56 protein-coding genes, 2 pseudogenes and 1 riboswitch (2 of these 59 running past the window's edge) are annotated in these 55,752 nt (G+C 68.6%); of the genes and pseudogenes, 19 read left to right on the top strand and 39 right to left on the bottom strand.

Annotated elements, in window-relative coordinates:
• Positions 1–257, bottom strand: the beginning of a protein-coding gene (locus LFM09_RS34955) for a family 20 glycosylhydrolase (protein WP_414100861.1). It extends 1,471 nt beyond the left edge of the window; 257 of the gene's 1,728 nt are visible here — the first part of the coding sequence; its start codon is at positions 255–257; the stop codon falls past the left edge of the window.
• A 152-nt stretch (positions 258–409) separates the two neighbouring features.
• Here LFM09_RS34955 and LFM09_RS34950 point away from each other — a divergent pair, with 152 nt between their 5' ends.
• Positions 410–769, top strand: a complete 360-nt coding sequence (locus LFM09_RS34950; protein ID WP_414100860.1) for a hypothetical protein — start codon at positions 410–412, stop codon at positions 767–769.
• Here LFM09_RS34950 and LFM09_RS34945 read toward each other — a convergent pair.
• From LFM09_RS34945 to LFM09_RS34920, 6 genes are read right to left on the bottom strand one after another with little or no spacing between them, the layout of a single operon-like run.
• A complete protein-coding gene (locus LFM09_RS34945) occupies positions 759–1,559 on the bottom strand; it encodes an ECF transporter S component (RefSeq protein WP_414100859.1) in 801 nt (266 codons plus the stop codon). The genes LFM09_RS34950 and LFM09_RS34945 overlap by 11 nt on opposite strands.
• A complete protein-coding gene (locus LFM09_RS34940) occupies positions 1,523–3,085 on the bottom strand; it encodes an ABC transporter ATP-binding protein (RefSeq protein ID WP_414100858.1) in 1,563 nt (520 codons plus the stop codon). The genes LFM09_RS34945 and LFM09_RS34940 overlap by 37 nt, the downstream gene beginning before the upstream one ends.
• A 34-nt stretch (positions 3,086–3,119) precedes the next feature.
• Positions 3,120–4,151: a CbiQ family ECF transporter T component gene (locus tag LFM09_RS34935; RefSeq protein WP_414100857.1), complete on the bottom strand. Its 1,032-nt coding sequence runs from the start codon at positions 4,149–4,151 to the stop codon at positions 3,120–3,122.
• 4 nt (positions 4,152–4,155) lie between these two features.
• Complete coding sequence (locus LFM09_RS34930) at positions 4,156–4,923, bottom strand: hypothetical protein (protein ID WP_414100856.1); 768 nt, start codon at positions 4,921–4,923, stop codon at positions 4,156–4,158.
• Positions 4,920–5,330 carry a hypothetical protein gene (locus tag LFM09_RS34925; protein WP_414100855.1) on the bottom strand — a complete coding sequence of 137 codons (411 nt, stop codon included), beginning with the start codon at positions 5,328–5,330 and terminating at the stop codon, positions 4,920–4,922. Before LFM09_RS34925 ends, LFM09_RS34930 begins: the two co-directional genes overlap by 4 nt.
• Positions 5,330–6,493: a prenyltransferase/squalene oxidase repeat-containing protein gene (locus LFM09_RS34920; protein ID WP_414100854.1), complete on the bottom strand. Its 1,164-nt coding sequence runs from the start codon at positions 6,491–6,493 to the stop codon at positions 5,330–5,332. The genes LFM09_RS34925 and LFM09_RS34920 overlap by 1 nt, the downstream gene beginning before the upstream one ends.
• Before the next feature lie 33 nt (positions 6,494–6,526).
• Positions 6,527–6,635: riboswitch (cobalamin riboswitch) on the bottom strand.
• A 66-nt stretch (positions 6,636–6,701) separates the two neighbouring features.
• Between LFM09_RS34920 and LFM09_RS34915 the strand changes: the two genes are divergently transcribed.
• The gene (locus LFM09_RS34915; protein WP_414100853.1) at positions 6,702–8,267 is read left to right on the top strand and encodes a DUF6461 domain-containing protein; all 1,566 of its coding nucleotides are present in this window, start codon (positions 6,702–6,704) and stop codon (positions 8,265–8,267) included.
• Here LFM09_RS34915 and LFM09_RS34910 read toward each other — a convergent pair.
• The gene (locus LFM09_RS34910) at positions 8,257–9,345 is read right to left on the bottom strand and encodes an FAD-dependent monooxygenase (protein WP_414100852.1); all 1,089 of its coding nucleotides are present in this window, start codon (positions 9,343–9,345) and stop codon (positions 8,257–8,259) included. The genes LFM09_RS34915 and LFM09_RS34910 overlap by 11 nt on opposite strands.
• Positions 9,346–9,416: 71 nt before the next feature.
• Positions 9,417–10,235, bottom strand: a complete 819-nt coding sequence (locus tag LFM09_RS34905; protein ID WP_414100851.1) for an SAM-dependent methyltransferase — start codon at positions 10,233–10,235, stop codon at positions 9,417–9,419.
• A 124-nt stretch (positions 10,236–10,359) separates the two neighbouring features.
• Here LFM09_RS34905 and LFM09_RS34900 point away from each other — a divergent pair, with 124 nt between their 5' ends.
• Positions 10,360–11,688, top strand: coding sequence for a cytochrome P450 (locus tag LFM09_RS34900; protein WP_414100850.1), 1,329 nt, complete (start codon positions 10,360–10,362; stop codon positions 11,686–11,688).
• A 32-nt stretch (positions 11,689–11,720) separates the two neighbouring features.
• Entirely contained in the window at positions 11,721–12,707 is a 987-nt protein-coding gene (locus LFM09_RS34895) for an alpha/beta hydrolase (RefSeq protein WP_414100906.1), read from the top strand.
• Here LFM09_RS34895 and LFM09_RS34890 read toward each other — a convergent pair.
• The 4 genes from LFM09_RS34890 to LFM09_RS34875 form a co-directional block, all read right to left on the bottom strand.
• Positions 12,691–14,862 carry a terpene synthase family protein gene (locus tag LFM09_RS34890; RefSeq protein WP_414100849.1) on the bottom strand — a complete coding sequence of 724 codons (2,172 nt, stop codon included), beginning with the start codon at positions 14,860–14,862 and terminating at the stop codon, positions 12,691–12,693. The two genes, LFM09_RS34895 and LFM09_RS34890, sit on opposite strands and share 17 nt — an antisense overlap.
• A gap of 179 nt (positions 14,863–15,041) precedes the next feature.
• The gene (locus LFM09_RS34885) at positions 15,042–15,590 is read right to left on the bottom strand and encodes a Uma2 family endonuclease (RefSeq protein ID WP_045310305.1); all 549 of its coding nucleotides are present in this window, start codon (positions 15,588–15,590) and stop codon (positions 15,042–15,044) included.
• Between the two features lie 360 nt (positions 15,591–15,950).
• Positions 15,951–17,993 (bottom strand): tetratricopeptide repeat protein, encoded by a 2,043-nt coding sequence (locus LFM09_RS34880; RefSeq protein WP_414100848.1) that lies wholly within the window; start codon positions 17,991–17,993, stop codon positions 15,951–15,953.
• 25 nt (positions 17,994–18,018) lie between these two features.
• Positions 18,019–21,183, bottom strand: a complete 3,165-nt coding sequence (locus LFM09_RS34875) for a BTAD domain-containing putative transcriptional regulator (RefSeq protein ID WP_414100847.1) — start codon at positions 21,181–21,183, stop codon at positions 18,019–18,021.
• 88 nt (positions 21,184–21,271) lie between these two features.
• On the opposite strand from LFM09_RS34875, the gene LFM09_RS34870 reads away from it, so the two are divergent.
• The 3 genes from LFM09_RS34870 to LFM09_RS34860 all read left to right on the top strand — a co-directional run bounded on the left by LFM09_RS34870 (position 21,272) and on the right by LFM09_RS34860 (position 24,645).
• A complete protein-coding gene (locus LFM09_RS34870; protein ID WP_414100846.1) occupies positions 21,272–22,057 on the top strand; it encodes a polyketide synthase dehydratase domain-containing protein in 786 nt (261 codons plus the stop codon).
• 73 nt (positions 22,058–22,130) lie between these two features.
• The gene (locus LFM09_RS34865) at positions 22,131–23,840 is read left to right on the top strand and encodes an alpha-L-fucosidase (protein WP_414100845.1); all 1,710 of its coding nucleotides are present in this window, start codon (positions 22,131–22,133) and stop codon (positions 23,838–23,840) included.
• 76 nt (positions 23,841–23,916) lie between these two features.
• Positions 23,917–24,645, top strand: a complete 729-nt coding sequence (locus LFM09_RS34860) for an AfsR/SARP family transcriptional regulator (RefSeq protein ID WP_414100844.1) — start codon at positions 23,917–23,919, stop codon at positions 24,643–24,645.
• On the opposite strand, the gene LFM09_RS34855 is transcribed toward LFM09_RS34860, so the two are convergent.
• From LFM09_RS34855 to LFM09_RS34835, 5 genes and pseudogenes are all read right to left on the bottom strand, one after another.
• Entirely contained in the window at positions 24,642–25,157 is a 516-nt protein-coding gene (locus tag LFM09_RS34855) for a DUF742 domain-containing protein (protein ID WP_414100843.1), read from the bottom strand. The two genes, LFM09_RS34860 and LFM09_RS34855, sit on opposite strands and share 4 nt — an antisense overlap.
• Positions 25,154–25,552, bottom strand: a complete 399-nt coding sequence (locus tag LFM09_RS34850; RefSeq protein ID WP_414100842.1) for a roadblock/LC7 domain-containing protein — start codon at positions 25,550–25,552, stop codon at positions 25,154–25,156. The genes LFM09_RS34855 and LFM09_RS34850 overlap by 4 nt, the downstream gene beginning before the upstream one ends.
• On the bottom strand, positions 25,549–27,675 hold the full coding sequence (locus LFM09_RS34845; RefSeq protein ID WP_414100841.1) for a nitrate- and nitrite sensing domain-containing protein: 2,127 nt from the start codon (positions 27,673–27,675) through the stop codon (positions 25,549–25,551). Before LFM09_RS34845 ends, LFM09_RS34850 begins: the two co-directional genes overlap by 4 nt.
• Positions 27,675–27,782 carry an MFS transporter small subunit gene (locus tag LFM09_RS34840; protein WP_414100840.1) on the bottom strand — a complete coding sequence of 36 codons (108 nt, stop codon included), beginning with the start codon at positions 27,780–27,782 and terminating at the stop codon, positions 27,675–27,677. The genes LFM09_RS34845 and LFM09_RS34840 overlap by 1 nt, the downstream gene beginning before the upstream one ends.
• Before the next feature lie 128 nt (positions 27,783–27,910).
• Positions 27,911–29,242: pseudogene (locus LFM09_RS34835) on the bottom strand (OFA family MFS transporter); the annotation flags it as partial.
• 263 nt (positions 29,243–29,505) lie between these two features.
• On the opposite strand from LFM09_RS34835, the gene LFM09_RS34830 reads away from it, so the two are divergent.
• Together LFM09_RS34830 and LFM09_RS34825 are read left to right on the top strand one after the other, a co-directional pair.
• Positions 29,506–29,922: a DUF485 domain-containing protein gene (locus tag LFM09_RS34830; protein WP_414100839.1), complete on the top strand. Its 417-nt coding sequence runs from the start codon at positions 29,506–29,508 to the stop codon at positions 29,920–29,922.
• 3 nt (positions 29,923–29,925) lie between these two features.
• Positions 29,926–31,506, top strand: a complete 1,581-nt coding sequence (locus LFM09_RS34825; protein WP_414100838.1) for a cation acetate symporter — start codon at positions 29,926–29,928, stop codon at positions 31,504–31,506.
• A gap of 60 nt (positions 31,507–31,566) precedes the next feature.
• On the opposite strand, the gene LFM09_RS34820 is transcribed toward LFM09_RS34825, so the two are convergent.
• The 8 genes from LFM09_RS34820 to LFM09_RS34785 form a co-directional block, all read right to left on the bottom strand.
• Complete coding sequence (locus LFM09_RS34820) at positions 31,567–32,346, bottom strand: class I SAM-dependent methyltransferase (RefSeq protein ID WP_414100837.1); 780 nt, start codon at positions 32,344–32,346, stop codon at positions 31,567–31,569.
• Between the two features lie 5 nt (positions 32,347–32,351).
• Entirely contained in the window at positions 32,352–32,972 is a 621-nt protein-coding gene (gene folE, locus LFM09_RS34815; RefSeq protein ID WP_414100836.1) for a GTP cyclohydrolase I, read from the bottom strand.
• Entirely contained in the window at positions 32,969–33,460 is a 492-nt protein-coding gene (locus LFM09_RS34810; protein ID WP_414100835.1) for a 6-pyruvoyl trahydropterin synthase family protein, read from the bottom strand. Before LFM09_RS34810 ends, folE begins: the two co-directional genes overlap by 4 nt.
• A complete protein-coding gene (gene queE, locus LFM09_RS34805; RefSeq protein WP_414100834.1) occupies positions 33,457–34,092 on the bottom strand; it encodes a 7-carboxy-7-deazaguanine synthase in 636 nt (211 codons plus the stop codon). Before queE ends, LFM09_RS34810 begins: the two co-directional genes overlap by 4 nt.
• Entirely contained in the window at positions 34,089–34,787 is a 699-nt protein-coding gene (gene queC, locus LFM09_RS34800) for a 7-cyano-7-deazaguanine synthase QueC (protein ID WP_414100833.1), read from the bottom strand. Before queC ends, queE begins: the two co-directional genes overlap by 4 nt.
• Before the next feature lie 151 nt (positions 34,788–34,938).
• Positions 34,939–35,586: a response regulator gene (locus tag LFM09_RS34795; RefSeq protein ID WP_414100832.1), complete on the bottom strand. Its 648-nt coding sequence runs from the start codon at positions 35,584–35,586 to the stop codon at positions 34,939–34,941.
• The gene (locus tag LFM09_RS34790; protein ID WP_414100831.1) at positions 35,583–36,962 is read right to left on the bottom strand and encodes a sensor histidine kinase; all 1,380 of its coding nucleotides are present in this window, start codon (positions 36,960–36,962) and stop codon (positions 35,583–35,585) included. The genes LFM09_RS34795 and LFM09_RS34790 overlap by 4 nt, the downstream gene beginning before the upstream one ends.
• An 8-nt stretch (positions 36,963–36,970) precedes the next feature.
• Positions 36,971–37,459, bottom strand: a complete 489-nt coding sequence (locus tag LFM09_RS34785) for a phosphatase PAP2 family protein (RefSeq protein ID WP_414100830.1) — start codon at positions 37,457–37,459, stop codon at positions 36,971–36,973.
• Between the two features lie 74 nt (positions 37,460–37,533).
• On the opposite strand from LFM09_RS34785, the pseudogene LFM09_RS34780 reads away from it, so the two are divergent.
• Both LFM09_RS34780 and LFM09_RS34775 read left to right on the top strand, forming a co-directional pair.
• Positions 37,534–37,986 (top strand): annotated as a pseudogene (locus LFM09_RS34780) (YeeE/YedE thiosulfate transporter family protein); the annotation flags it as partial.
• Entirely contained in the window at positions 37,980–39,113 is a 1,134-nt protein-coding gene (locus tag LFM09_RS34775; RefSeq protein ID WP_414100829.1) for an MFS transporter, read from the top strand. The pseudogene LFM09_RS34780 and the gene LFM09_RS34775, both read left to right, overlap by 7 nt.
• Here LFM09_RS34775 and LFM09_RS34770 read toward each other — a convergent pair.
• Together LFM09_RS34770 and LFM09_RS34765 are read right to left on the bottom strand one after the other, a co-directional pair.
• A complete protein-coding gene (locus LFM09_RS34770) occupies positions 39,044–39,613 on the bottom strand; it encodes a DinB family protein (RefSeq protein WP_414100828.1) in 570 nt (189 codons plus the stop codon). The genes LFM09_RS34775 and LFM09_RS34770 overlap by 70 nt on opposite strands.
• On the bottom strand, positions 39,610–40,332 hold the full coding sequence (locus tag LFM09_RS34765; protein WP_414100827.1) for a hypothetical protein: 723 nt from the start codon (positions 40,330–40,332) through the stop codon (positions 39,610–39,612). The genes LFM09_RS34770 and LFM09_RS34765 overlap by 4 nt, the downstream gene beginning before the upstream one ends.
• A 57-nt stretch (positions 40,333–40,389) precedes the next feature.
• Between LFM09_RS34765 and LFM09_RS34760 the strand changes: the two genes are divergently transcribed.
• Positions 40,390–41,310 (top strand): prenyltransferase/squalene oxidase repeat-containing protein, encoded by a 921-nt coding sequence (locus LFM09_RS34760; RefSeq protein ID WP_414100826.1) that lies wholly within the window; start codon positions 40,390–40,392, stop codon positions 41,308–41,310.
• Here LFM09_RS34760 and LFM09_RS34755 read toward each other — a convergent pair.
• A complete protein-coding gene (locus LFM09_RS34755) occupies positions 41,307–42,866 on the bottom strand; it encodes a glycoside hydrolase family 27 protein (RefSeq protein ID WP_414100825.1) in 1,560 nt (519 codons plus the stop codon). The genes LFM09_RS34760 and LFM09_RS34755 overlap by 4 nt on opposite strands.
• 199 nt (positions 42,867–43,065) lie before the next feature.
• Here LFM09_RS34755 and LFM09_RS34750 point away from each other — a divergent pair, with 199 nt between their 5' ends.
• Entirely contained in the window at positions 43,066–43,584 is a 519-nt protein-coding gene (locus tag LFM09_RS34750) for a DinB family protein (protein WP_414100824.1), read from the top strand.
• Positions 43,585–43,590: 6 nt separating this feature from the next.
• Here LFM09_RS34750 and LFM09_RS34745 read toward each other — a convergent pair whose 3' ends face one another.
• On the bottom strand, positions 43,591–45,165 hold the full coding sequence (locus LFM09_RS34745) for a sulfatase (protein ID WP_414100905.1): 1,575 nt from the start codon (positions 45,163–45,165) through the stop codon (positions 43,591–43,593).
• Between the two features lie 84 nt (positions 45,166–45,249).
• Here LFM09_RS34745 and LFM09_RS34740 point away from each other — a divergent pair, with 84 nt between their 5' ends.
• Positions 45,250–45,909 (top strand): RibD family protein, encoded by a 660-nt coding sequence (locus LFM09_RS34740; protein ID WP_414100823.1) that lies wholly within the window; start codon positions 45,250–45,252, stop codon positions 45,907–45,909.
• Here the strand turns inward: LFM09_RS34740 and LFM09_RS34735 are convergent.
• Entirely contained in the window at positions 45,893–46,303 is a 411-nt protein-coding gene (locus LFM09_RS34735; RefSeq protein ID WP_414100822.1) for a DoxX family protein, read from the bottom strand. The two genes, LFM09_RS34740 and LFM09_RS34735, sit on opposite strands and share 17 nt — an antisense overlap.
• On the bottom strand, positions 46,296–47,030 hold the full coding sequence (locus tag LFM09_RS34730; RefSeq protein ID WP_414100821.1) for a CDP-alcohol phosphatidyltransferase family protein: 735 nt from the start codon (positions 47,028–47,030) through the stop codon (positions 46,296–46,298). Before LFM09_RS34730 ends, LFM09_RS34735 begins: the two co-directional genes overlap by 8 nt.
• Before the next feature lie 41 nt (positions 47,031–47,071).
• On the opposite strand from LFM09_RS34730, the gene LFM09_RS34725 reads away from it, so the two are divergent.
• Both LFM09_RS34725 and LFM09_RS34720 read left to right on the top strand, forming a co-directional pair.
• Positions 47,072–48,055 (top strand): zinc-dependent alcohol dehydrogenase, encoded by a 984-nt coding sequence (locus tag LFM09_RS34725; protein ID WP_414100820.1) that lies wholly within the window; start codon positions 47,072–47,074, stop codon positions 48,053–48,055.
• The gene (locus LFM09_RS34720; protein ID WP_414100819.1) at positions 48,042–48,734 is read left to right on the top strand and encodes a creatininase family protein; all 693 of its coding nucleotides are present in this window, start codon (positions 48,042–48,044) and stop codon (positions 48,732–48,734) included. The genes LFM09_RS34725 and LFM09_RS34720 overlap by 14 nt, the downstream gene beginning before the upstream one ends.
• On the opposite strand, the gene LFM09_RS34715 is transcribed toward LFM09_RS34720, so the two are convergent.
• Genes LFM09_RS34715 through LFM09_RS34700 form a run of 4 tightly spaced genes read right to left on the bottom strand, consistent with a single transcriptional unit; the run spans position 48,648 to position 51,745 of the window.
• Positions 48,648–49,610 (bottom strand): lysylphosphatidylglycerol synthase transmembrane domain-containing protein, encoded by a 963-nt coding sequence (locus LFM09_RS34715; protein WP_414100818.1) that lies wholly within the window; start codon positions 49,608–49,610, stop codon positions 48,648–48,650. The genes LFM09_RS34720 and LFM09_RS34715 overlap by 87 nt on opposite strands.
• The gene (locus LFM09_RS34710; RefSeq protein ID WP_414100817.1) at positions 49,610–50,389 is read right to left on the bottom strand and encodes a class I SAM-dependent methyltransferase; all 780 of its coding nucleotides are present in this window, start codon (positions 50,387–50,389) and stop codon (positions 49,610–49,612) included. Before LFM09_RS34710 ends, LFM09_RS34715 begins: the two co-directional genes overlap by 1 nt.
• Positions 50,386–51,357: a glycosyltransferase family 4 protein gene (locus LFM09_RS34705; protein WP_414100816.1), complete on the bottom strand. Its 972-nt coding sequence runs from the start codon at positions 51,355–51,357 to the stop codon at positions 50,386–50,388. The genes LFM09_RS34710 and LFM09_RS34705 overlap by 4 nt, the downstream gene beginning before the upstream one ends.
• Positions 51,335–51,745 carry a 6-pyruvoyl trahydropterin synthase family protein gene (locus LFM09_RS34700; RefSeq protein WP_414100904.1) on the bottom strand — a complete coding sequence of 137 codons (411 nt, stop codon included), beginning with the start codon at positions 51,743–51,745 and terminating at the stop codon, positions 51,335–51,337. Before LFM09_RS34700 ends, LFM09_RS34705 begins: the two co-directional genes overlap by 23 nt.
• A gap of 93 nt (positions 51,746–51,838) precedes the next feature.
• Between LFM09_RS34700 and ribA the strand changes: the two genes are divergently transcribed.
• Both ribA and LFM09_RS34690 read left to right on the top strand, forming a co-directional pair.
• Positions 51,839–52,471, top strand: coding sequence for a GTP cyclohydrolase II (gene ribA, locus LFM09_RS34695; RefSeq protein WP_414100815.1), 633 nt, complete (start codon positions 51,839–51,841; stop codon positions 52,469–52,471).
• A gap of 31 nt (positions 52,472–52,502) precedes the next feature.
• Complete coding sequence (locus tag LFM09_RS34690) at positions 52,503–53,684, top strand: amidohydrolase family protein (protein WP_414100814.1); 1,182 nt, start codon at positions 52,503–52,505, stop codon at positions 53,682–53,684.
• Here LFM09_RS34690 and LFM09_RS34685 read toward each other — a convergent pair.
• From LFM09_RS34685 to LFM09_RS34675, 3 genes are read right to left on the bottom strand one after another with little or no spacing between them, the layout of a single operon-like run.
• On the bottom strand, positions 53,642–54,586 hold the full coding sequence (locus LFM09_RS34685) for an NAD(P)-dependent alcohol dehydrogenase (RefSeq protein WP_414100813.1): 945 nt from the start codon (positions 54,584–54,586) through the stop codon (positions 53,642–53,644). The two genes, LFM09_RS34690 and LFM09_RS34685, sit on opposite strands and share 43 nt — an antisense overlap.
• On the bottom strand, positions 54,583–54,747 hold the full coding sequence (locus tag LFM09_RS34680) for a helix-turn-helix transcriptional regulator (protein WP_414100903.1): 165 nt from the start codon (positions 54,745–54,747) through the stop codon (positions 54,583–54,585). Before LFM09_RS34680 ends, LFM09_RS34685 begins: the two co-directional genes overlap by 4 nt.
• A 53-nt stretch (positions 54,748–54,800) precedes the next feature.
• Positions 54,801–55,223 (bottom strand): hypothetical protein, encoded by a 423-nt coding sequence (locus LFM09_RS34675; RefSeq protein ID WP_414100812.1) that lies wholly within the window; start codon positions 55,221–55,223, stop codon positions 54,801–54,803.
• Between the two features lie 136 nt (positions 55,224–55,359).
• On the opposite strand from LFM09_RS34675, the gene LFM09_RS34670 reads away from it, so the two are divergent.
• Positions 55,360–55,752, top strand: the 5' portion of a protein-coding gene (locus tag LFM09_RS34670) for a tat pathway signal sequence (protein WP_414100811.1). The gene runs 465 nt beyond the window's last position; the window shows 393 of its 858 coding nt (coding positions 1–393); the start codon lies at positions 55,360–55,362; the stop codon falls past the right edge of the window.

Genomic DNA, 55,752 nt, shown 5'->3' with positions numbered 1-55,752 from the left:
CCGACGGCATCGGACACCGGCAGCGGATAGCCCGTCGACCTGCGCAGGATCTCGGCGAGGAAGTTGCCGACATCCCTGGCCGCCGGGGTGGTGTAGATCTTCGTGGCTGCCGTCAGGGTGTGCGTCACGCCGGTTCTGGCCTGCACCGACACGGGAACCGGGACCAGGCTCTGCAGTGGTTGGGCGGCTTGCGACTGTGCGCTCACGGAGAGCGCCGCGGTCACAGCGATGACCGCGGCGAGAACGCGAGTTCTCACGACTCCTCCTCATGAGTCGGGGGCGGCGACCCTGTGCTCAGCCTGGTCAAACATCCCTTTTGCCGTCAATGGTCTGAGCCAATTTGTGGACACCTCCGATGTCTCTTGGGATCATGGCGGTCCGCCGCTCCCGTTCGACGTTGGAGAGGCACATGCGCAAACTGCTTCTGCTCCCGCTCGCACTGGCGCTCATCGCGGTCATGGCACCGGCCGCGCACGCCGCGAAAACGCACATCGTGCAGGTGATCGGCAACAGCTTCCAGCCGCAGGAGATCTGGATCGACGAGGGCGACAGCGTGAAGTGGGTGTTCCGCGGCCCCGGCGTGCAGCGAGTCAGCAAAGGGCTCACCCCGCCGCAGCCGTGCCGCCCGACCGCAGGCCCGGACAGCGGGCTCAAGCGGCCAGGTCAGACGTTCACGCTGAAGTGGCCCGAGGTGGACGAGATCTCCGTCTACCACTCGACGGTCAGGGGCAAGTGCAACATGTGGGGCCGCATCCACCTCAACGACTAGGCAGGAAAGCTGCCTTCCTCGACGCCCGCCGCAGCGTCCTGAGCAGCACGGGACCCGTCACCGCCACCAGCACGGCGGTGGTGACGGCCCGCCCGAGGTCCCAGCCGAGCGAGGTGGCGAGCGTGAACGCCGCCAGCTTCACCAGGTTCGCGCCCGCCGAGGCGTTCGGGTCGAAGCTCACCGACGTGCCCTCGCCGACCGCGAACGGCCAGAACGACAGGTTGAGCAGGAACCCGTAGACCAAGGAGCTGACCACGCCGTACGTCGCCAGCAACGCGATCTCGGCTCTTCCGCGCCACTGCGGGAGAAGCCCGGCGCCGAGCGCGACCCAGGCCGCGCCGAGCATCTGGTACGGCAGCCACGGCCCGACGCCGCCGGTCAGCAGCGCCGACGCGAACAACGTGGTGTTGCCCAGCACGAACCCGAACCCCGGCCCGAACACCCTGCCGCCCAGCACCATCAGGAAGAAGATCGTCTCGATGCCCGCGGTGCCGGCGCCGAGCGGCCGGATCGCCGCACCGAGCGCGGACAGCACGCCGAGCATCGCGATCGCCTTGGAGTCCATGCCCTTCTCGCTCAGCTCGGCGAGGACCACCGCCAGCACGAGCGGCAGCAGCAGCGCGAACGTCCACGGCGCGTCGCCGCCGTGCGCGATGTCGCTGGAAGGCGCGACGAACAACGGCCAGGTGAACGCGGCCAGCCCGATCGTCCCGGACACCGCCAGGGCTGCTGCTGATCTTTTGCCGATCGCGATCACAGGGCGGCCTTGACGTCGGCGACGGTCAGCCACGGACCGAGGATCTTGCTGACCTGCGGGGCGAAGATCGGCGACGACGTCACGACCTCGCGCGCTCCGCCGTCGGCGACCACTTCGCCTTCCGCCATCACGATGACGCGCGTGGCGTACTCGGCGACGAACTCGACGTCGTGCGTGGCCAGCACGATCGCGCTGCCGAGGTCTTTGAGGGTTTTCGCGAGCGCTTCCTTCGCCGGGTAGTCGAGGCCGCGCGTCGGTTCGTCGAGCAGCAGGACGTCCGGGGCTCCGGTCAGCATCACGGCGAGCACGAGCGCCAGCCGTTGACCTTCCGACAGATCCCGAGGATGCGCGTGTTGTGGCACGCTCGCCAAGCCGTCCAACAACTTCCGGCACGTACCGGCTGGTTGCGCGGTCTCGGCGTCGGCCTGCGCGCACTCCTCGGCGACCGTCTCCAGGTACAGCAGGTCTGACGGCTGCTGCGGAACCAGTGCCACGGTTTGCCGCCGCTGTTTCGGCTGCAGCGTCTTCGGGTCGAGGCCGCCGATTGCGACCGTGCCGGAGGTGCGTTTGCCGCTCCCCTGCACCGCCCACAGCAGTGACGACTTGCCGGAACCGTTGCGCCCCATGAGCGCGACGCGTTCGCCGGTGCCGACTTCGAGTGAAACTCCGCGCACCGCCTGGACGTTGCCGTACTTCACGGTCACGTCGCGTGCTGCCAGCACAGCCCTGGTTGTTTGCGCGGACTCGGTGGCAGGTTCGGGTAGTCGCGCGCGCAGTGGTGTGGCCAGTCGGCGCGCGTCTCGCACCGACACCGGCACCGGCGACCACCCGGCCACCTGTGCGAGCCGTACGACCGGTGGCGCGACCGGTGCTGCTGCCAACACTTCGCCGACGTCGCCGATCTCGCCTTGCGGCAGCAGGAGGGCGCGGTCCGCGTACTGCGCGACCCGTTCGAGGCGGTGCTCGGCGATCACCACGGTCATGCCGAGGTCGTGCACAAGTCGTTGCACAGCAGCCAGAACGTCCTCCGCGGCCCCTGGGTCCAACGCCGAGGTCGGCTCGTCGAGGACGAGGACTCGCGGGTGCGCGGTGAGCGCCGCGCCGATCGCGACCCGCTGCTGCTGGCCACCGCTGAGCGTCGCAAGTGGACGGTCACGGAGTGTCGCGAGTCCGAGCAGGTCCAGGGTCTCCTCGACGCGTTTGCGCATGACGTCCGCGGGCAGGCCCAGTGACTCCATCGAGTAGGCGAGCTCGTCCTCGACGTTGTCCGCGACGAAGCCCGCCACCGGGTCCTGGCCGACGAACCCGACCACGTCCGCCAGCTCACGCGGCGGGTGTTGCGAGGTGTCGCGGCCGTCCACCAGCACGCGTCCGGCCAGGGTGCCGCCGCTGAAGTGCGGGACCAAGCCGTTGATCGCGCGCAGGAACGTCGACTTGCCCGAGCCGGTGCGCCCGACGACCAGGCACAGCTCGCCTTCCGGGATCTCCAGGGAGAGGTTCGCCAGCACGGGCTGCTCGCGCTCGGCGTAGGTGATCGTGACGTCGTCGAACCTGATCATGCTTCCCTCACGCTCACCAACGCCACCAGCCCCGTCACCGCTCCCTCACCAGCACCACCGGCGCCAGCGCCACCAAGACCCCGACGGCAGGCCACAGCGGCAACTCCGGCATCTGGAGCGGAACCGTCGAAGGTGACAACGCCGGATCTCCCGAGAACACCAGCACCACCGCCCCCGCCACCCCGCTCAACGCCACCCCGGCCGCCGTGGGTGTCCACCGGTCCGGCCGATAACGCGTGCGCGGCACCCGGCGCGCCCCCGTCAGCAGGCCCGCGATCGCCAGCACGCCACCGATCGCCAGCAGCAGCCAGCCGGAGTAGGCGTCGGAGAGCAGCCCGTACGTGCCGATGCAGAACCCGAACAGCCCGGCCAGCACCAACGTCCCGGTGAGCACCCGGTCCCGCTTCGAGATGCCCGCCGTGCGGCCGTAACCCCGCGAGTCCATCGAGGCGGCGAGGACCAGTGACCGTTCGAGGGCGTCTTCCAGCACCGGCACCAGCATCGTGCGAATCGCCTTTGCTCCGCGGGCCGTGTCGCCTCTTAGTTGTCGAGCACGCCTCACGGCGCCTGCGGACGCAACCAGTTGCGGTGCAACGGTCAGCGCCACGACCACCGCCACGCTGACCTCGTAGAGAGCGGCGGGCAACGAGCGGAGGAGGCGTTTCGGGTTCGCGAGGGCGTTGGCGGCGCCGACGCAGCTGAGGATCGTGGCGAGCAGCAAACCTTGGTACAGCGCGAAAACCAGGCCTTCGGCGGTGACGGGACCACCGACGCGAATGCCCTGGGCCCAGTCCGGGAGCGGGAGCTGGGGCAGCGTGAAGAGGGTGGTCGGGCCGGCGATGCCGCCGAGGAAGACGTGCAGGAGGACGCGCAAACCGATGACCAGCAGGCCGAACTTGAGGAACACGCCGTAGGTGCCGGCCCACGGGGTGTTCGCCCGGCAGGTCACCACGACCACGCCCGCCACGGCCAGGACGAGGCCGAGGATCAGCGGGTTTGTGGTGCGGCTGGCGGCGGTGGCGAGGCCCACGGCCCAGAGCCACCACGCACCGGAGTGAAGCCTCACGCTGTCACTCTTCTTCTTCCACACCGCGTCGGCGCCGCGCGACCAGCAAGCCCACGATCACCAGCACCGCGATCACCAGCACACCGACCGCGGTCCAGAGCCACCCACCGCTCGATTCCCGCGACGCCGGTACTTCCTTGATCACGATGGTCGGCTCGGATGCCGTCGGCAACGCCGTCGCGGTCGACGAGGGTGACTCCGAAACCGGTGCCACCGAAGAAGAACTCGTCACCGGCGGCGTGGTCGTGGTCGTGGTTGGCGCAGCGGGCGGTTGCGGCTGCCCGGCAGGCGGGTTCACGGGAGCCGGCGGCTGAGGTTGCGGGACGGGCTGGGGTGCCGGAGCAGCAGGCGGTGCCATGCCGGGCTGCTCCCCCGCGCCGAACGCCCAGCCCTCAACGGTCCCGCGCGCCGGCGTGTAGGTCGCGGCACCCTGGTTGCTGTACGCCCAGGACCCACCGGCGGGAGCGTGCCAGTACGACCAGTACGCCGAAGCGGGCGAGGTGTTGACGCACTTGTCGGCGTCCGCGCCGGGCATTCCGTTGATACGGCAGACGAAACCGGGCTGCCGAGACGCGTAGGTGTAGCCGAAACCGGCTGCGGTCAGCGCCTCCACGCCGGTGGCCGGACTGCCCGGCGCACAGCCTTGCCGCACGCCTCCCCCAAGACCGCGGAAGTCCACGACGACGGTCACGCCGTCGCAGCCAGCGGCGAACGCCGGTGCCGGGACCGTCGAAGCGATCACCAGTGCCAGCGCGAAGACGAACCTTTTCACGGGGTAACGCCCGGTGCGGTGCCGGCGCCGAACGACCAGCCCTCGACCGAGCCCGGCGCGGGGTCGTAGCCGGCGGCGCCCGAGGTGCTGTAGGTCCAGGTGCCGCCGGGCGTGGCGTGCCAGTACGACCAGTACGCGCTGGGCGTGGGCTTGGTGCACGGGTTCGGCAGGAGGTCGATGCGGCACACGAAACCGGTCTGGCGCGGCACGAACGAGAAGTCGAAGTCGTCGTCCAGGGCCACCAGGCCGTTTCCGGGGTCGCCGTCGTAACAACCGGTCTTGACGCCGCCGCCGAACGCGGAGAAGTCGACCACGACCTTCACCCCGGCCGAGCAGTCGTCAGCGGAGGCGGGCGCGACCACGAACGAGCTCGCGACCAGGGCCAGGACAGCGAGAATCCGGCGCATCACGCACCAACCTTCCGACGACGGGAGACGAGCAGCAGCACGGCGCCGGTGACGACCGCGAGCGAACCGAACAGGGTCAGAGGCACGACCTGGTCCGGACCGGTGACCGCGAGCGGCGGATCGACCGGGGCCGGGCCAGCCGGAGCCGGCTCAGACGGCGAAGGAGAAGGAGTGGTGGTGCAGTCGATCGCGGGCACGCCGGCAGTGGCAGAAGTGGCCGACACGTCTGCGAGCGATACGCGGCCGAGGCCGAGCAGGGCCTGGGTGGTGGCACGGATCGCCGGGTACAGCTCGAAACCCGCGCTGTCGTAGGCGACCGCACCGCGCTGAGCCTCCGGACCGGCGCAGCCGACCTGCAAGGTCCGAAGGTAGGCCACGGCCTTGTCCGCAGCCGGGACACGATCACCGGCAACGAGAGCGCCGACCGCGAGACCGGTGCTGTTGGCGTTCGAACCGGCGGTGGCAGAAGGGAAACCACCATCGGGCTTCTGCTGCGCCACGAGCCAGCCGAGAGCCTTGCCAGACGCGGTCTTCTCGCCCGCCGCCAGCAACGCCTGCAGCACCATCGCGGTTCCGTCCACATCGGACTTGCACACCGGCTCGTCGAACGCGATCGGGAAGCCGCCGTCCGGGCACTGCGTGGAAACCTGGTACGCCACCGCCTTGTCGAACGGCAGCGAGGCGCGCTTCAGCACGATGATCGCCAACGCCTGCGTGAACGCGTTGGTCATGTCGAACGACGGATCGGTGAGGTCGCGGTACCGCCCGGACTCCTCCTGCAGCTCAGCCAGCCGCGCGAGCAGGTCGACGCCGGCGAACTCGTGCGGATCGGTGCCGAGCGTCTGTGCGACCAGCGCGAGCTTCGCCAGGCCACCGACGTACGACTCCCCGTCGGCGCCGATCAGAGCCGACAGCTGATCAGGCTGACCGAGCCACGTGGCGGCCTTCACCGCGGTCGACTTGCCGACACCGGCCGCGGCCAGCGCGAAGACGCCGTCGGCCGTGAGCCCGGGATCGGGGATGGAGGGTGCGTTGAGCAGGTGGTCACCCTGCGCGAACTGGCTGACCAGCCACGTTCCGCCCGATGGCGGTTCAGCAGCCGTCGCGGGTGTTGCCACGAGCGCGGCCGCGACGAACGCGACCAGCGCGGATTTCCGGATCACTACGCCTCCCTGCCCCGCTGTCCTCGACGGGTCGGTGGAGCTACCGCGCGCCACGGGCATTCGGACTTTCACCGTTGCGGGTCAGCGCCGGAGTTCCACCGGCTTCCCCCGCGGTGCGCGGATGCTGTTGTCAACCCAGGATCGTGCGCGAGGGATCATGTTCAGTCAAATGGCTGTGAGCTGGGCCATTCACCGCCACAATCGTCGTGTGGGGGAATTCGAAGAACTGATCCTGGCCGCTCTGCCGTCGATCGAGGTGCTCATCCCGCCCGCCGCGGCGGCTGAGCTCGGGAGGTACGAACCGCGCCGGTGGTCCGGGCTGCCCGAGTACGGCACACCGGCCCAGCGAGCTCTCGACGACTTTCCGGGACTCACGGCGGAACGGCTGCTCGGTGCCCTTGAGCTGGGCGTGGCGAACCTCCGGCTGACCGCGCCGCCGGACGTCGTGGCGGGTCTGCGGCCGCTGCCGGACGGCAGCAGCTTCGCGTTGATCACCTCACAGGGCCAGAGCGCGATGAAGACGCCGGTCACCATGGTGGCGGCGGTGCACCGCGGAGCGATCGAGCTGATCACCGAACGGGTCCGGGCGATGACCGGTCTGCTCGACCTCAGCCAGGTGAGCGGAGACGAAGCCGCGATCGCCGCCAAGCACGGCGCGGCACATCTCGCGCTGGCGGTGGCGGTGTCGGCGGCGACGCTCAACGCGCTCGGCACGCCGACCTCGACCGACCCGATGGCGATGATCGGCATCGCGATCGGCGTGACCGCGTTGCTGCTGCCGGAGATCGCGATGCCACCCGCGTACGCGCAGGCGTTGCTGGAGAAGCGGCGCGCCGAGTACATGGGATCGTCCTGGCGGACGAGCGTCCCGGTGTTCGACCACGAGTTCGTGTTCGTGGAGGAGCCGGGCATCACCAAGGCGGACTTCACGGCGACGGGACTCGTGGCGGCGATCGACACCGGGTTCGCCGTGCGCACCGGAGTCGCGGAAGGCTCCGTGCCGGTGTCGGTCAGGGTCGTTCTCGACGTCCCCGGTGACGAGGAGATCGGGCACTGGGACGAGGTGGCCGAGGTGAGCTTCACGGCCGAACAGGGTGACGCCAGGCTGGGGCACGGAGGCATGCCGCCGTGGCCGGGCGAGTTCCGGGTCCGGGTGTTCGCCTGCGGACGGGACGGCGACGACGAGGAGCAGTACGAGTTGCTCATCTGGCCGGCGCCGACGGCCGAACCGTTGGTGCACAAGAAGACTGACCAGGTCGGCCACCAGCTCCGGAACGAACCCGTGCCGGAGCGGAGGGTCTCACCCGAGGCCGGACTGCGCTGGCTGGCCAAGCTGCTCGAACCGGCCGCGACCATCACGGTCGCCATGGGCCTCGACGTCGACGACGTTGTGGACGACTTCGAAGAGGACTCGATCGCCGTCGAGATCGACGGCGGTGTCGTCGTGATCGAGTCGAACAACTACGTCGGCTCCCGGCGAGAGGTGCTGGAACGTCTGTCCCGCAACGGAAAGGCCGCCAGCCACTACTGGAACGTCAACGCGGTCAGGCGGTTGTCGTTCGCCCGCGACGGCAGGGTGATCTGCTCGGAGGAGCCCTGGGAGGAAGCCGACTACGGCGACGACCCCGAGGTCGCCGCCGCACTCGAAGGGCTCGACTTCGGCAACTTCCGGCACACCGACGCCAAGGGGATCACCGCCGTCACCCGGTTCACCGGCACCACCCTCCCGGAGGAGGACCTCACCGCCGCGATCCACGACCTGTTCAGTACCTAGGAAGCGTCAGGCTGTTCACGACCTCGGCGAACTCCTCGGTGGGCGCACCACCGTTGGCCTGGTTCTTCAGCGCCATGTCCTGGTTGGCCGTCACGTACGGCCGCAGGATCTCCTCGTAGCGCTGGAAAGCGGTGCCGAACCCGTCCCGCAGCTCGCCGGCGAGCACGTACGCGCCCACCAGCGCCATGCTGGTGCCCTGACCGGACAACGGCGAACCGCAGTAGCCGGCGTCACCGAGCAGGACGACGTTGCCGTGCGACCAGGAGTCCATCCGGATCTGGGCCATCGCGTCGAAGTGGAAGTCCGGCGCCTCCCACATGTGCTTCAGCGCCGTCTGCCACACCCAGCCGGCGTCGGCGAACTTCTCGGCGATCAACCGCCGCTGCGCCTCGACGTCGCGGTGGTCGTAGTCGACCTCGCCGTTGAAGCCCATGTAGACACGGCATTCCGCGTTGGCGCGGGCGCTCATGATGCCGCCGCCGACGTCCCCGCTCTGCTGGAACGTCTGCCAGTGGTCCAGTTCGAGCCAGTTCGGCGCGGTGAACACGGCGAGGTTCATGCCGAGGTGGCTGATGAACTGCGACTCCGGGCCGAAGGCGAGCCTGCGGACGTTGGAGTGCAGGCCATCCGCGCCGACGATCACGTCGAACGAGCGTGGCGCCGACTTCTCGAAGGTCACGAGGTTGCCGTCGATCGACGTGATCGTGTCGTCGAACAGGTACTCCACGCCCTCCACCGCGTCGAAGATCATCCGCGCCAGGTCGTCGCGCAGCAGCTCGACGTCGGGGCTGGAGAGATCGCCGCCGCTCAGCGTGTGCTCGGTCGAGCGGTACACCTCGTTGCCGTCCTCGTCGACCATGCTCATGCCGCGCATGTTCGTGCTGAACGACCGCAGCTGGTCGCCCAGGCCCGTGCGCTCGATCACCTCCAGCGCCGGGCCGCGCACGTCGATGGCCTGGCCGCCGGGCCGGATGCCGCGGTAGCGCTCGACCACGGTCACGTTGAAGCCGTAGCGGCGCAGCCAGTACGCGAGTGCGGGGCCGCCGATGCTGGCGCCGGAGATCAGGATGTTCTTCATGGTCGCTCCCCCTTGTGAGTTGGTAGCCACAAGGTGCCGACCAGCACTGACCGTCCACTGACCGAGCGCGGTCAGGGTTTGACAGCGACCCCCGCGTACGGGACGACGTTGATCTCCGCGTTCACCGAGAAGTCACCGTCGCCGTCCGGCCGCCACGACGGGCAGCCGACGAGACCCGGCTCCACCAGGTCGAACCCGGTGAAGAACGCCGCGACCTCGTCGCGCGTGCGCGGGTACGCCTGGTTCTGCGAGCTCTTGACGTTGTAGGTCTGGACGGCCTCGTCCATCCCCTCCGGTCGCGCCTCGGCCGCGACGTGCGACAACGCCAGGTAGCTGCCCGGCACCAGACGGTCGCGGTACTGCCCGACGATCGAGACCGGATCCCACTCGTCCGGCACGAAGTGCAGCAGCAGCAACATGAACAGGCCGACCGGCTGGTCGAAGTCGATGAGCTTGCGGGTCGAGTCGGCCTCGAAGATCGCGTCCAGGTCGCGCAGGTCGGACTGCAGCACGGCAGTGTTGCCGTTGCCCGCCAGGATCAGCTCGCTGTGCGCGACCGCCACGGGGTCCTTGTCCACGTAGACGACACGGCAGTCCGGGGCTTCCGCCTGCACGATCTCGTGCAGGTTGCCGACCGTCGGGATGCCGGAGCCGATGTCGAGGAACTGCCGCACGCCCTGCTCGACCATGAACAACGCGGCCCGGCGCAGGAACGACCGGTTCAGCCGCGCCGCGTCCCGCACGCCGGGCATGATCTTCTGGATCTGCTCCGCCAGCACTCGGTCCGGCGCGAAGTTGTGGCCACCACCGAGCCAGTAGTCGTACACCCGCGCAGGCGACGGCACCGTCGTGTCGACACCTGGGGGGACCCAGCCGTGGTCGTTGCTCACAAGGCTGAGCGTACGTGTGCGCACCAGTTCGGTGGACTACATCGGCATCCGATCGTGTGTATCTGCTACCCCTGACTGGCGTGGCGGCTCTAGGTTGTTCGGGGTCGCACGAGAGGGTGATGCGATGCCGAGCGTTACGACGGTGCCGGGCCGATGGCCTCTCATCGGGCACACCGTCACCCTGCTCAGGTCGCCGGTCGAGTTCCTGTCCTCGTTACCCGCCAGGGGTGACGTGGTCAGAGTCTTCCTCGGTCCCCTACCGGTGTACCTGGTCACGACGCCCGAGCTGGCGACGCAGCTGCTGACGTCGGACGAGTTCGACAAGGGCATCGTGTTCGACAAGATGCGCCCGCTGTTCGGCAACGGGCTCGCGACCTCGAACGGCGCGTTCAACCAGCGCCAGCGCCGGATGATGTTGCCGGCGTTCAGCCGCGGCCGCGTCTCGACCTACGCGGAGAACGTGATCACCACGCTCGCCACCGAGCTGCGGGACTCCTGGCACGACGGGCAACGGCTGGCGTTCGACAAGCTGATGCAGGACTTCGTGCTCACGGTCGCCGCGCGCACGCTGTTCTCCGCGGAGCTCGGCCGCGAGGTGCTGACCGAGATCCAGCACTCCATCCCGATCATGCTCAAGCACGTGCTGGTGCGCGCTTTCTCGCCAGGTTTCGTGGAAAAGCTGCCCATCAGGGCGAACCGCGAGTTCGACGAGGCCGCCGCCCGGCTGCGCAGGATCATCCCCGAGGTCGTCGTCGGAGCGCGGAAGGACGGCACCGACCACGGTGACCTGCTCTCGGCCCTGCTCGCCGCGCGGGACGCGGACACCGGCGAGGCGATGACCGACGAGCAGATCCACGACGAGGTCGTCACGATCCTCACCACCGGTGCGGAGACGACGGCCGTGGCGCTGGCGTGGTTCTTCCACGAGGTCGGCACCAGACCTGAAGTGCGCCAACGGTTCCACGCCGAGGTCGACACCGTCCTCGAAGGCGGCAGGCCCGCCACGTTCGCGGACGTGGCGAAGCTCGAGTACACCGGCCGGGTCATCAACGAGGTGCTGCGCCGCACCCCGCCGATCATCCTGATGCGCCGGGCCCGCGAGGACGTCGAGATCGGTGGCGTCCAGGTGAAGAAAGGCTCCGAGATCGCGGTCTCGCAGCACACCCTGCACCGCGATCCCCGCTGGTTCCCCGATCCCGACGGCTTCGACCCCGACCGTTGGGAGCCTGAAAGAGCCGCCGCACTGCCGAAGGGCGCGTTCATCCCGTTCGGCGGCGGTTCCCGGTTCTGCCCAGGACACTTCCTCGCCCACACGGAGATCGCGATCGCCGCCACGACGATCGCCACCCGGTGGGATCTCGTCCCCGTTGCGGGACAACGCGTCTACGCCCAGGTGAAGGCGACCATGCAGCCGAACCAGCTGCCGGTGGTGGCCACTAGGAGAAAAACGTGAAACTGCTCCCCGTTCTTGCCGCGGTGCTGGCAATGACGTCCCTGACGCCTGCCGCCAACGCCTCCGCAGTCCAGTGTTCGATCACCACAGTGCCGGTGACAGGCCCGTCCGGCACAGCCACGATGTCCGGCCAGCTGTGCAAGCCGGCCGGCGAGAACCCGACGTCGATCCAGCTGCTGGTGCACGGCGGCACGTACAACCGCGCGTACTGGGACATGCCGGGCGTTCCGGAGTCCTATTCGTACCAACGGAACATGGCGCAGGAAGGCCGTGCGACGTTCGCCGTCGACCGGCTCGGGACCGGCGCGTCGACCCGCCCGCCGAGCCTGCCCCTGCTGATCTCCTTGGAGGCGAAGAACCTCCACGAGGTCGTGCAGCACCTGCGCGCGGGTCACGTCGGCGGCACGGCGTACCAGAAGGTCGTGATCGTCGGGCACTCCGTCGGCTCGGGCATCGTGGCCGCGGAAGCCGCTACCTACAAGGACGTCGACGGCGTCGTGCTGTCCGGCATGACGCACCTGCCGAACGTCCCGGCGCTCACTCTCGGTGCGGCACTGGGACTTCAGCCGGTGTTCCTGGACAACGTGCTGGCGCATCTCGGCAGCGACCCGCTGTACTTCACGACACGACCGGGTGCGCGAGCCGGGTTGTTCTACGACATGGACGACGCCGAGCAGCTCGTGGTGGACGCGGACGAGGCCACCAAGGACCAGATCTCCGTGCCGGGCATGGGCACCGTGGCCGTGTTCGGCATCGTGCTGCCGACGACGCTGGGCATCGACGTGCCGGTGTTCAACGCCGTGGGCACGAACGACGTGCTGTTCTGCGGCCTGCTGGCGTTGCGCGACTGCTCGAACGCGAACAACCTGCGCGCCCAGGAGGCGTTGTACTACAGCCCGGCGGCCCAGCTGCAGACCTACGTCCTGCCCGGTGCAGGGCATTCCCTTGCCCTGCACCGGAACGCGGAGGACTACCGGGACGCGACCCGCACGTGGCTGAACACTAAGTTCGGGATGTGATGCGGGCGGCCGACGTGCCGATGCCCGACGGACCCTGGTTGAACGCCCCCGCGAGCAGGTGGGCGTTCACCGGGGTCGTGATCTCATCCTCGCCGTAGCGGCTGGTTCCCTTGTGCCAGTTGATGATTCCGGCGATCCAGTCCTTCAGCTCGTCGCTGTAGCGGGTCAGCGCGGCCCGCGACGCGGCGTCCAGTGACATGTCGTCGAAGAACTTCGGCAGTTCGACGTCGACGGACCTGATGAACTGGCCCAGCCTGGCGTCCATCAACGCGTAGGCGACCTCGAAGGCACGGGACTGGGAAACGCCCAGGAAGTTCTCGATCACCCGGACGATGTTGTGCACCTCGCCCTCGTACTGGATTTCCTTCAGATACGAGAACACGTCGTTGAGCATGCAGCAGTAGTCCATGGCCGACCGCTCCATGGTCTGGATGACCCGAGTGCCCCAGATCTCCGGCGGAACCGTCGTCGAATGCGAAAAACGCGACAACGACGTCGTCAATTCGGAGCCGAACGTCGACCTCCGCATCTCGAGGTAGTCGACCGGGTCGGGAATGCGGTTCTGCTGGATGTTGATCACTTCCCACACCCAGCTGTCCAGCATGTCGTCCACGGTCTGCCGGAACGTCGCCCGGAACCCGGCGGACATGGGCGCCGCCGTCTTCTGCCAGAGATCGGCCAGCCCGCGCTCGGTCGCGTTGGCGGGCACGACCGTCAGCACCATGTCGAGCGGCATGCACTGCTTGAGCCGGGCGGTCTGGATCTTCAACCCGGCGAGGTCCCGCAGCCTCCCGAACACCCACGGGTAGACGTCGTCGGCGTAGGTGCCCCAGGTCAGCCAGCAGGCGGACAGGAAGAGCTCGCCCGGTGTCGCGTCCGGGTCCAGCCCGGACGAGCACAGCGCGAGGTCGAAGCCGCGGTGCTTGGCCTCGTCCCAGATCCCCTCGCCGTGGATGCCCATCTCCCGGCCCCACGTGATGATCTCCTCGCGAACCTGGTCGAGGTGTGGTGAGAGCGTCAGCGTGAACGGCACGTCGAACGAGGGCAGCTCGTACGGCTCGACGATCTTCGGCACGTTCGAGAACTGCCTGAGCCGTTGCGGCATGGTCTTCGCGTACGAGCCGAGGATCGCCGACATGCCGAGCTTGGGCTTGCCGGTGCCCTTGTTCATGTACCGCGACGACCGCAGGTGCCACTCGTGGCCGCCCGCCTGCCAGTCCTGCAGGCCCTTCACGTAACCCAGGACGGCCGCGCGCCCGATGGGGTCGATCGCGTGCTCGTCGAGCAGCACAGGCACCTCCGTGAGCGCCGTGTGCTCGAACTGGTGCAGCCGGGACGTCAGCAGGTCGTTGACGGCCTCAGCGGCGTCCTGGGTGGGCAGGTCGAGGAACTTCTCGAACACCAGCACGCCGTTGGACAGCTCGCCCTCGTCGAGCACCTCGCGTTCGTACGAGAACAGGTCGTTGCGCAGGTGCACGGCGTCGCTGAACGTGTCCCGGAGGACCCCGACGGGGCGGCTGAGAGCGATCCTGGCGGGCACCTCCAGGCCGACCGCGTGCTCGACCAGGTTCGCGCTCCACGGCGCGCCACCGACCTTGCGGCGCATCTCGATGTACTCGATGGGGTTGCTGAGCCGTTTGGCGCTGATGTTGTGCAGCTCCCACATCGACTCGTCGAGCAGGTGCTTGGTGTTGTAGGCGAACCGCTCGCGCCAGTCGAGGGAGTGCGCCGGCACGGTCCGGCGCCAGAGATCCGCGAGCCCCTTCTCGACCGGGTTCGTCGGCTCCTCGGTGATCACGCCGTTGACCGGCATGAACAACGGCAGCCGGTCGAGGTAGGCCTGCGCGCCCTTGATGTCCGGGTTGCGCTTGTAGAGCTCGACGAAGTGGTCGTCGAAGTAGAAGACCCACACGTACCAGTCGGTGATCAGGTCGAGCGTCTCACCGTCGCAGTCGGGGTGCGTGTAGGCGCACAGCAACGCGTAGTCGTGCGACTCGAGGTCGTCGTCGGTCCAGATCACGGTGCCGTGCTGCGGCACGTCGATCATGTCCATCTCGTGCGCCCAGGCGCGCGTGTGGACGCGTGCGCGCTCGAGGTTCGGGTTCAGCCGGGCCGGGTAGGGCGTGTAGAACTCCGGCAGCTGGAACGGCTGCATGGGCGTGGGACCTCCGCGCGTTGGACGTGTCGCGGTGCACGCAACCAGCCCAGCGCGGAGGTGCGCCAGATGGTGAAACCTTGATCCACACGTTTGTAGCGCGGTGTCGCCCGTTCAGCCCAGCCGGTCTCAACGGGCACGTACTCAGCGCATGGTGCGGCGGCCGTGACCCTTTGCCGTCACCGCACCAGAGATTGTGCGCTCAACTTCACTGCAAAGGGGAACTGGAGCTCGATGATCTCTTCGCCGTCCGACCGCGCCTGTTCCACGTAGACACCGTTTTCGAGGTGCAGGCACCGCAGCCACGGACTGTCGTAGTCGATCATCCAGTAGTTCTCGCAGCCGACTTCCTGGAACTTCGCGCGTTTCAGTTCCAGGTCCACGTGCCGCGTCCGGGGCGAGAGGACCTCGACCGCCAGCACGGGCGGTCCCATGAGCGCCTGCTTCGTGAACTGCTCGCGCCGGCCCACCACCAGGTCGGGGATGAAGACCGTGTCGTCTGCGAGCACCACGTCGACCGGAGCTGGAAGGACTTCGAGCTCCGGCGGGCAGACAGCCGTCAGCGCCACCAGCAGGCGGGCGACGACGCGCTGGTGCACGGGGCGGGGTGAGGGGCTCATCACCAACACCCCGTCGACGAGTTCGAAACGGTGCCCATCATCAGGCATCGCCTCCAGGTCCGCCCACGTCAGCGGTCTGCCGTGGGGAAACGTCGGGACACCACCCATGGTGCGTTCCACCCCCTGGTCGAGGCCACTGTCCGCCGGACGGATCCCGGCGATGCCATTAGACAAGACTGGTCCGATTCTCACGACTCGCAAGCCCCTTTTGGCCGACCTCGCACCACTGCACGCACACGTCTCTGTGACCGCAGCCCCGGAGGGTGAGGACCCACTGGTCCTGTAGTGGAAAGCGACACCCGGACGGAGCAGCGTTTTGGTTGCAATCGAACAAGTGGCTAATTTTTGATCAATTTTCGGGCGATTTTCGGTAACGCCATCGCCCCTGCCAATTGCTCGCGAATGCGACCCTAACGGAATCTTACGAGTCAGCCAAGCACTCTGTTGGAGCAATACCTCACGGGTACCTCACATGCGGAAGATCAAATCACCCATCGAAGGCTTCAGCCCGAATTCCGAGTAAACCGCACGGGCGGCCGCTTCCATCTCGGAGGCGAGTTGAGTGTCACCACACGCGTGGTGCACCCGAGCGAGTTCCAAACGGGCCCGAGCCGCGCCTACGATGTCGAAGTTGGCGTCACAGATGGCTGCCGCGTCGTGCAGCAACGTGCGTGCGGAACCGAGCCTGCCGCGCGCGAACTCGTTGCCTCCCAACACATACAGCACGAAACTCTCGCCACGACGGTCGCGCGCACCGCGCGCGAGTTCCAGTGCTGCGGTCAGCACGGTGAACGCCTCGTCGTGCCGCCCCTCGCCCGCCAGCAGCTTGCCCAGGCGATAGTTGATCTGGGCCAGCACACGCGCGGGCCCAACTCCGTTGCACACGTCCAGAGCCGCGTTGAGCCGCTCCGAAGCAGCAACGGGATCGGAGTCGTAGAGGTCGATCTGAGCCAGGTTCTGCAGCACGGTCGCCTGCCCGACGGGATCCAGCACCCGTTCGTAGACCGCCAGCGCCCGCTGGTACCACCGGCGCGCACCCGGAAGGTCCCCGGAGGACCGCGACACGATGCCGAGGTTGCGGTACGCGAGCCCGAGACCGGCGAGATCGCCGAGGTCTTCGAGAACGTCCTTGGCCAGCACGGTCATCTCGTGCGCCAGGTCGTAACGGCTCTGGTTGATGTGCAACGACGCGAGCGAGCACCGCAGCACCGCCTGGCCGCGCAGGTCGCCCGCCGCCTCGCACGCCGCCAGCGCGATGTCGTGCGTGTGCTGCCAGCGGTCGTAGTCGGTGCGGGTCTCGAACAGCGTCACGAGCCGGTGCGCCAGCTCCCAGGCCTGCTCGTGCAGTCCGGCGTCGGCGGCCAACGAAACCGCCTCGCACAAACCAGCGCGTTCGGACTCCAGCCACGCCAACGGATCCGAGCGCAGCAACGGTTCCGGCCGCACCACCTCGCGCACGGACTGCCCGCGCACCACCAGGTAGTCGCCGCCGTACAACGCCGTGCGCGCGTAGTCCAACAGATACAGCCAGCCGCCGAGCACGCGTTGCAAGGCCACCGAAGCATCGGCGTGCCCCGACGCGAACTCGCGCACCAGCTCCGGCACGACATAGCGATCATCGGAAAGAAGAACGAGGTGCGCCGACACCAGCTCGTCCACAGCGGACTGACCGCGGACGTCGCCGAACGCCGTCACGGGCGCCCAGCGCGGCAACGTCCCCGCCCCCACCCCGGCCAGCAACCCCAGCAGCCGGCGCGCGTGCAGGCTCAGGTCGCCGGAGGTCTCCTCCAACCGGCTCCGCAACGACAAACCGCCGTGCGACAAGGCGTCCAGCCGGCCACGTGGCTCGGTCAGCTGATGCAGCAGCAGCGAGATCGGCCAGTGCGGACGCGCGGCGAGCCGGGCTCCGGCGATCCGCAGCGTCAGCGGCAGACCGTCCGACGCCGTCACCAGAGCGTCCGCCTCGGACACTTCAGCCGACAGTCGCCGGGTGCCGATCTGCTTGCGGAGCAACGTCATCGCCTGCGAGGGCTCCAGCGCACCGACGTCCACCACGTTCGGGAACCGCAACCTGTGCCGGGAAGTCACGATCACCGCGCACCCCGGCGCGTGCGGCAGAAGTGGAGTCACCTGCTCCACACTCGTCGCGTCATCGAGCACGAGCAGAAGTGATTGGCGCGCAACAGCGTCTCGATAGGCGCTCAGCCGGGCCCCGAAATCCCCGGGAACGGACATCCCGAACGACGCGAGGAACCGGCCCAGCACCTCGTGCGGCGTCGTCCCGCGCAGCCGCACGAACAGCTGGCCGTCCGGGAAATGACCGTTCGCGACCCGGTGCGCGGAATGCACGGCGAGCGTCGTCTTGCCGCTCCCCACCTGGCCCGTCAGCAGCACCACCTGCGGAAACGGGGTGATGAGGTCCACGACGGACTGGACGAGCTCCTCCCGTCCCACGAAGTCGGAGACGGCGGCGGGAAGCTGGTGCGGGCGCGGGAACAACTCGACTTGCACACCGCCCCCTTCTGCCGGAGAACCGTCAGTCGAGGTCAGTTTCACACAGAACGCCCGCGGGATCACCGCCGTGATTCCCAGTCGCACGTGCGACGATCGCTCGCATTCGGTGCAGGTGGCCGGTCGCAGCCGGGTCGTCGAGCCGGTCGGCGGCGTGCAGCAGCACCAGCAGAGCCTCGGCCTCGCCCAGCGCGAACCCGGTCCCCCGCTGCACCTCCACCGCCTCGGTCGCGGCCCGGTGCGCCTGCTCGGTGTCGCCGGCCTTGAGACTCAGCAGCGCGAGCGTCGTCAGCGCCCGGCCCCGCTGCATCGCGAACCCGAACGTCGTGGCCTGGGCGAGCGCCTGTTCGGCGAGATCGACCGCGGACTGGTCGTCGCCCGCCGCGTGCAGCACGCGGGCCAGGTCGATCAGGTACTCGGTCTCGTTGTCGACCCGTCCGAGCGAGCCGGCCAGCCGCAACCCGCGCCGCAACGCCTCGATCGACTCCTCCAGCCGCCCCAGCCGGTGACAGGTGCTGCCGACGACGACCAGGCCGAGCAGCACGTACAGCTCCGCCTCGCCCTCCTCCGCCTCGGCGACGAGCTCCAGCGCCCGGCCCAGCGCATGTTGGGTACGGCCGGTGTCGCGATCGATCCTGGCCTCGACCGACTGCAGCACGTACCGCCACGCGTGCGAGCCGGACTCCTCGGCCAGCCGCGCGCCGCGGTCGGCGTACTCACGGGCCCGCTGCGGGTCACCGAGCAACGCGTGCAGCTCGGCCAGTGCGAACTCCACCAGCGTCTCCGAGATGCAGCCGCCGGGCAGCAGGTCCCGCGCCCGTTCGTAGTGCTCCAACGACTCGGTGAGCCGGCCGGTCTGCGCGGTCGCCACGCCGAGGTTGAGGTGCACGACGGCCGACAGCCTGGGGTTGTCCGCCACCAACGGCAACGCCTCGCGCAGCAGCCCGATCGCGTCCTGGGTGCGGCCGAGCGTGAGGTGGATGACGGAAAGGTTGTTCAGGCAGTGGAACCGCCCGACCCGGTCACCGGAGTCCTTGTACAGCGTCAGCGCCGTCTCCAGGTGCCCGATGCCCTGCCGGCTGTCCAGCTCGCAGTGCAGCGTGCCGAGCGACAGGTGCATCGACGCCCGGCCACGCAGGTCGCCCTCCTCCTCCGCCGCGGCCAGCCCGATCGACGACGTCTCGTGCCACCGGTCGAACTGCTGGCGCAGGTACCACATGCGGCGCAACGCGTCCGCGAGCTCCCAGCGGTAGTGCAACGGCTCGGCCCGCAGCGCGCAGGTGGCCACCGACTCCCCCTCACCGTCCAACCAGGACAGTGCGGCTTCCTTGCTGTCGAACGAGAGTCCGCACGTGCTGTCGCGGCCGAGCCGGTACATCTCCGGCGCCAGCACGTCCAGCGCCGCGTCGGTGGTGTGCAGGTAGTGGTCCAGCAGCCGAAGCCCGGCCTTCTCGGCGTCCTCGTCGGCGGCGACCAGGTCACGCGCGTACAGGTGCAGCAGGTCGTGCACGCGGAACCGGCCGCGGGTGTGCGGCTCGATCAGGCTCGCGCTCTCCAGCAACGACACGAGCGGCCGCGCGTCCTCGACGGCCATCAGGACGGACGCGGTGTGCGCGGTGAAGTCCGTGCGGGGCAACAACCCCAGCCTGCGGAACAGCTGCGCGGCCTCGTCCGGGAGCGACCGCAGCGACAGCTCGAACGCCGCCGTCACCGCCGCCCGCTTGTCGCCGCTGATCGCGAGCTGCGTGAGCCTGTTGCCCTGCGCGAGATCCGCGACCGCGTCGGCGATGCGGTCGTGCGGGCGGCAGGCCAGGTTCGCGGCGGCGATCCGGATCGCGAGCGGCAGGTAGCCGCACAGCGCCGCGAGATCCGCGACCGCTTCCGGTTCGGCGTCGGTGCGCGCGGACCCGAGCACCCGGTTGATCAACGAGTGCGCCTCGTCGGGCGTCAGCAGGTCCAGCTCGACCCGGCGGGCGTCGTCCAGCGCGGTCAGCCCGCGCAGGTCGTTGCGGCTGGTGACGACCACCGCGCAGCCTGGCGTGCCGGGCAGCAGCGGCCGGACCTGGTCCTCGCTCGCCGCGTTGTCCAGCAGGATCAGCACTCGGCGGTTCGACAGGATCGAGCGGTACAGGCTCGCCTGTTCGTCGACCTCGCGCGGGATCTGGTCCGGTTCGACGCCGAGGCCGCGCAGGAACTGGGTCAGCGCCTCGGCCGGTGTCGTGGCGGGTGCGTCGTCGTAGCCGCGCAGGTTCAGGTAGAGCTGGCCGTCCGGGAAGCGGTCGCGCACCCGGTGTGCCCAGTGCACGGCGAGTGCCGTCTTGCCGACACCCGCGGTGCCGGCGATGGAAGTGATCACGACCGTGGACGACGACAGGCCGGCGTCCAGTTCGTCCAAAGAGGACCTGCGGCCGGTGAACCTGGCGAGGTCGGCGGGCAGCTGGGCCGGCGCCTTCGGGGAGACCGGGCCGGACTCGCTGTCCTGGTTGAGGATCGCCTGGTGTGCGGTGCGCAGGCTGCGGCCGGGGTCGACGCCGAGCTCGTCGGCCAGCAGCCGGCGGGTCCGGTCGTACAGCTCCAGCGCGTCCGCCTGCCGGTTCGACCGGTACAGCGCGATCATCAGCTGTTCCACCAGCTGCTCGCGGAACGGGTTCGCGGCCACCAGCGCGGACAACTCGGTGATCACCTGCTCGTGCTGGCCGAGCTCCAGCTGCAACGCGAAGCACTGCTGTGCCACGGCGATCCGGCGTTCGTCGAGCCGTTCGGCCTCGACCCGCAACGCCTGGCTGTTCAAGCCCGCCAGCGCCGGGCCGCGCCACAGCGACAAAGCCGTGCGCAACAACCGCACCGCCTCAGCGGGTTCGACGGTCTGCGCGGTCGCCACGTGCCGTTCGAACGTGACGACGTCGAGCGTCGCGGAGCCCAGCACGATCCGGTAGCCGGGGCCGTCGGTGACGATCATGCCGGGCACGCCGAGCGCGGCCCTCAGGTCACCGACCGACTTCTGGATCTGGTGCTTGCCGGTCGACGGGGGTTCGCCGTCCCACACCACGTCGACCAGGTGCGTCAACGGCACCACCCGGTTCGGCGCGAGCAGCAACGCGGCGAGCACCTTCTGTCCGCGCACGCCGCCGAGTTCGAGCCGGACACCCCCGTCACGAGCCTGGATAGGCCCCAGAATCCCGAAGTCCACGGCGTCACCGTAGGGCCATTTTCCTCCCCTGTCGCAAAGGGAATGAGACGGTAGCGAGACGGGACCCGGCGTCGCGACCCTCGCGTTCGTGAGGCACATCGCGCTCGGCGCTGCGACGCACCCGTTCCTGCGCGATCACGCGATCGCGGGGACGCCCGTCGTGCCCATGGCGATGGTGCTGGAGTGGTTCACCGCGGCCGCCCTCGCCTGGCCGCAGTGCCCGAACACGTTGGTGCTGCGGGGAGTCACCGCACTTCGGAAGATCGCGCTGCCAGGATTCCACACCGGCGGTGACCAGTGCGAGGTGCGCACCGAGGTGGTCGACGAGACGCTGTCGTTGATGCTCGTGTGCGGGAAGGGCGTGCCCCACCACCGCGCGAGTGCCGCTCGCTTTCCGCTTCCGGTGCAGCGCAGACCTTGGTCCGTTCTGCGGGATCTGCGGCCTGCCGTTCGGAGCAGTCCCTACGACGACGGCGTGCTGTTCCACGGCCCGTCGTTCCGGGCGATCAGGCGCGTCTCCGGAATTTCGCCGTCCGGCGCACTCGGTGTGGTCGTCGGCGTGCACGCGCTGGGCTGGCCGGACGGCCCGTGGCGGCTCGACCCGGCGGCGGTCGACGGCGGGCTGCAGCTCGCGACGCTGTGGGCGGCGCAGGCGATCGGTGCCGCCACCCAGCCGCAGGCCATCCGCGAGTGCCGGGTCCGTTCGCGCGGCCCGATCACCGGGCCGGCGCGCTGTCTCGTGCGCAAGCGACGGACTTCCACGCTCGACGCCGAGTGCGACATCGCGCTCGTCGACGCCGACGGTGGGCTCGTGATCGAACTGCTCGGCGTGCAACTCGTGACGCGTCCTCGTGAGGGGAGGGCCGGGCGATGATGATCCCTCCTTTCGCAACGTAGAACTGCGTTACCGTGAAGCCCTGCCGCCCTGACCTCTTCGTGGAGGACTTGTGCGCGTGCTGCTCGCGGTGCTGCTAATGCTCGGTCTGGCGCCGCCCGCGTCTGCGGCGGCCCCGGCGTTCGACGATGCGCTGACCTCGCCGCGCACGCAGTGGTGGCGTGACGCGAAGTTCGGCATGTTCGTGCACTTCGGCCCGTACTCCTGGTGGGGCGGCGAATACCGGCGCGTGGACGGCACGCTGTGCACCGACGCCGAGTGGATCAAGCTGCGCTGCGAGATCCCGTGGCCCGAGTACGAGGCCGCCGCGCGCAAGTTCAACCCCTCCCGGTTCGACGCGGACGAGATCGCCCGCCTGGCCGCGGACGCCGGGCAGAAGTACGTGGTGATCACTTCCAAGCACCACGACGGTTTCGCGATGTGGCCGACCCGCACGACCTCGTGGAACCTCCGCGACCACGCCGGGTTCCAGCGCGATCTCCTCGCCGAGCTGAAACGCGCCTCGGAGCGACGCGGCATCCGGTTCGGGCTCTACTACTCGATCAACGACTGGCACGACCCCGACGTCGCGGGTGATCCGGCGGTCTACAAACAGCGTCTGCGCGAACAGTTGCGCGAACTGGTGACGACGTACCGTCCGGCGACGCTGTGGTTCGACGGCCAGGGCCAGTCGTGGTGGACGCTCCGGGACGGCGACGAGCTGCAGACCTACCTGCGCTCGCTGGATCCCGCGCTGATCATCAACGACCGGGTCACCAAGAGCCGGTTCGTCGACGGCGACCACGAGACCCCGGAACGCCACCAGAACATCCCCCAGGCGCCGCTCGACGCCGTCGCGTGGGAGGCCTGCGTGACGACCAGCAACCGCTGGGGCTGGACCCGCTACGACACCGCGTTCAAGCCGTCGTCCCAGCTCACCCGGTTCCTGACGGACATCGCCGGCCGCGGCGGCAACATGCTGCTCAACGTCGGCCCGGACGACCTCGGCCGGATCCCCGCCGGAGCCCAGCAGTCCCTGCGCGGGGTCGGCGAGTGGTTGCGCTCTCACGGCCAGGCCGTCTACGGGACGTCGATGACCGGACTGGTCGCCGATCCTGGTTGGGGCGCGGTGACCCGGCGCGGCGACAAGCTGTACCTCTCCGTCTACGACTGGAGTTCGTCGCTGCACCTGAGCACGAAGGCGCCGTTCGACGTGCTGGCCGCGCGCGTGCTCGGCAGCGGGCAACGGGTGCGGTGGCAGGCTTCCGGTGACGGGATCGACGTGCTGCCGGCAGGTCGGCCCACGAACTCCACGGCCACGGTGATCGAGCTGACGATCCGCACACCGCAACCCGTTGTCGGCAACGGATCCGGGTTGACCGGTGAGTACTTCGCCGGCTCTGATCCCGTGGTGAAGCGCATCGATCCGACGCTCAACTTCCCTTGGCGCGAAAGCACTCCAGCGGCGCCGGGCGTGCCGTTGGACGGCTTCTCGGCGCGGTGGACCGGATCGCTGCAGGCCTCGTACACCGGCCCGCACACGCTGACGGCGGTGTCCGACGAGACCGTGAAGGTGTGGCTGGGAGACCAGGTCGTCATCGACAACACCAAGCCGCACGGGCCGCGCGTCGACAAAGCCGTGGTGCAGCTCGAAGCCGGCCGGAAGTACCCGATCCGGGTCGAGTACAGCGACCTCACCGGCGAGGCCTACCTGAAGCTGTTGTGGGCCAACCCGTACGAGTCGCAGCGCGTGATCCCCGCGTCAGCCCTCACCTCCGCGTAACCGATCCGGGGCTGATCCGGGGCTGATTCAGCGCCGGATCAGCCCCGGGTCAGCCGCGTTCGTCACCCTCGGCACCATGGAGTTCCGTCTGCTGGGCCAGTTCGAACTGCGCGACGGCGACCGCAACCACCACCTGGGCGGGCCGATGCAGCGCACCCTGCTGGCACACCTGCTGCTCGCCGACCAGACCGCGCGCACCACCGGCGACCTCACCCGCCGCCTGTGGGGCACCACAGCGACGGACGGCTCCACATCGACACTGCAGGTGCACGTGCTGAGGCTGCGCAGGCTCCTCAAGGCGACGGGTTGCGAGGCGACCATCGAGACCAGCCCCGGCGCCTACCGGATCAGCCTCGGCACCGACACCGCGGACGCCACCGAGTTCCACCGCAGGATCGGCGAGGCGAGGCACGCAGGCGACCTGGGGAGCGAGCTCAGCGCGTTGGACGCGGCGCTCGACCTGTGGCACGGCACCCCGCTGACCGGCGTGATCGCGGACTGGCAGAGGTTCCCGGAGGTCCGCGCGCTGACCGAGGCCCGCGACGAGGCCAGGGCGCGCCGCGCCGAACTCGCCATGATCCTCGGCAAGGTGCCGGACCTGCAGGACCTGCGCGACCTCGTGGCCGAGCACCCCGACCGCGAGCAGAACCGGCACCTGCTCATGTGGGCGCTGCACCGGGCCGGGCGACGCCGGGAGGCCCTGGCCACCTACGAGGACGCCTACCGCTACTCGGTCGGGGAGCTGGGCCTCGAACCGTGCCGACAGCTCAAGGAGCTGCAGCATCTGGTGCTGAGCGGCGGTTAGAGCCTGCGCAACCCCGCGAGCACCCGCTCCAGCAACGCTCCGTCCGGACGGTCGCCGCCGTAGGACGACGCCGTGCGGTGCACGTCGATCAGGCCGTGCGAGGCCATGTCGCCGAGCAGCACCTTGGTGACGCCCAGCGGCAGGCCGCGCAGGGCCGCGATCTCGGCCACCGACCGCGGCGAGTGGCACAGGGCCAGCACGTCCTGGTGTTCCGGGCGCACCGCGGTGGACGAGAACTCGTTCACCGAGACCAGCGTCTCGATCTCCAGGTGCACGTCGGAGGTGGTGCGGCCACCGGTCCACGCGTAGGCGCGCACGATCGACGCCGACGACTCGATGGACGGCAGCGGCGGCACGTCGAAGGGCAGCGTCGCGTACGGGTCCGGTTCCGGCACCGGGTCCGCGACGCGCGGCGCCTTCTTCTTGCCGCGCTTGCGGATCCTGGCGCTGTCGAAGCTGAAACCGCTGACCAGGTCGCCGAAGTTGACCTGCTCCTCTGGCTCTCTGCTCATGCCAGCTCGGCCCGCAGTTCCGGCGTGAGCAGCTGGCCCACCTGCCGCACGACCACCGTCATCTCGTACGCGACCTGCGCGACGTCGCTGGAGGACGCCGCCAGCACCGCGAGGACCGAGCCGTCGCTGATCGACGACAGCAGCATCACGCCCCGGTCCATCTGCACGACCGTGCGCACGACCGACTCGCCGGCGAAGCACTGCGACGCCGACTCCGCGAGCGAGACCACACCGGCCACGATCGCCGCGAACTGCGGGGCGACGTGCGCCGGCAGCTTCGACGACGAGATCAGCACCAACCCGTCGGCCGAGATCACCACCGCGTGCTCGATGCCGGGTGTGCGTTCGGCGAAGTTGGTGACCAGCCAGCCGAACTGGTCCACCTGCGTGCTCATCGACTCTCCTGGTGGTCGGGAAGGCCGCGCTGCACTCCGCGCTGGAAGGCGTCGAGGAAGCCTCGGGCCGACTCCGGCGACTGGCGTGCTGGTGCGGGGGGACGCGGCCCAGTGGCAGCCGGTGCCTCGAACCACGACGCCGACTCGTGCTCCGGCGCGGGCATCGGTGACCGCACCGGAAGCTGCTCGATCGCTTCCCCTCGGAAAGACTCCCAGGACTCTTCCCGTCGTGGTGCCAGTTCGGCCGGAACCAACACGATCGCGCGAGTGCCCTTGCCCTGTTGGGCATCGAGCCGTACCACGATCTGGTGGTGCGCGGCCAGCCTGCCGACGACGAAAAGTCCCATTTCGCGGAACACCTGGATCTCCGCGCCCTCGCCCGCGGCCTCCAGCCGCTGGTTCACCACGGCCAGCGCCTCGGGGTCGATGCCGATGCCGTGGTCGACCACGTCGATCTGCACGATGTCGCTCGCCTCGATCGACGCGCTGATCGAGACCTGGGTGTGCGGCGGCGAGAAAGCCGTTGCGTTGTCAAGAAGTTCGGCCAGCAGGCGGACGAGGTCGCTTGCCACGTAACCGACCACCTCGGCGTTCGGCGCCGTGTGCACCATCACCCGCTGGTACTGCTCGATCTCCGCGGCCGCCGCGCGCAGCACGTCGGTCAGCGGGATCGGCTTGTGGAACCGGCGCGCCACATCGCCGCCGGAGAGCACCATCAGGTTCTCGTTGTTGCGGCGCATGCGGGTCGCGAGGTGGTCGAGCTTGAAGAGGTTCGCGAGCTGGTCCGGGTCCTCCTCGTACTTCTCCAGCTCCTCCATCAGCTTGAGCTGGCGTTCGACGAGGCTCTGACTGCGCCGCGAGAGGTTCACGAAGATGTTGCGCATGTTCGCGCGCATACCGGCCTGCTCGATGACCGACTTCACGGCCTGCTGGTGCACCGCGTCGAACGCGCGCGCCACCTGGCCGAACTCCTCGGTCGTGTCCACCGGCACGGCTTCGATCTCCTTGCTGCCGCGCCCGGTCGCCACCATCTCAGGCAGTTTGTGCCACGCCACCTCAAGAGCGGAGCGGCGCAGCGCGTTCAAAGATCGCAGCAGGTAGCGGCCGACGACGAACCCGATGGTGCCGGCCAGGATCAGGCTCGCGAACAGGACGGCGGACGCGGTGCCGGCCGCGTCGCTCGTCTCGTCGCGCAGGCGGTTCGCGGTGTCGCGCAGGTCGTTCTGCAGACCCTGCACCACGCCGTCCAGCGACGCCGAGACCGCGTTGGAGGCCTTGGTCCAGTCCGAGGCCGCGATGGGCAACGCCTTGGGCCGGTTGTTGTTGCCCGTGTTGCCCGTGGTCGGCGCGGCGCCGTCCGAGGTCGGGTGCAGCACCGCGGTGGTCAGCATCTTGCGGTGCGACTCGATGTCCGGACCGTTGAAGAACGACCAGTACGAGTTGAGCTGGTCCTTCGTCGCGAGCGCGGCGAACTGGCTCGCGATGTAGCCGAGCTTGACGTTCGACTCGACCAGTGACCGAACCTCGGCCGTGACGAGCTGACCGCGGGTGAGCCCGGACAGCACGACCGCCTGCTGGTACAGGACCTGCTCCTGCACGTGCAGCGCGTGGTGCAGGCCCATCGCCGTGCGGGAGAGCGCGGCGTCGCCGAAGTCGCTCGCGATCACCTCGTCGACGTCGAGCATCGACTCGGTGAGGGAGGTGTACTCCTTGATGACACCCGGCACGTCGCCGGTCTTCTCCCGCAGCTGCGGGAGACCGTCGATGCGGGAGTGGACGTCGTCCATGCGGGCCGACGCGACCTCGCTGAGCGAGACCTTGCCGATGGCCTCGCGCAGCTTCGTGCGGGCCTCGTCCGTCGCGCGCACCTGATCGGCCAGGATCTGCGGGCCGGCGCCCTCGGCGATGATCCGCCGCTCGGCCTGCACCCCCTCGATCACGGGGATCAGTGCGGCCCGGACCTTCACCAGCCGCTGCAGCGCCGCGTACGACTCGGCGCGTTCCATGTGCGACTGGATCTGCAGAACGCCGGAGCCCACCGCGATGGCGACCGGAACGATCAACACCGCGGCGAGCTTCACCGGCAGGCGCCAGTTGCGCCAGTTGACGAGCTTGTCGATCATCAGACGAAGAGCTTGGCCGCGTTCAGGAAGAGCCGGTACAGGCCATAGGCGAGCGGGACGCCCACCCACAACCACGCACCGATCAGCAGCATGCGCTGGGAGTTCACTTCCGCACCACGCCTTCCGCGTCGTCCGCGTCTTCCTTGTCAGCCGTCTCGGCGACGTCCGCCGCCTCGGCCTCGTTCCACTTGGCGACCGTGGCCTCGTCGTCCGTCTTGGGCGCGGGCTTGTCGGTCTCGTCAGCGGTCTTGGGCTCGTGGAACTTCGGGTTGACCGGGCGGACCAACTCGTTCGCGACGAAACCGACGACCAGCAGCGAGATCATGATGTAGAACGACGTGGTGTACAAGTCGGGACCGGTGTGGCCCGCCTTCTTGCCCGCGTCCGCGATGGCGTTGACGATCAGCGGCCCCAGCACGCCGGCGACCGACCACGCGGTCAGCAGGCGACCGTGGATCGCGCCGACCTGGTAGGTGCCGAAGAGGTCCCGCAGGTAGGCCGGGATCGTGGCGAAACCGCCGCCGTAGAAGGACAGGATCACCATCGCCGCGACCACGAACAGCGGCACGCTGGACGAGCCGATCGTCAGCAGCGTCAGGTAGAGCAGCGCGCCGGCACCCAGGTAGACGCGGTAGATGTTCTTGCGCCCCACCAGGTCCGAGGTGGAGGACCACACGATCCGGCCCGCCATGTTCGCCGCCGACAGCAACGCGACGAAGCCGGTGGCCGCCGCCGTCGCGACCGGCGTCGACGACTCCTTGAAGAAGTCGACCAGCATGGGCGCGGCCTTCTCCAGGATGCCGATGCCCGCGGAGACGTTGAAGCACAGCACGACCCACAGCAGCCAGAACTGCGGCGTCTTGATCGCGTTGTTCGCGGAGACGTTGTGGGCGACGGTGGCCTTCGGCTTGTCCTTGAGCAGCGCCGCCTTCTCCTCGGTGAACTCCTTGGAGGGCAGGCGGATCAGCAGCACACCGAGGCTCATGAAGACCGCGTAGGCGAGGCCGTGCACGAGGAAGGCCTTGCCGATGCCTTCGGTGGAGGTGTTGCCGAACGCCGTGAGCATCGAGGTCGACCAGGGTGACGCGATCAACGCTCCGCCGCCGAAGCCCATGATCGCGATACCGGTCGCCATGCCCGGCCGGTCCGGGAACCACTTGATCAGCGTCGAGACCGGCGAGATGTAGCCGATGCCGAGACCGATGCCGCCGATCAGGCCGTAGCCCAGGACGACGACCCAGTACATGCCTGCCCACACGCCGACCGCCGAGATCAGCAGACCGGAGCAGAAGCACACCAGCGACATGAACATCGCCCAGCGCGGACCCCTGCGTTCCACGGTCGTGCCGAGCACCGCGGCCGAGAGCCCGAGCATCACGATACCGAGCTGGAAGGGCAATGCCGACTGCGTTCCCGTGATGCCCAGAGATTTCTCCAGAGGCGTCTTGAAGACGCTCCAGGCGTAGGCCTGACCAATGGAGAGATGAATCGCCAGAGCTGCGGGCGGAACGAGCCAGCGGTTCCATCCGGGAGGCGCGACTGTGCGTTCGCGCGCTAAGAACCCCACTTTATCCCCAACCGTCACCAAAAACGCGGACCGATCGATCCTAGGCCAGGTGTACACGTGCGACAACGGCCTGGACCAGTCGAACGCCGTCGAACGCCGTTGCATGTCGTGCAACTCCGCCTGGTAGGAGCCGAGCCATCCTCAGTTCGTACCATTTGAGACAAATGCAGTGTCCGGTTTTGCCCGTTTCCCGGTACTCCGCGACGTTGACTGCACACGTGAGAGCGCTACAGTGGTCGCCGCACGCAGAGGGGCGGGGGTACATGACCAAGGCGATGCGGTCGCCTGGAGAAGCGCAGTACGAGCACCGGGAAATGCGGGGTTTTGCGTCGTTCGACGACCCCGAGACTTTGTCGTACGTTGATTCGAACGGCAAACCGAACTTCGCACTGATTCGGCAGACCGACGAATTCCGCGCACTCCGCCGGAGCCTCACGACGTTCATCTTCCCGATGACGGCGCTTTTCCTCGCGTCCTACCTGACGTTCGTGCTGCTGTCCGCGTACGCGAAAGACTTCGTCAGCACCAAGGTGATCGGTGTGATCAACCTCGGGATCCTGCTCGGCCTCGGGCAGTTTGTGACTTCGATCATCATCACGCTCGGTTATGCCCGTTACGCAAAGCGACGGCTGGACCCGCAGCGCAAATTGCTCGCAGAGAAGACAGGCGTCGAGGAGTAAGGCATGCCCACCACCGGCAACCCGGTGCTGAACCTCAGCGTCTTCGCGGTGTTCGTCCTGATCACCCTCTACATCGTCTACCGCGCGTCGAGCCGGAACGTGACGGCGTCGGACTACTACGCGGCGGGCAGCTCGTTCACCGGCGCCCAGAACGGCGTCGCGCTCTCCGGCGACTTCCTCTCGGCCGCGTCGTTCCTCGGCATCTCCGGCGGCATCGCGGCGCACGGCTACGACGGGTTTCTCTACTCCGTCGGCTGGGTCGTGGCGTGGCTGGTCGGCCTGCTGCTGATCGCCGAGGGCCTGCGCAACACCGGCCGCTTCACCGTCGGCGACGTGCTGGCGTTCCGGATGAAGCAGCGCCCGGTCCGCGCGGCCGCCGCGAACGCGACCCTGGTGATCTCGTTCTTCTACATGATCGCGCAGATGGCCGGCGCCGGCGGTCTGATCGCACTGCTGCTCAACGTCTCGTCGAAGACCGGCCAGGCGTTCCTGATCGCGGTCGTCGGCATCGTCATGGTGCTCTACGTGCTGGTCGGCGGCATGAAGGGCACCACCTGGGTACAGATCATCAAGGCTGTCCTGCTGCTGCTCTGCGTGACGCTGATGAGCATCTTCCTGCTCGGCAAGTTCGGCTTCAGCCTGTCCGCGATCATGTCCGCGGCCACCGAGAACAACAAGCTCGGCACCGCTGTCCTCGACCCCGGCGTGAAGTACGGCTTCAGCACGATGTCCAAACTGGACTTCGTGTCCTTGGCTTTGTCGCTGGTGCTGGGCATCGCGTCGCTGCCGCACGTGCTGATGCGCTTCTACACCGTGCCGAACGCCTCGGAAGCCCGTCGTTCGGTCGTGTGGGCGACCTGGACGATGGTCATCTTCTACCTCTGCACGCTGGTGATCGGCTTCGGCGCGATGGCGCTGGTGGGCACCGAGACCATCGCCGCGGCACCAGGCGGCGAGAACTCCGCCGCGCCGCTGCTGGCGTTCCGGATCGGTGGCGCCGTGCTGCTCGGCGTCGTGTCCGCGGTCGCGTTCGCCACGATCCTCGCGGTCGTCGCGGGTCTGACCCTGGCGGCCTCGGCCTCGTTCGCCCACGACGTCTACGCGAACGTGATCAAGCGAGGGAATGCCGAGCCCCGCAAGGAGATCCGGGTCGCGCGGTTGACCGCGGTCGTGGTCGGCGTGCTGTCGATCATCGGCGGTATCGCGGCGAACGGTCAGAACGTGGCGTTCCTGGTGTCCTTGGCGCTCGCGCTGGCGGCCTCGGCGAACCTGTCCACGATCCTCTTCACGATCTTCTGGCGGCGCTTCAACACCACCGGCACGCTGTGGAGCATCTACGGCGGCCTGGGCTCGTGCCTGACGCTGATCATCTTCTCGCCGGTGATGTCCGGCGCGAAGACGTCGATCTTCCCGGACGTCGACTTCGCGTGGTTCCCGCTGGGCAACCCCGGTCTGGTGTCGATCCCGTTCTCGTTCCTGTGCGGGTTCCTCGGCACGATCTTCTCCAAGCAGGAGCCGGAGAAGGCCGACCTGGCCGCGGAGATGGAAGTCCGGGCGATCGCGGGAATCGGCACGAAGGCCTGAGTTCTGGATGAAGGGCTCTTTCGTCCACTTGAGGTGGATGAAAGAGCCCTTCATCGTTGACTACGGGCGGGCGACCAGCACCACGCCTTGGTCGCCGACGGCGTGCGGCCGGCGGGCGAAGTGCCGCCGCAGCGCGGGTTCCACGGCCACCAGCATCTCCGCGGCCGCCGGATGCTCCTCGTACCAGAAGTTCACCAGCGTGCGAGCCGCGGCCTGCACCCGTTGCTCCAGATCAGCCTCCGGGAAGTGCAGCGCGGCCTCCGTCCGGTACCGCTCGAACCGGCTGAACCCGTTGCCCGCCAGCACCTCCGCCGCCACGGCGAGCAGATACCCCTGGTCGTCCGGTGGCTCGCCGGCGATCGGCACGCAGGTCTCGTTCAGCAACGCCACAAGTTCGTTGTCCGGCGCGCCACCGATGAACACGACCTTCGCGTCGGGGTGTGAGAGGTCGACCACGCGGGCGATCTCCCGCAGCGACCGTTCGAGATCCGTGACGTAGGGCAGGATCCAGTTGGCCAGCACCACGTCGAAGGTGCCGTCGTCGAACGGCAGGTCCTCGGCGCTGCCCGGCAGGATCTCGATGTCCCCGCCCGTTTCCCGCAGCCTGGTCGCCCGGTCGGTGTGAGGTTCGACCGCCGTGCAGCCGCCCAGCTGCACGGCCACCGCACGGGTCAGCTCGCCGGTGCCGCCACCGACGTCGAGTGCGCGGGAGTTGCCGGACGTCAGCGACCGCACGAGTGCGATCTCCTCGCGGCGTTCAAGACGAGCCGCGAAGTCGAGCCAGCCGCGGCTGCTGAGCGCGTGCGGTCCGCGGTACTCGGTGGACAGCAGATCGGTCATGGAGCTCACTTCCTGATGTAGGTCGGGGCGAGACCCATGACCTGGGTGCGCAACGCCGGATCGGAAGTGAAGTCCCCCGCCAGGTGCGAGGTCACCATCACCGCGCCGTGGGCCTCCGCGCCGCGCATCGTCAGACACGCGTGCTCGGAGCGGATCAGGCAGGCGGCGCCGGACGCGGCCAGGTGTCCCATCAACGCCTCGACGACCTGCTCCCCGAGCCGTTCCTGGACCTGGGGCCGTGCCGCGAACTCCTGGATCACCCTGGCCAGTTTGGACAGTCCGACGATCTGACCTCCGGGCGCCGGAAGATAAGCGACCGTCGCCCGGCCGAGGAACGGCAGCACGTGGTGTTCGCACAGCGCCACGAACGGCACGTCGACCGCGGCGATCACGCCCTGGTTCACCGACTCCGGCGGGAACTGCACCCGCAGGTGCCTGGCGGGGTCGAGGCGCAGGCCGCTGGTCATCTCCGCCAGTGCCCGGACGAACCGCAGCGGTGTGCGTTCGGTGGACTCCGTGTCGCACGGGATGCCGAGCGCGGTGAACATCGCCCGCGCGTGCTCGGCGGCCTCGACGACCGCGGTGTCGGCCCACGCGGGACCGAGGCTGATGCTGGTGACTGTCATGGGGTTGAGCCCCTTTCGCTCTGACACCACGAGGCGGAGTTCACGTGCGTCTCGCGCACGGTCACCTCCGCGACACGGGCGCCGGGTGCGCTCGGCAGGTCGCGCAGCGCGTCGTCGACGACGCGGGCGATGAGTTCGGCGACGGCCTCGACGGTCGGGTGTGCCAGGCCTTCAGCGAGGTGTTCGGCGCCTTCGGGGTTGGCGGCACCGAACCGGTAGACCTTGCTCTTGTGCTCGGTCAGCACGTCCACCAGCGGGTCGTCGGCGCCGAGCATGGCGCCGTGGTCGAGGTGCGTGTCGATCCACTCGCGGACGCGGGCCTTCAGGGCGCCGAACTCGACGACGGCACCGGCGTGCAGGGCCGGCGCGGACACCTTGGCCTCCATCCACCACGAGTGGCCGTGCAGGTTCACGCACTTGCCCGCGAGGTGTGGAAGCCGGTGCGCGGTCTCGAAGTTGTGCCGCACGGACACCGAGTACGCGGTCATGCGATTCCCAGGTACTTGTGGGTCTGCACCGAGAGGCTCCACTTCGGGTTGCGCTTGCAGTACTCGATCGCGGCCTCGGTGTTGGCTACGACGTCCGGGCCGTCCATGGGTTGGAGCCGGAACGACTCGAACGGCAGGTGCTCGAACCGTTCGGGCTCGCCGTTCACCTGGGGGAAGACCAGCTTCAGCTCCTGGCCGCTGGTCGCGACGAGCTCGGAACCGAGCTTCGGGCTCACGCAGAGCCAGTCGATGCCCGGCGGCGGCACCTGGGTGCCGTTCGTCTCGACGGAGATCTCGAAGCCGCGGTCGTGCAACGCGTCGATGGCCGCGATGTCGAGCTGCAGCAACGGTTCCCCGCCCGTGCAGACGACGAACTTGCCCTCGTCCGAGTCGGCGGCCCACACGTTCGAAATGGCGGCCGCCAATTGCGATGCGGTTCTGAACTTTCCTCCGTTGACACCGTCGGTGCCGACGAAATCCGTGTCGCAGAATTGACAGACCGCGCGGTGGCGATCCTTCTCCAGCCCCGTCCACAGGTTGCACCGGGAGAAGCGGCAGAACACGGCGGGACGCCCGGCGTGCCTGCCCTCCCCCTGCAAGGTGTAGAAGATTTCTTTGACGAAGTAGGTCATGCCGGCACTGCCAAGTAACGCACGGGGTCCGCGATACCGGCCTCGTCGAAACCTTTCAAACGCAGCACACAGGTGTCGCACGTGCCGCACGCGACGCCGTCGGCGGGCGGGTCGTAGCAGCTCGATGTGAGCGAGTAGTCGACGCCGAGCTCGATGCCCTTGCGCACGATGTCGGCCTTGGTGAGGTCGATCAACGGCGCGTGCACGCGGATGCGGCCTTCGCCCACGATCGCGGACTTGGTGGCGAGGTTCGCCATGGCCTCGTAGGCCTCGATGTACTCCGGCCGGCAGTCCGGGTAGCCGCTGTAGTCGACCGCGTTGACCCCGGTGAACACGTCCCGCGCGCCCACGACCTCGGCGTACGCCAGCGCGAACGACAGGAAGATGGTGTTGCGGGCCGGCACGTACGTCGGCGGGATCTCCCCCGCCATCTGCTCTTCGTCGCGCCCCTTGGGCACCGCGATGTCGTCGGTCAGCGCGGAACCGCCGAAGACCCGCAGGTCGATGTCCGCGACGATGTGCCGCGCCACGCCGACCTGCTCGGCGACCCGCTTGGCCGCCGCGAGCTCGACGCTGTGCCGCTGGCCGTAGCTGAAGCTCAGCGCGTACGGGAGGAAACCTTGCTTCTTCGCGATGGCGAGGGTCGTGGTGGAATCAAGTCCACCACTGAGCAGAACGATTGCAGGCGCGTTCATGTGATCATCACCTTTTCCAGATGAGTCAATGCAGGGAAATGAGCGCCCGGACGTCGGCGGATCAAAGTCCGATTGATGCCAAACGTAGAGCGACGGATTTCCGGCCGTCAACACCCGAAAAAGGTTCTAGTGATACACGAGGGTTCGTGTATCAGCCGGGAATGATCCCGGACTCGTGCGCGATGATCGCGGCCTGCACGCGGTTCCGCACACCGAGCCGTCTCAAAATGGTACTTACGTACACTTTTACCGTACCTTCGACGACGTGGAGGCGAGCTGCGATCTCGGCGTTCGACAGCCCCGCGCCGACGAGTCCGAGCACCTCCCGCTCCCGTGCCGTCAGGACGGCGATCCGCTGCGTCGCAGCAGGCCTCGGACGTGCTCCCGACAGCTGATCGACGACTCTTTTCGCCACCAATGGAGACAAATACGCGGCACCAGTTGCGACGGCCCGCACTCCGGCGATGATCTCTTGCGGATCGCCGGTCTTCAGCACGAAGCCGGCGGCGCCCTCCCCGAGCGCCCGGCTGATGTAGGCGTCGTCGGCGAACGTCGTCAGCACCAGCGTCCGCGTGTCCGGGTGGCGCTCGCGGATCAGGTTCGCCGCGTCCAGCCCGTCGAGGCCGGGCATGCGGATGTCGAGGACGGCGACGTCGGGCCGGTGCCGCGCAACCAGGTCGAGCGCCTGGCTGCCGTTCTCCGCCTCCGCGACCACCTCGACGTCGTCCGCCGTCGCGAGCACGGCCTTCACCCCGAACCGGACCACGGGCTCGTCGTCGGCGAGCACCACCCTGATCAACCGGACCTCCTGACGAGCCACTCCTTGTGCACCAACCGGTCGCCGCGGAAGCACAGCTGGTGCAGATCGTGCCGCTCGTGGTCGAACGGGTTGGCGTGCGTCGAGTAGTACCGGCACTCGGTTCGCGGAGGGCCCTGGACCCCCAACGGGTTGTCGACCCGCGTGCGCAACGGCAGGTCCAGCGCGTCTTCTTCTTCGCCCAGCCCGGCCCGCGCGAACTGCTGCGGCGTGAGCACCGACGTCGCCGCGTCGAACACCATGTAGCCGGGCACACCGATGGCGATCCCCGCGCACACGACGGACGTGATCAGCACGGTCCGCTTGGCGCTCTTCCTGATCTCCGCCTCGGTGCTCTCGCGGCGCACGTGCGTGGGCGTGGTGCGCGGCAGCGGGCGCTCCGGCAGCTTCGCCCTGACCTCGAACCCGCCGTCCTTCGGCCCCGCGTCGAACCAGCCGCCGACGAGCGCGACGCGTTCGGCGAGGCCCACGAGTCCCTTTCCACTGCCGACGGCGGGTGGCCGCGGTGCCGGTCCGTTGGTGACGCGCAGTTCGAGCTTCGCGCTGAGCTCTACCTCTGTGCGGGCACCGGGCGCGTGCTTGATCACGTTCGTCAGCGCTTCCGCGACCACCCGGTGCACGGTCCTGGCGATGATCCCGTCGAGGGGTTCCCGCCGGCTGTTGATCAGCTTGACGTCGAGGCCGGAGCGTTCGACGACCTCCTCGATCGTCGCGACCGGGTCGTCCTCGTCGGCGCGCAGCACCTGCATGACGTCGGCGAGCCGTTCGGCGGCCGCCGTGACGCTGGCCCGCGCGGTCTTCGCGGCTTCACGTTGCTGGGCAGTCAGCGTCGGTTCGAGCTCGAGCGCCCCCACCAGCAACGCGGCCCGTGCCAGCTCGTGGCCGACCAGGTCGTGCATCTCACCGGCGAGACGGGCGCGCTCGGCGTTGCGGGCGTTGTCCGCGTCCCGTTCCAGCAGCGCGGCGTGCTCCCAGCCGACCTCCTTGAGCTGCGAGTAGCTCCGCCGGAACCTGCCGAACGCCCACGGCACCACGCCGAGCACCCCGATGCCGGACGTGACGGCGAGCGCGGTGTCGGACCCACCGCGTTCGGTCAGCGCGACCACGACTCCCGCGATCTCGGCGATGGTCAGCGCGATCGCGGTCGCACGGGGGTCCTTCGCGTTGCGCCCGGCGAAGAAGCTGGTGATCGCCAGCGCGGGCGCCAGCGCGATCACGCCGGTGTCGAACTCGACGCGAACCAGGTAGCAGACGAGCCAGGCGGCGAGCGCGAGCCCGAGCGCGACCGCCGGCCGGTTGCGCACGACCGCGAACGCCGCGACGAACACGATCAGGTAGAGCACGACCTCCCACGCCACGCCTGCCATCATCGCAGCCGGCTGAGCACCACGGTCGGCGCCTCGTCCGCACTCCGCTTCTGCTCGTTCTTCTTCTTGAGCGCAGCCGCGATTCCCCACGACACCAGTGCGCCGAGCAGGAGCCCCGCCGCGACGTCGTGTACATAGTGGACACCGACGACGACCCGCGACGCCGCCGCGGCCAGCGCGCAGACCGCCGCCACCCAGCCGAGCGTGCGGTGCATCGCCCAGATCGCCATCGCGGACGCACCCGCGATCACCGAGTGGTTGCTGGGGAACGACCAGTCGCCCGGTTCCGGGCACACCGCGAGCGAAGGCGCTGTGCGGCAAGGCCGTTCCTCTTGAACGACGAGCTTGACGACCTCGCTCACCGCGTACGCCACCACCACTCCGGCGCCGGCGAGGAACGCCCGCAGCCGGAGCTTCAGCAACAACCACCCGAACATCAGCGCGAACACGAAGAGCACCGCGTCGGTGCCGATCACAAGCCAAGTCACCCAGCCGAAGCTACGAAGATCGCGCTCGCGGCACCTCTGCTGATCGGAACCGATCAGACCTTACTTTCGACAAGGGCGGCATCTGGGGCGTGACGTTCGCGTTCGCGCTGTGGGGCGCAAAGCTCGTGCAGCTGCTCGGGCTGCACCCCGAGGCGTGGGAGTTCTGGCAGACGCCGGCCAACGCCAAGGCGCTGGCCGCTCCGATCTGGACGGACAAGACGTCGCTGACCAACATCGGCATCATGATCGGCGCCGCAATCGCTGCGGCGGCGGCCGGAGCGTGGAAGATTCACAGCACGATTCCGTGGCGCACGGCTCTGGCGGCCGTGCTGGGAGGAGTGCTGATGGGCATCGGGGCTCGGCTCGCCGGTGGCTGCAACGTCGGCGCGTACCTCGGCGGCATCTCCGTCGGGTCACTGCACGGGTGGCTGTGGGGCGTGTTCGCGCTCGGCGGCACGTGGATCGGGCTCCGGCTGAGGCCCCTGTTCGGCCTCGCGAACCCCAAACCGAGCGACTCGGTGTGCTGATCCAGCGCGCGGCCATCGCACTCGTCCAGGTCTTGGGCCTGGCCGTGTGGTTCTCGATGTCCGCGGTCGTCCCCTCGTTGCGGCACGAGTGGGGCATCAGCGCGGGTGCGGCGGTGTGGCTGACCGCGTCCGTGCAGCTCGGGTTCGTCACGGGCGCGGTCGGGGCCACGGTGCTCAACCTGGCCGACCGCGTCCGCCCGCACCTGCTGCTCGCGATCTCGGCGGCGGCCGGTGCGGGGTTCACGCTGCTGTTGGCGCTCGGAGTCGACGGGTTGTGGGCCGCGATTCCGCTGCGGTTCCTCACCGGCGTGGCATTGGCGGGCGTGTACCCGGTCGGGATGAAGCTGATGGCGTCCTGGTCGGAGACGCGGAACCGCGGGCGGGCGCTGGGTGTGTTGATCGGGGCGTTGACGTTGGGCTCGGCGCTTCCGCACGTGTTCGGGCGGCTGCCGTGGCGCGAGGTGCTGACAACAGCCGCGGCGATCGCGTTCGTGGGTGCGTTGGTCGCGTTCTTCGTCGTGCGGCCGGGGCCGTTTCTCACCGCCACGACGGCGCAGCTCAACCCGCGGTACGCCGTGCAGATGTTCCGCGAGCGCAAGCCGCGGCTGGTGAACCTCGGCTACTTCGGGCACATGTGGGAGCTTTACGCGCTGTGGACGTGGCTGCCGACGTTCCTCATCAGCGCGAACGCTCCCACCGGGCTCGCGGTGTTCCTCACGATGGGGGTGGCCGGGGCGGTCGGGTGTCTGATCGGCGGCTGGGCGGCGGATCGGTTCGGGCGTGCTCCGGCGGCGGTGGGGGCGCTCACCGTCAGCGGGGCGTGTTGCCTGCTCAGCCCGCTGGCGCATCAGGCCGGCACCGTGGCACTCATCGCGTTCTGCGCGGTGTGGGGTGCCTCGGTGATCGCGGACTCCGGGGTGTTCTCGACGTCGCTGAGCGAGGTCGCCGACCCGCGCTACGTCGGGACGGCGCTCACCGCGTTGACCGCCATCGGGTTCGGGCTGACGGTGGTCAGCATCCAGCTCGTGCCGCTGCTGGCCGAGGTCGTCACCTGGCGTTATGCGTTCTTGCTGCTCGTGCCGGGGCCGGTGATCGGAGCGCTGGCCATGCTCAGGACCAGGTCGTAGTAGCCCTCGGGGTTGTCGGCGCCGGACCGGCCGTCGATCAGCTCCCGCACGATGTCGCAGTGGCCCGCGTGCTGCGAGGTCTCGGCAACAACGCGGACGAGCAGGTGTCCGAACGTCGTCTGGCGCTTGTGTTCCGCCCACCACGACACCGAAGCCGGGGCGTCCAGAGCCAGAGAAGCGATCGACTCGTCGGAGTGCTTCCAGGCCAACCGGTACAGATCGAGCAAGTAGGAGCGCGACTCGGACGGTTTGGCCCACATGTCGCCGTTCTCCCAGACCGAACCGTCCTCGTTCCACGGCAGCGTGACCGGCGCCGGGCGGCCCGCGCTGTCACCGAGGTAGCCGAACTCGATGCCGATCAGGTGCTTCACCAGGCCGAGCAGGTTGGTGCCGCTGGGCACGAGCGGCCGGCGCGCGTCGTACTCACTCAGACCGTCCAAAGAGGACACGATGAAGTCGCGTGACTCCTGCAGGTACCGCTGGAGATCCTCAGCAATCATGGCCCGACCTCAACGACGACCTCTGACGGTTTCGCGACGGTTTCCGCAGCGGGGCGCAAAACGTCGGGCGCTGTTCCCCACTGGCTGTACTCGGCGATGCGGATCTCCTGCTGCCGGTCGTTCGTCGGCGCGGTCTGCTCGACCCGGAGCGGACGGTCCTCGTCGTCCACCACGACGACCAGCCGCACCTCGCCCTTCGTGTAGCCACCGGAGTGCGGCACCCCGCCCGCGCTGAGCACGTACCGGTTGTCCTCCCTCTCGACCAGCCGGAGCGTGTCGCGGTCGATGGACGTGAACAACGAACCGGGGTCGTACGCGCGTTCGTCCAGCGAGAGGTCGACGCCGAACCGCCCGACCCACACCCCTCCGCCGACGCCCATCTGCGCGAACGTCCTGCCAGGCGGCAGGGTCAGGTCGGAATGCTGCAGGTAGGTGTCGTGTCCGAGGGTCAGGGCGCGGTAGTCGATCACGCGGTAGCTGTTCTCGATGTGCGCGGTCACGTCCTGCTGCTCGGTGGCGCCGCCGCTGACGTTCACGTGCTGCACCCCGGCGAACGTGCGCCGCCGCGGGTCCCGGCCCTCGACCTTGATCTCGACGTTGAACCGCACCGACTTCTGCCACCGGACGGCGTCGAGCCACTGCTTGAGCAGCACCTTCGGGTCCGCAGGCGCGGACGAGCACGCGGCCAGCACCAGCAGCAGGGACAGGGCGAGACGCATGCCACGAGTCTGGCAAAACGCGTCGGTCCAGCACGCGGGAATGAGAAGGTCGAGAACGTGCAGAAACTGATCATTGCCGCAGCGCTCGGCGCCTCGCTCGTCGCCACGGCCGTGCCGGCGCAGGCAGGCACAGGCCATCGCGTCGACGCCGCCGCGGGGTGGCTCGCGAGACAGATGGCCGACGGCGAACGCCTGGAGACCGAGTTCGGTGGCGTGAAGTACCCGGACCAGGGCCTGACCATCGACGCGATCTTCGCGTTCGCGGCCGCCAAGCACTCCGACGAACACGGAGACCGCGCCATCGCGTGGCTCGCCAAGCCCGAGATCTCCACCGCGTACCTGGGCACGGACGGCGAGTCGTACGCCGGCGCGCACGCCAAGCTCGCCATCGCGGCCAGGGTGAAGGGCAAGGACCCGCGCTCGTTCGCCGGCGTCGACCTGATCGCCGGGCTCAAGGCGTTGCAGGCACCGTCCGGCCGGTTCTCCGACCGCTCGGAGTTCGGCGACTTCTCCAACGCCTTCACCCAGTCCTACGCCCTGATCGCACTCAGCAAGAACGCGCAGGGCGCCGCCTACCTGGCGAACACCCAGTGCCCGGACGGCGGTTTCCCGGTCACGTTCGAGGCAGCGCCGTGCGTGAGCGACGTCGACGCCACCGCCATCGTGATCCAGGCGCTGCGCACGCAGGGCAAGCCGACCGGCAACGCGGTCAAGTGGCTGCGGTCGAAGCAGCAGCCCGACGGCGGGTTCCCGAGCGCGCAGGGCGGTTCGAACGCCAACAGCACCGGTCTCGCGGCCCAGGTCATCCGCAACACCAAGGCGCGCGACTTCCTGAAGTCTCTGCAGGTGTGCGAAGGACCGGAAGCGGGCGCGATCGCGTTCGACGCGTCCGGCTTCAACAAGGCCAACGCCCCACGCGCAACCACTCAGGCCATCTTGGGGCTGACCGGCGCGAACCTCGCGACGTTGCGGGGCTAGCGGCTCCACCTCTGGTTGCTCTGCCCGGTGCAGGTCCACACGATCAACCGCGTGTTGTTCGCCGTGCCTGCACCGGACGCGTCCAGGCACAGCCCGGACTGGACGCCGACGATCGTGCCGTCGGAGTTGAACCGCCACTGCTGGTTCCCGGCGCCGTGACACGTCCACGTGACGACCCGAGAGCCAGGTGAAGTGCCTGCCGCGTCAAGGCAACGGTCACCGAACACCCGCACTTCGCCCGAAGGCCACGAGGTCCACAGCTGGTTCGCCGCACCGTGGCAGTCGTAGAGGATGACCGCGGCGCCAGGAGCGGTCGACGGGCCGGACACGTCCGTGCAACGACCGGATGCCGTACCGCGCAACGAGAAAGTGCTCGACGGGATCGGCGTGCCACCGCTGACCTTGAACACCGCCACCCCGTGCGCGGGAACCGAAGCCGACAGCGAGCTCACGACAGCACCGGTCCACTGGTCGACGATCGTGAACCCGCTGCCCGCCAAGCCGATCTCGGCCGGTGAAGCACTCAACGTCGTGGAAGCGTTGCCTCGGTTGAACAACCCGACCGCCACCGAGCCGTCGGACAGGGGCTTCACGTAGACGTTGTCCCGCACCCGCCGCCCGCCCGCGCCCAGCGGATCCTGGTTGATCGCGATCAGGCGTGAGTTGCGCAGCAACGCGCTGATGTCCGCAGACATCGAGCGAATGTCGTTGCCCGCCATCAACGGCGCTGCCATCAACGCCCACAGCGCGAAGTGCGAGCGCGACTCGGTCAGCGTCAGCCCGGGACGTCCGGCCACCAGCATGTCGGGGTCGTTGTAGTGCCCCGGACCTGTTTGCGCGGCAAGGGGTGCGTTGACGTCGAGCGCGTTGACGACACCCATCGGGTAGCTGTTGACGTTGCCGTTCTGCCAGATGTCCAGCACGTCCTCGGTGGTGCGCCAGAGGTCCGCGACCTGGCCCCAGTTGTAGTCGTCACCGGTCGGCGCGTGGTAGCTGTTCGGGTTGATGCTGAAGACGATCGGGCGCCCGGTGGCGCGCAACGCGTCCCGCATCACCGAGAACCGCGTGACCTGCTCGTCGCGGCTGCCCTCCGGCGAGCACCAGTCGTACTTCAGGTAGTCGACGCCCCAGGAGGCGAACGTCTGCGCGTCCTGCGCCTCGTGGCCCGCGCTGCCGGTGGAGCCGGGGTAGGCGTTGTTGCGCTGGGCGCACGTGCGGGCGGTCGGCACCTGGTAGATGCCGAACTTGAGCCCGCGCGCGTGCAGGTAGTCGCCCATGGCCTTCATGCCGCTGGGGAACCGGTCGGGAGATCCCCGCAGCGCACCGGACGCGTCACGGGCCGGGTCGAACCAGCAGTCGTCGATCACGACGTACTCGTAACCGGCGTCCCTCATGCCCGACGACACCATCGCGTCGGCGGTCTCACGGATCTTCGACTCGCTGATGTCGCAGCCGAACGTGTTCCACGAGTTCCAGCCGAGCGGCGGCGTCGGCGCGGGCTCATCCGCGGTCGGTGCCACGAGCAGGGAGGCGAGCAGGGCGCCAATGACCAGCATCGATTCCTCCAAGAGGTGAAGATTCTTCACCTTAGCGAGGAGTAACCCGTTCGGGAACGTTTGGACCAGACCAGGTCAGCGCCAGATCGCTCGAAAATCGCTCAAGTTTCGCTTGAGCGGCCGCTCCACTAGGACACAAGCTGACCTCAAGTGGTCATACAGTCCTTCATGTCGGGACAAACGAGCGAAGGACAGGGCGATGACCACCACCGAGATCCTCACCGGCGAGCGCGCGGACCTCCTCGAGACGCTGCGGCAGCACCGCTGGTTCCTGACGTTCACCGCGCAGGGCCTCACCGACGAGCAGGCCGCGTCGAGCCCGACGGCGAGCGTGCTGAGCATCGGCGGCCTGATCAAGCACGTCGCGTCGGTCGAGGAGAACTGGGTCAAGTTCATCGAGCACGGCACCGAGGCCATGGCGTCCGACCCTGAGTCGGAGGACTACGAGAACCACGAGCGCAACTTCCGGATGGAGCCGGGCGAGACGCTGGAGAGCATCATCGCGCGCTACAACGAGATCGCGGCCCACACCGACAAGCTGGTCGAGACGGTCGACATGGACCTCTCGCACGCGCTGCCGCCCGCCCCGTGGTTCCCCGAGGGCAAGACGTGGTCGGCGCGGCGCGTGTTCGTGCACATCGTGGCCGAGACCTCGCAGCACGCCGGCCACGCGGACATCATCCGCGAGACGATCGACGGCCAGAAGACGATGGGCTGAGGCCTCTCAAGGCCGCGGTGGCGAGAAGGTCGAGAGGAACTGGTCCCGGAAGTCGCTCATCTTCGACACCGGGGCCGACCCTCCCGGCTTGATGCCGTCGTCCCACTTCCAGGCCGAAACGCGGTCCAGCACAGCGGGATCCTTGGCCACGATGGTGATCGGCACGTCCCGGGAGGCCCCCTCGCCGGTCACCATCTGCGCCGGCTGGTGATCGCCGAGGAACACGAACACCAGGTTCTCGTCGCCGTAGCGTTCGACGTACGAGACCACCGACTCCAGCGAGTACGAGATCGAGTGCCCGTAGTCGGCACGCACGGCCGCCGGGTCGCGGCCGAAGATCGACTCCGGCGGGTCGTCCGAGGCGGGCATCGTCGAGTAGATCGAGCCGTCACCGAGCTGGTTCCAGTCCACCGAGTCCGGCGTCGGCGACCACGGCGCGTGCGAGGACACCATCGGGATCGCCGCCATCACCGGGCCGTGCGCCTTCGACCGTTCCGCGCGCTGGAAGGCCTCCAGCGTGAACTGGTCCGGCGTCGTCGCGTAACCGAACTTCGGCCCCTTGTACCCGAGGTCCTGCGCCGCGTAGATCTCGTTGTAGTGGAAGAAATCGCCTTCGGGCCAGGCCTGCGTGATGCCGGGAACGACACCGACCGAACGCCACGACGCCTCGCGGAACGCCCGCGGCAGCGTCAGCCGGTCCGACGCGACCAGGTTCCGGTAGCGCTGCTGGTTGTCGATCCACAGCCCGGACAGCAGCGTCGCCTGCGCCATCCAGCTGCCACCGCCGGCCGTCGGCGAGGTCAGGAAGGCGGAGCGAGCCGAGTACCCGGCAGCCGCCAGCCGTGCGTTGCCGTCCGCGAGCTTCGCGGACACGTCCGGGAGTTCCAGAGCCGACTTCCCGTAGCTCTCCACGAACGTGATGACGACGTCCTTGCCCTGCAACGAGGACAGCAGCCCGGGTTGGCCGCGGTACGCGTCGACGGAAGCCTCGGCGGCGAACACCTCCTGGTCGTGCAGCCCGACCTGAACGCGCCGGGCGTGATCGACCAACGACGTCGCGGCGGCGTCCGAGTAGACCGGAATCCCAGGCACGGCAAGCGAAACACAGGCAACGGCCACGAGAGCCACCGCGCGCACGGCCACCGGACGCCGGCCGGCCGCGACGGAGCTCAGCCGCAGCACCGAAGCAGCGGCGAGGAACACGAAGCCCACGACCAGGGCGACCGCGAGAACCACGGCCAGCACGGAAGCGAAACGGCCGAACGTCGAGTCCACGAAGTCGATGGCGGGCACGAGCAGCGGCCAGTCCAGGACGAGGTCGAACGGCCGGTAGAGCACCATGTCGAACCCGATGTCCATGACCTTGACGACCGCGAACAGCCCCAGCGCGATGCCGCCCACGACGGCCGCGGGCTTGCGGAACCGGTCCGGCAGCAGCACCAGCACCATCACGCCGATGAGCCCTTCGAGGGGCACCCGCAGGAACGCCTCGAACGTGAACTTCTCCAGGTCGCTCGGTGCGATGAGCACGAACAACACGAACAGCCCTGCCAAGAGCGTGACCGTCCGACGCAGCAACATCCTCACCGAGATTCCCCTTTCCGTTCCTAAGTGAACAAACGCGTGGCGACCCGTGCCCGGTTCAACTGCACTACCATCTGGTCCGTGACCCGCCCGCACGTTCTGCTGAGCGTCGCCGTCAGCCTCGACGGCCACATCGACGATCGCGGCACCGAGAGGTTTCCGCTTTCCAACGCCGAGGACTTCGATCACGTCGACCGGATGCGCGCGGAGTCGGACGCGATTCTGGCCGGGGCCGAGACGCTGCGTCGTGACAACGCGCGACTGCTCGTCTACAGCGACGAGCGGCGTGCGCAGAGAATAGCGGACGGCAAACCGGAGTTCCCGCTGCGGGTCATCGTGACCAGGCGCGGGCAACTAGACCCTGAGCTGCGGTTTTGGCACTGCGGAGGCGAACGGGTGGTCTACTCGGCGACCACGCCGACCACCGTGGACCACCTCGCGGAAATCAAGAACTTTCGCGATTTCCCGGAAATTCTGGACGATTTGGGTGCACGCGGTGTGAGAAGGCTCATGGTCGAAGGCGGCACGAGCATTCACACGGCGTTCCTGCAAGCAGGACTCGCCGACGAGATCAGGGTCGCGGTCGCGCCGATGTTGATCGGGCAGGCGACGGCCCCGCGTTTCGTGAATCCCGCCGAATTCCCCGGTGGCCCGGCGCGCCGATTCCACCTGGAGGACGTCACGAAAGTCGGGGACGTCGCGGTTCTCCGCTACTTCCCGAAAGTCACTTCTTCCCGGTGACCAGCTTGAGCGCGCCGAAGATCTGCTCGCGGCGGTAGACCGCGATCACCAGCGACCACACCACGAAGATGATCGGCATCATGGCGTCGTCGAGACCGCCGTTGGTGACCAGGAAGAGCTCGGTGAGCGCGGCACCGGTCATGATGCCCGCCAGCCCCAGCGCCGCGAGACCGCAGATGCGCGGGATGAGCAGGCCGATCGCCGCGCCGATCTCCAGCACGCCGGTGAAGTAGCGGAACCACTGACCGAAGCCGATGTCGTCGAACTTCTTGACGAAGTCGTCGCCGAACAACGCCCAGCCGTTCATCACGAACTGCACCGCGAGCACGATCTGCAGGATCCAGACGACGACGTTGCCGACCTTCGCCGCGGTTGAGGTGGTCTGCTCAGACATGACGGGATCCTCCCACCGAAACGTTGGCGTTGCGCCACAGCCACAGCACATCGCGACCGAACGACCACACCAACGATGCCAGCGCGAGACCAACGAGAACAGTGGCGAACGGCAGGAGGCCAGAAGCCGCCACGACGAGGAAGATGCCCTGCACCGCGGCCACCACCTTGCGCGCGTAGCTGGCCGGCAGCGGAGCGTTCATCCAGCGGAACTTCCACGACGCCGCGACGAAGACGTACCGCATGAGCCCGATCGCGAGCACCCACGGACCCATGTGCACGGCCACGTACGCGCTCAGCACCAGGATCAGGAACGCGTCGACCTCCATGTCGAACCGCGCGCCCAGCGGGGTCGAGGTGCCGGTGCGCCGCGCGACCTGGCCGTCCACCCAGTCGAGCGACAACGCCACCGCCGCGAGAGTCACCACCAGCGCCACCGGAACGTCCTGACCAGCACGATCGGCCACCAACGCGGTCACCGCGCCGACCATCAGGCCGCGCGCCAGGGTCACCCGGTCGGCAGGTCCCAGCGACATCGTGCGGTGGCGCTGCATGCCGTAGCCGAGGAACGCCCAAGTGGCGAACCCGTAGGCCAGTCCGGCGGCCCAGCCGAGCGGCCCGAGGCCCGCGGTGGCAGCGACCACGCTCAGCGCGAGAACCTGGGCGGCGGCCCAGACGGCGGGCTCCCGAACGACAGCGGGTGTCCGGGTGTGCTGAAGTGTGATCATCAGGTGCCCCTAGTGGACTTCGTGCGGCGGAGGTGTTGTGAGTGACACGTACGGCGAGTGCCTTTTGGCTCAATGAATCCGGAAAAGGAGAGGTTCGGCAGGTCACACTGGCCGAGCCGGGACCGGGTGAGGTCGAGGTGCGCACGCTGTTCTCCGGGGTCAGCCGCGGCACGGAGACCCTCGTGTTCCGCGGTGGTGTGCCGGAGAACCAGTACGCGGTGATGAGGGCTCCTTTCCAGGAGGGCGATTTCCCGTGGCCGGTGAAGTACGGGTACCTCAACGTCGGCGTGGTTGAACACGGGCCCGAACAACTGCGCGGGCGCACCGTGTTCTGCCTCTATCCACATCAGACTCGCTACGTGGTCCCGGAGGCCTCGGTCACGGTCGTGCCGGACGCGGTTCCCGCTGCTCGGGCGGTGCTCGCCGGCACCGTCGAGACCGCGGTGAACGCCGTGTGGGACGCGCACCCGTCGATCGGCGACCGGATCGCGGTGGTCGGCGGTGGCATGGTCGGGTCGAGCATCGCGGCCGTGCTGGCCACGTTCCCCGGCGCGCGCGTCCAGCTCGTGGACGCCGATCCGGCTCGTGAGTCGGTCGCCCGGGCCTTGGGAATCGGATTCGCGTTGCCGGGCAACGCCCTCGACGGCTGCGACCTCGTCTTCCACGCCAGTGCGACAGAACCCGGTCTCACCACCGCGCTCAACCTGCTCGCGCCGGAGGGCCGGGTCGTCGAGCTGAGCTGGTACGGGGACCGCAAGATCGCCGTGCCGCTGGGCGAGTACTTCCACTCGCGCCGGCTCACGATCCGCAGCAGCCAGGTCGGCACGGTCGGCCGCCCGGACCGCACCTACGCCGAACGCATGGCGCTCGCCCTCGACCTGCTCGCCGACGACCGGTTCGACGCCCTGATCACCGGCGACAGCGCGTTCGAGGAACTGCCCGACGTGATGCCGAAGCTGGCCGACGGCGAGATTCCGGCGCTGTGCCACCGGATTGACTACGGTCGGACGCATGTTTCCCAGTGACACCACGGTCGACGTCCGCGGTGAGAACGTGGCCGTGCTCCCGGTCGGCAGCACCGAGCAGCACGGCCCGCACCTGCCGCTGGCCACCGACTCGGTGATCGCGTGGACCATCGCGTCGGAGATCTCGAAGGCACACGGAGTCCGGCTGCTGCCGCCGATCCAGTTCTCGTGCTCGCAGGAACACGCCGACTGGCCGGGCACCGTCAGCATCTCCGCCAGCACGTTGATCTCAGTCGTCACGGACATCGCGGAGTCCTTGCGGCGCAACGGAGTCACGAACCTGGTGCTGGTGAACGGTCACGGCGGCAACTACGTGCTGTCGAACATCGTGCAGGAGGGGCAGAACATCGCGCTCTTCCCCGGCCGTGACGACTGGGCGTTCGCGCGGGAGAAAGCCGGCATCGAAACCTCGGCGTACAGCGACATGCACGCGGGTGAGCTGGAGACCTCGATCCTCCTGCACGCTCACCCCGATCTCATCCGGCCCGGCTACGAGACTGCTGACCACCTGGCGGAAGACCGGCGGCACATGCTCACCCTCGGTCTGACGCCGTACACGGAATCCGGCGTCATCGGGCGACCGTCACTGGCGTCAGCGCGCAAGGGCGAGCTCCTGCTCGCGGGGCTGACCGAGTCGTTCCGCCACTACCTCGACCTCTTCGGTCTTGGCACGGCGTGACAGGAAGAGCACGACCCCGCCGGGCAGGGCCGCGATCAACGCCAGCACGCCGTAGACGATGCCGGTGGTGAAACCGGCCTGGGCACCGAGCCCGGCGGCGCCGAACGCCACCGCGAGGAACGCCTCGCGCGGCCCGAACCCGCCGATGTTCACCGGGATCGCCATGATCAGCAACGCCAGCACGACGACCGGCGCGAGCTGCGTGATCGTGGCGTCCGAGCCGGCGGCGCGGGCGGCGACCACGAACATCGCCACGTAGCCGGCGACCGTGGCGGCCGACAGCGCGATGACCGCGGGCCAGGTCTTCAGCGAAAGCAGCCGGATGCCGTCCGCGAGCGTGTTCACCAACACTCGGCGGACCGGCCTGATGTGCCAGCCGACGACCGCCGCAGCGACCAGACCAGCGAGAACGAGCCCGACGGTGGTGCCGCTGAGGTTGAGGTCCAGGCCGGGCGCGGGGTGCAGGAGCAGCACCGCGAGCCCGATCCCGATGAGCACCATCTGGCCGGCGAAGCGCTCGAAGAACACGGCGCGCACGCCCCGTCCGACGTCGCCCGACTCACGGCCGTGGTTCACCGCGCGGTGCACGTCGCCGAGCACGCCCGCGGGCAGCACGGCGTTGACCAGCAACGCGCGGTAGTAGTCGCTGACCGCGGTCCTCATGGACAGCGACAGGCCGAGGCGGCGCGCGATGAGCACCCAGCGACCGGCGCTGAGCAACGTCGTCGCGAACCCGATCGCCAGTGCGGCGGCGACGGAGAACGCGTCGATCGCGCGCAGTCCGTCGAGGAACGCCCCGGTGCCCAGGCGCAGGCCAAGGCCGACCAGGATCGCCACCGCCAGCAGCAGACGGAGCCACGGCCAGAACTTCTTCATCATGCAGCTCCAGGTAGTGCCAGCAGGTCGACGTGGTGGACCACCGCAGAGGCCTGTGACCTGCGGCGCAGGTACTCGGGCGCTTCCGCGGCAAGCGTGGGTTCCTGCTCGACCGCCGCACCGACCCAGCCCTTCAGCCATTCGTGCTGGAGGGCGTCGGAGTTCATCCGCCACGGGCTCGGTTCCGTTCGAACCGAAGCGCCGGCTGCCGCGAATGCCTCTTCGGCAGCGGCCGGAGCGTCCGGTCCCAGGAGCCTGCGCCCGTCCACGACGCGGCGCTGGTGAGCGTTGAACGCGTCCTGGAAGGCGGCGTCGAGCGGCTCGGCCGGGTCGAAGTCGATCCGGCCTGCCACCGAGAGCGTGAACAGTGCGGGCACATGTGCTTCTACGCATGCAACCGCCAGAGCGTTCATCTCGTCGGTAGTGAGCAAGTCGAGCAACGCGGAGCAGGTGACCAGGTCAGCGCCCGCGAGGTCGGCGGCGGTGAGCGCGGTCAGGTCTCCCTGACGCGTCTCGGCGGTGACGTTCTCGATGGCGCTCATGCTGGCCTCCGCCAGCCCGAGCAGCCGGGGGTCGCGGTCGTGCAGCACCCAGTGCTGTACGCCGCCGAGCCTCCCGGCGAGCCATCGTCCCATCGATCCCGTGCCACAACCCAGGTCACGGATCGTCAGCCGGTTTCGGTTCACCAGTGTTTCGCGGACCACATCGACGAGCTCGGTCGAGCGTGCGGCAGCGTCGGCGTTTTCCCGCAGTGCCAGCCATTCCGGGGCGAAGGTCATGGCCGCAGACTAGCCAGCACCCTCCGCAGGTCCTCTGTGGATTCGTCCCATGTGGACAGATTGGCCCTGCGGGTCAGTGCTCGCGCCCGCAGTTCGGCCCGGAAATCTGGATCATGGAACCAGCGCGTTAGTGCAGCTTCGAATGCATTTGCGTCGCCCGGCGGGAGCAGCAGGCCGCCGTCTCCGAGCGCGTCCGGCACGGCGCTCGCGATGACCGGCAAACCTCTCGCCAGCGCCTCGGTGACGACCATGCCGTAGGTCTCGGCGCGTGATGCCAGCACGAACAGGTCGGCACGGTCGTATGCGCTGGTCAGAGCCTCGCCGCTGAGTGGTCCGGGGAAGCTGACGCGGTCGTCCTGAGGGAGTGTGTCGAGGAACGGCCGCTGCGGGCCCACGCACTCCAGCCGCCAGTCGAACTCGATCTTCCGCAGGGCGCTGACCAGCAGGTCGTGGCCTTTGCGGGGTGTGATCGACGCAACGCAGAGCAGCCTCGACACCCCGTCCGTGCCGGTGGCGAGCGGAGCCGGATCGGTGCCGGGCAGGACGACGTGGACCTCGGCGAGCCCGTGCCTGGACCTGATGTTCTGAGCGGCGGTCGGACTGGTCGCGATGACCGCGCTCGCAGCCCGCAGGACCTGGCGTTCCTTGTCGTCGAGCAGCGCGGCCGTCCCGGGATCGAGACCGGTCTCGTCGGCCAGCGGCAGGTGCACGAGAACGGCGAGCTTCAGCCGTCGGGCGTGCGGAACGACCACCTCGGGCAGACCGCAGCCGACCAGGCCGTCGATGAGCACGACGTCGCCGTCCGGGATGCCCGCAAGCGTTTGCCGCAACGCGGTGACGTCACGCGGACGCGGCCAGTCACCAGCGACGGTCAGGCGGGTGAGCCCTGCTCCGACCCGCAGGTCGAAGACGTTGCCGCCGCTGGGACTGGCCGGATTTTCGACGTCAGCCGGCAGTACGAAGTGCACGTTCGTAGCCGGCCCACGCCACGTGTGACTCGTGGAGTGTGACGGCGATCGCATCGATGCCGTGAGCACCCTCACCGAGAGCACCTTCGGAGATCTTGTCCGCGAGCGCGTCGGCGATGTGCTTCGCGAGGTACTCAGTGGACGTGTTGATGCCCTTGAACTGGGGTTCCTCGTCCAGGTTGCGGTAGTTGAACGCGGCCAGGACCTTGTTCAGCTCCTGCGTCGCGAGTCCGATGTCGACAACGATGTTGTCCGAATCCAGCTCGGCACGTTTGAACGTTGCGTCCACCAGGAACGTTGCTCCATGGAGACGTTGTGCCGGACCGAAGACCTCGCCGCGGAAACTGTGGGCGATCATGACGTGATCGCGGACGGTGATGCTGAACAGGATGACCTCCGCTGTGCGGTCGGGTTACGGTGCGACCTCGCACCCGAGCGTAGTTGAACGCCCGGGAGGCGCCGGTTGACGAGGGGACCCGAGATGTTCGAACAGGCCTTCAACGACGAAGACGTGGCGGAGTCCGACCTGGTGACGCGCCGCGGCACCTTCCGCGCAGTCGCGTTCCGCGCGGACGGCCACGAGCACATGGCCCTCGTCTACGGCAAGACGAAGCTGCGCGAGAACGTGCTGGTGCGCATCCACTCCGAGTGCATGACCGGTGACATCTTCGCGGCGATGCGGTGCGAGTGCGGCGAACAGCTCGACGCCGCGTTGAACACCATCGTGCGCGAGGGCAGCGGCATCCTCGTCTACCTGCGCGGCCACGAGGGTCGCGGCATCGGTTTGGTGGCAAAGGTCCGCACCCACGTCCTGCAGGACCAGGGCCTCGACACGCTCGACTCCGCCACGTCCCTGGGGCTGCCCGTGGACGTCCGCGACTACACCCCCGCGGCGCGCGTGTTGAAGCACCTGCGCGTGCAGTCGGTGCGGTTGATGTCCAACAACCCGGACAAGATCGCGGCCCTGGAGGACAACGGCATCCCGGTGACCGCACGGGTTCCGCTGCTCATGGCGCCCAACACGCACAACATCGCGTACCTGACGGCGAAGCGCGACCGCCTGGGTCACGACCTGCCGCAGGTCGACTCGTTCACGCTGCCGCACGCCCGTTGATTTACCGGCGGGCGAAGCTCAAACTGTCCGGATGCTGGCGCTGCGAGCTGGGCGGGCATTCGACGGTGAGCACTCGCTCGCCGGCCCTGTCACGATCATCACCGAGAACGGCACGATCAAGGCGATCGAACAGGGCCGTCCCGAGGTGCCGCACGCCGAGGTCGTCGACCTCGGCGACGCCACCGTCCTACCGGGACTGATCGACACCCACGTCCACCTGGGCGCGGACAGCGAGCCGGGAGCGCTCGACCGCCTGCCCTCGTACTCGCCGGAACAGCTCGACGCGGTGATCAAGGAAAGCCTCGACCGGCAACTCCGCGCAGGCGTCACCACCGTTCGCGACCTCGGCGACCACCAGTGGTCCGTGATCGACCAACGCGACCGGCACCGCCAGCGCGTCCTCGGGTCCGGCCCGCCGATCACCAGCGCGCAGGGTCACTGCTGGTCGATGGGCGGCGAGGCCACCGGGGAGGACGAGCTGCGCAGGGCCGTGCGCGAGCGGGCCGAGCGCCGGGTCGACGTCGTGAAGGTCATGGCCAGCGGCGGGTTCGCGACGCCCGGCACCGCGGTCGGCGACTGCCAGTTCACCGAGCACGAACTCCGCGTGGTGGTTGAGGAAGCCCATTCGCACGGGCTGCCGGTGACCGCCCACGCCCACAGCCTGGCCGCCGCTCAGCGGGCCGTCGCCGCGGGCGTGGACGGCATCGAACACCTCTCCTGCCTGTCCGATCGCGGCATGCAGGTCCCCCGCGACCTGCTGGACGCCTTGGCAGAGGCCGAGATCACCGTCTGCCACACGCTCGGCATCACGCAGGAACCTCCGCCGTTCATCAAGGAGGCCTGGGAGAAGATCGGCATGAGCTATCCCGGCAAGGTCAACATGGCCGGGATGATGTACGACCACGGCATCAAGACCGTCGCCGGCACCGACGGCGGCATCGCCTACGGCAAGGGACACGGGATCATCGCGTACTCCGTCGCCGACCACGTCAAGGGCGGAGTGCCGAACGCGGCCGCGCTGGCCGCCGCGACCAGTCAGGCAGCGAAGGCGCTGAACGTCACCAAGGGGATGCTGCGGCCCGGCTGGGATGCGGACATCATTGCCGTGCAAGGAGATCCGATGCGGGACATCACGGCGTTGCACCACGTGACCACCGTGATCATCGGCGGTCAGATCGTGACGACGACCTTGCCGAGCGACCGTCGCGAGTAGACGTGCTCGATCGCTTCCAGTGCTTCCGGCAACGGGAATGTCCGCTCCACCGCCGGTTTCACCGAGCCTGCTTCGATCAGCACGCGCAGTTCGTCGAAGATGTCGGCGCGTTCCGTTGACATCAGCATGACGAGTTTCTGTGACACGAACGGGTTGAGAGCCACCGCGCGCAGGGCCCGTTCGAGCCCTCCGGTGAGCGATCCGTCGGTCTCGGCACCGACCAGCACGACCGTGCCGCGTGGCGTGGAAGCCTTGCGCAGCCTGGACAACGGCCGGTTGCCGCCGCAGTCGAGGATGAGGTCGTACGTGCCGGTGAAGTCCGCTTTCGTGTAGTCGAAGACCTCGTCCGCGCCCAACGACCGCACCAGCTCCACCTTGCGGGTGCTGCAGACACCGGTCACGTGCGCACCCTTGGCTTTCGCGATCTGCACGCCGAACGACCCGACGCCGCCGCCGGCGCCGAGCACCAGAACCCGTTGCCCTGCTTGCACTTCCCTGAGCCCCTGCAACGCGGTCCCGCCCGAGATCGGCACCGCGGCCGCCTCGGTGAACGAGAGGCCCGCGGGCTTGCGCGCCAACCGTGACACCGGCGCGACGGCGTACTCGGCGAACGCGCCCTCGCACGTGCCGAACACCTCGTCGCCGACCGCGAACTCGGTGACACCAGGCCCGATCCGGGTCACCACACCGGCGACGTCACGTCCCGGCCTCGGCGTCTTCGGCCCGCGGAACCCGAACCCGAGGATGCGCATCAGGTACGGCTTTCCGGTGAGCACGTGCCACGTGCCCATGTCGACGCCCGCGGCCCGCACCTCCAGCAGAACCTCGCCCGACCCAGGCACAGGCACATCCAGGTCACCGAACGCTGCTGATCCATATCTTCGTTGCACCAAGGCCTTCATGACTCTTCCTCCGGATACTGGAAAACCTCTTCGAGCGACACCTGGAACACCCGCGCGATCTTGAACGCGACCTCCAACGACGGCGAGTACTTGCCCTGTTCGATGGCGATCAACGTCTGCCGCGTCACACCGATCGCCGCGGCGAGATCGGCCTGCTTCATCTCCCCGTGCGCGAACCTCAACGCACGGATGGAGTTCGTGACTTTTGTCGGCTTCACTGCATGCCTCGCCGGTAGGCCGCGATCTTCGCCAGCGAACCGAGCACCGCGGACAGCACGAAGCACAGGTAGAGCACGTTCGCGATCCAGAAGTACGGCGCCTCGACCATCGCCAGCACGATCGCGGACACCCCGCCGATGGCGACGAACGACTGGCCGATGTGGTCGCCGAAGCGGCCGATCTCCCGGTCGCGTTCGTCGACCTGCAGGCCGTCGTTGCGCGCGGCGATGCCCGTCGCGATCCCGGCCACGATGCCCGCGACGATCCCGAGCCCGATCGTCCACAGCATCGCGCCGGCGTACGGCACCTCCGGCAGCGGTCTGCCGTCCGCTGTGGTGAGGATGACCAGCACGTACACCGCGTAGCCGATCACAGCGACGATCGCCATGACCCACGCGCGCTTCTCCTCGAACGCCATGGCCCCGCTCCCGATGTCAAAGAAACCTGACACGACCAAGGTAAAGCTCAGCAGACACCGTGTCAAACATCCTTTACATGATCACGCGTCCATCTGGCGGTCGACTACGACCGATCGGCCCCATAGCGTCCGGCTCATGCTCCGGCCGATCCTTGTTGCGTGCGCGCTTGCCCTCACGGCGTGCGGTCAGTCCGTGACGGCGGCACCGCCCGTCACGACGCCCCCGCAACACACCCCGGCGGCAGCGCCTCTCGTCGCGACACCCGAGGTCTGCCCGATGCCCGACAGCGGTTTCGAGTGCGACTTCCAGAAGCGCATCCAGGCCGCCCGGCAGTACGCCGAGGGCAGGCCGGGCACCGTCGGCATCGTGTTGCGAGACCGCAAGAACGGCGTGACGTGGCGCAACGACCGAGCCGGCGACATGACGTGGACCGCCTCGACGATCAAGCTGGCGATGGTCGTGAACCTGCTGGAACGCCACCGCGCCGGCAAGATCAAACTGAGCGCCGACGATCGCAAGCTGATGAAC

It is taken from the genome of Lentzea alba (assembly GCF_047445655.1).
Classification (GTDB): Bacteria; Actinomycetota; Actinomycetes; order Mycobacteriales; family Pseudonocardiaceae; genus Lentzea; species Lentzea alba_A.
Note: the sequence above shows the minus strand (reverse complement) of the source record. Positions and strands in the feature narration are given on the sequence as shown.

Excerpts from the sequence above, each read along its gene's own strand:
- LFM09_RS34755 (WP_414100825.1), bottom strand. The coding sequence starts at position 42,866 with ATGCTGGTCATTGGCGCCCTGCTCGCCTCCCTGCTCGTGGCACCGACC.
- folE (WP_414100836.1), bottom strand. The coding sequence starts at position 32,972 with ATGACAGTCACCAGCATCAGCCTCGGTCCCGCGTGGGCCGACACCGCG.
- LFM09_RS34845 (WP_414100841.1), bottom strand. The coding sequence starts at position 27,675 with ATGATCGACAAGCTCGTCAACTGGCGCAACTGGCGCCTGCCGGTGAAG.
- LFM09_RS34720 (WP_414100819.1), top strand. The coding sequence starts at position 48,042 with ATGTTTCCCAGTGACACCACGGTCGACGTCCGCGGTGAGAACGTGGCC.
- LFM09_RS34820 (WP_414100837.1), bottom strand. The coding sequence starts at position 32,346 with ATGACCGATCTGCTGTCCACCGAGTACCGCGGACCGCACGCGCTCAGC.
- LFM09_RS34730 (WP_414100821.1), bottom strand. The coding sequence starts at position 47,030 with ATGATCACACTTCAGCACACCCGGACACCCGCTGTCGTTCGGGAGCCC.
- LFM09_RS34895 (WP_414100906.1), top strand. The coding sequence starts at position 11,721 with ATGACGTCCCTGACGCCTGCCGCCAACGCCTCCGCAGTCCAGTGTTCG.
- LFM09_RS34675 (WP_414100812.1), bottom strand. The coding sequence starts at position 55,223 with ATGGCGTTCGAGGAGAAGCGCGCGTGGGTCATGGCGATCGTCGCTGTG.
- LFM09_RS34900 (WP_414100850.1), top strand. The coding sequence starts at position 10,360 with ATGCCGAGCGTTACGACGGTGCCGGGCCGATGGCCTCTCATCGGGCAC.
- LFM09_RS34770 (WP_414100828.1), bottom strand. The coding sequence starts at position 39,613 with ATGATTGCTGAGGATCTCCAGCGGTACCTGCAGGAGTCACGCGACTTC.
- LFM09_RS34925 (WP_414100855.1), bottom strand. The coding sequence starts at position 5,330 with ATGCGCCGGATTCTCGCTGTCCTGGCCCTGGTCGCGAGCTCGTTCGTG.
- LFM09_RS34710 (WP_414100817.1), bottom strand. The coding sequence starts at position 50,389 with ATGACCTTCGCCCCGGAATGGCTGGCACTGCGGGAAAACGCCGACGCT.
- LFM09_RS34680 (WP_414100903.1), bottom strand. The coding sequence starts at position 54,747 with ATGAAGCAGGCCGATCTCGCCGCGGCGATCGGTGTGACGCGGCAGACG.
- LFM09_RS34830 (WP_414100839.1), top strand. The coding sequence starts at position 29,506 with ATGACCAAGGCGATGCGGTCGCCTGGAGAAGCGCAGTACGAGCACCGG.
- LFM09_RS34950 (WP_414100860.1), top strand. The coding sequence starts at position 410 with ATGCGCAAACTGCTTCTGCTCCCGCTCGCACTGGCGCTCATCGCGGTC.
- LFM09_RS34810 (WP_414100835.1), bottom strand. The coding sequence starts at position 33,460 with ATGACCGCGTACTCGGTGTCCGTGCGGCACAACTTCGAGACCGCGCAC.
- queC (WP_414100833.1), bottom strand. The coding sequence starts at position 34,787 with ATGAACGCGCCTGCAATCGTTCTGCTCAGTGGTGGACTTGATTCCACC.
- LFM09_RS34885 (WP_045310305.1), bottom strand. The coding sequence starts at position 15,590 with ATGGGTGGTGTCCCGACGTTTCCCCACGGCAGACCGCTGACGTGGGCG.
- LFM09_RS34715 (WP_414100818.1), bottom strand. The coding sequence starts at position 49,610 with ATGAAGAAGTTCTGGCCGTGGCTCCGTCTGCTGCTGGCGGTGGCGATC.
- LFM09_RS34825 (WP_414100838.1), top strand. The coding sequence starts at position 29,926 with ATGCCCACCACCGGCAACCCGGTGCTGAACCTCAGCGTCTTCGCGGTG.
- LFM09_RS34850 (WP_414100842.1), bottom strand. The coding sequence starts at position 25,552 with ATGAGCACGCAGGTGGACCAGTTCGGCTGGCTGGTCACCAACTTCGCC.
- LFM09_RS34890 (WP_414100849.1), bottom strand. The coding sequence starts at position 14,862 with ATGCAGCCGTTCCAGCTGCCGGAGTTCTACACGCCCTACCCGGCCCGG.
- LFM09_RS34910 (WP_414100852.1), bottom strand. The coding sequence starts at position 9,345 with ATGAAGAACATCCTGATCTCCGGCGCCAGCATCGGCGGCCCCGCACTC.
- LFM09_RS34745 (WP_414100905.1), bottom strand. The coding sequence starts at position 45,165 with ATGTTGCTGCGTCGGACGGTCACGCTCTTGGCAGGGCTGTTCGTGTTG.
- LFM09_RS34940 (WP_414100858.1), bottom strand. The coding sequence starts at position 3,085 with ATGATCAGGTTCGACGACGTCACGATCACCTACGCCGAGCGCGAGCAG.
- ribA (WP_414100815.1), top strand. The coding sequence starts at position 51,839 with ATGTTCGAACAGGCCTTCAACGACGAAGACGTGGCGGAGTCCGACCTG.
- LFM09_RS34690 (WP_414100814.1), top strand. The coding sequence starts at position 52,503 with ATGCTGGCGCTGCGAGCTGGGCGGGCATTCGACGGTGAGCACTCGCTC.
- LFM09_RS34685 (WP_414100813.1), bottom strand. The coding sequence starts at position 54,586 with ATGAAGGCCTTGGTGCAACGAAGATATGGATCAGCAGCGTTCGGTGAC.
- LFM09_RS34765 (WP_414100827.1), bottom strand. The coding sequence starts at position 40,332 with ATGCGTCTCGCCCTGTCCCTGCTGCTGGTGCTGGCCGCGTGCTCGTCC.
- LFM09_RS34750 (WP_414100824.1), top strand. The coding sequence starts at position 43,066 with ATGACCACCACCGAGATCCTCACCGGCGAGCGCGCGGACCTCCTCGAG.
- LFM09_RS34860 (WP_414100844.1), top strand. The coding sequence starts at position 23,917 with ATGGAGTTCCGTCTGCTGGGCCAGTTCGAACTGCGCGACGGCGACCGC.
- queE (WP_414100834.1), bottom strand. The coding sequence starts at position 34,092 with ATGACCTACTTCGTCAAAGAAATCTTCTACACCTTGCAGGGGGAGGGC.
- LFM09_RS34735 (WP_414100822.1), bottom strand. The coding sequence starts at position 46,303 with ATGTCTGAGCAGACCACCTCAACCGCGGCGAAGGTCGGCAACGTCGTC.
- LFM09_RS34855 (WP_414100843.1), bottom strand. The coding sequence starts at position 25,157 with ATGAGCAGAGAGCCAGAGGAGCAGGTCAACTTCGGCGACCTGGTCAGC.